Origin of the sequence: Streptomyces sp. NPDC020742, assembly GCF_040641675.1 — a bacterium.
Classification (GTDB): Bacteria; Actinomycetota; Actinomycetes; order Streptomycetales; family Streptomycetaceae; genus Streptomyces.
This window is the reverse complement of record NZ_JBFAEA010000026.1, coordinates 1-57671: the sequence shown is the minus strand read 5'-3', so window position 1 is coordinate 57671 and position 57671 is coordinate 1. Positions and strand designations below refer to the sequence as shown.

At 73.3% G+C, this 57671-nt stretch carries 39 protein-coding genes and 1 riboswitch (1 of these 40 running past the window's edge); of the genes, 13 read left to right on the top strand and 26 right to left on the bottom strand.

Features of this window, described 5'->3' with window-relative positions:
- The 3 genes from AB0G84_RS30435 to AB0G84_RS30425 all read left to right on the top strand — a co-directional run.
- Positions 1-121, top strand: the end of a protein-coding gene (locus AB0G84_RS30435; RefSeq protein WP_361327837.1) for a PspC domain-containing protein. The gene continues 1178 nt to the left of window position 1, outside the view; 121 of the gene's 1299 nt are visible here — the last part of the coding sequence; its start codon lies beyond the left edge, outside the window; the stop codon is at positions 119-121.
- A 95-nt stretch (positions 122-216) separates the two neighbouring features.
- Positions 217-927, top strand: coding sequence for a response regulator transcription factor (locus AB0G84_RS30430; protein WP_361327835.1), 711 nt, complete (start codon positions 217-219; stop codon positions 925-927).
- A gap of 237 nt (positions 928-1164) precedes the next feature.
- Entirely contained in the window at positions 1165-2289 is a 1125-nt protein-coding gene (locus AB0G84_RS30425; protein WP_361327832.1) for an alpha/beta hydrolase-fold protein, read from the top strand.
- Positions 2290-2407: 118 nt separating this feature from the next.
- On the opposite strand, the gene AB0G84_RS30420 is transcribed toward AB0G84_RS30425, so the two are convergent.
- Positions 2408-3559: a C40 family peptidase gene (locus tag AB0G84_RS30420; protein ID WP_361327829.1), complete on the bottom strand. Its 1152-nt coding sequence runs from the start codon at positions 3557-3559 to the stop codon at positions 2408-2410.
- A gap of 326 nt (positions 3560-3885) precedes the next feature.
- Between AB0G84_RS30420 and AB0G84_RS30415 the strand changes: the two genes are divergently transcribed.
- Positions 3886-4239, top strand: a complete 354-nt coding sequence (locus tag AB0G84_RS30415; RefSeq protein WP_361327826.1) for a hypothetical protein — start codon at positions 3886-3888, stop codon at positions 4237-4239.
- 155 nt (positions 4240-4394) lie between these two features.
- On the opposite strand, the gene AB0G84_RS30410 is transcribed toward AB0G84_RS30415, so the two are convergent.
- Positions 4395-5540: an NlpC/P60 family protein gene (locus tag AB0G84_RS30410; protein WP_361327823.1), complete on the bottom strand. Its 1146-nt coding sequence runs from the start codon at positions 5538-5540 to the stop codon at positions 4395-4397.
- Between the two features lie 6 nt (positions 5541-5546).
- Positions 5547-5728: riboswitch (cyclic di-AMP (ydaO/yuaA leader) on the bottom strand.
- A gap of 331 nt (positions 5729-6059) precedes the next feature.
- Between AB0G84_RS30410 and pcrA the strand changes: the two genes are divergently transcribed.
- Entirely contained in the window at positions 6060-8567 is a 2508-nt protein-coding gene (pcrA, locus tag AB0G84_RS30405) for a DNA helicase PcrA (RefSeq protein WP_361327820.1), read from the top strand.
- An 87-nt stretch (positions 8568-8654) separates the two neighbouring features.
- On the opposite strand, the gene AB0G84_RS30400 is transcribed toward pcrA, so the two are convergent.
- Positions 8655-10475: a peptidoglycan DD-metalloendopeptidase family protein gene (locus AB0G84_RS30400; RefSeq protein ID WP_361327818.1), complete on the bottom strand. Its 1821-nt coding sequence runs from the start codon at positions 10473-10475 to the stop codon at positions 8655-8657.
- Positions 10476-10666: 191 nt separating this feature from the next.
- On the bottom strand, positions 10667-11611 hold the full coding sequence (locus AB0G84_RS30395; RefSeq protein WP_361327815.1) for an alpha/beta fold hydrolase: 945 nt from the start codon (positions 11609-11611) through the stop codon (positions 10667-10669).
- Positions 11612-11986: 375 nt separating this feature from the next.
- On the opposite strand from AB0G84_RS30395, the gene AB0G84_RS30390 reads away from it, so the two are divergent.
- Positions 11987-12445: a cobalamin B12-binding domain-containing protein gene (locus AB0G84_RS30390; protein WP_361327812.1), complete on the top strand. Its 459-nt coding sequence runs from the start codon at positions 11987-11989 to the stop codon at positions 12443-12445.
- Between the two features lie 63 nt (positions 12446-12508).
- On the opposite strand, the gene AB0G84_RS30385 is transcribed toward AB0G84_RS30390, so the two are convergent.
- Positions 12509-14182, bottom strand: a complete 1674-nt coding sequence (locus tag AB0G84_RS30385; RefSeq protein ID WP_361327809.1) for a DUF5691 domain-containing protein — start codon at positions 14180-14182, stop codon at positions 12509-12511.
- 87 nt (positions 14183-14269) lie between these two features.
- A complete protein-coding gene (locus AB0G84_RS30380; protein ID WP_361327806.1) occupies positions 14270-15649 on the bottom strand; it encodes an SWIM zinc finger family protein in 1380 nt (459 codons plus the stop codon).
- A 167-nt stretch (positions 15650-15816) separates the two neighbouring features.
- On the opposite strand from AB0G84_RS30380, the gene AB0G84_RS30375 reads away from it, so the two are divergent.
- From AB0G84_RS30375 to AB0G84_RS30355, 5 genes are all read left to right on the top strand, one after another.
- The gene (locus tag AB0G84_RS30375; protein ID WP_361327803.1) at positions 15817-17055 is read left to right on the top strand and encodes an AAA family ATPase; all 1239 of its coding nucleotides are present in this window, start codon (positions 15817-15819) and stop codon (positions 17053-17055) included.
- A complete protein-coding gene (locus AB0G84_RS30370) occupies positions 17052-19943 on the top strand; it encodes a DUF5682 family protein (RefSeq protein ID WP_361327800.1) in 2892 nt (963 codons plus the stop codon). Before AB0G84_RS30375 ends, AB0G84_RS30370 begins: the two co-directional genes overlap by 4 nt.
- A 101-nt stretch (positions 19944-20044) precedes the next feature.
- The gene (locus AB0G84_RS30365) at positions 20045-21178 is read left to right on the top strand and encodes a VWA domain-containing protein (protein WP_361327922.1); all 1134 of its coding nucleotides are present in this window, start codon (positions 20045-20047) and stop codon (positions 21176-21178) included.
- 134 nt (positions 21179-21312) lie between these two features.
- Positions 21313-22194: a hypothetical protein gene (locus tag AB0G84_RS30360; protein ID WP_361327797.1), complete on the top strand. Its 882-nt coding sequence runs from the start codon at positions 21313-21315 to the stop codon at positions 22192-22194.
- A gap of 93 nt (positions 22195-22287) precedes the next feature.
- The gene (locus AB0G84_RS30355) at positions 22288-23784 is read left to right on the top strand and encodes a hypothetical protein (RefSeq protein ID WP_361327794.1); all 1497 of its coding nucleotides are present in this window, start codon (positions 22288-22290) and stop codon (positions 23782-23784) included.
- Positions 23785-23904: 120 nt separating this feature from the next.
- On the opposite strand, the gene AB0G84_RS30350 is transcribed toward AB0G84_RS30355, so the two are convergent.
- From AB0G84_RS30350 to AB0G84_RS30255, 20 genes are all read right to left on the bottom strand, one after another.
- Complete coding sequence (locus AB0G84_RS30350) at positions 23905-25014, bottom strand: peptidoglycan-binding protein (protein ID WP_361327791.1); 1110 nt, start codon at positions 25012-25014, stop codon at positions 23905-23907.
- On the bottom strand, positions 25014-26672 hold the full coding sequence (locus AB0G84_RS30345) for a DUF6519 domain-containing protein (protein WP_361327788.1): 1659 nt from the start codon (positions 26670-26672) through the stop codon (positions 25014-25016). The genes AB0G84_RS30350 and AB0G84_RS30345 overlap by 1 nt, the downstream gene beginning before the upstream one ends.
- A 112-nt stretch (positions 26673-26784) precedes the next feature.
- Positions 26785-28968: a hypothetical protein gene (locus tag AB0G84_RS30340; RefSeq protein WP_361327785.1), complete on the bottom strand. Its 2184-nt coding sequence runs from the start codon at positions 28966-28968 to the stop codon at positions 26785-26787.
- A complete protein-coding gene (locus AB0G84_RS30335; RefSeq protein ID WP_361327782.1) occupies positions 28965-32789 on the bottom strand; it encodes a putative baseplate assembly protein in 3825 nt (1274 codons plus the stop codon). The genes AB0G84_RS30340 and AB0G84_RS30335 overlap by 4 nt, the downstream gene beginning before the upstream one ends.
- Entirely contained in the window at positions 32786-36004 is a 3219-nt protein-coding gene (locus AB0G84_RS30330; RefSeq protein WP_361327779.1) for a putative baseplate assembly protein, read from the bottom strand. Before AB0G84_RS30330 ends, AB0G84_RS30335 begins: the two co-directional genes overlap by 4 nt.
- Positions 36001-36387 carry a GPW/gp25 family protein gene (locus tag AB0G84_RS30325; RefSeq protein ID WP_361327776.1) on the bottom strand — a complete coding sequence of 129 codons (387 nt, stop codon included), beginning with the start codon at positions 36385-36387 and terminating at the stop codon, positions 36001-36003. Before AB0G84_RS30325 ends, AB0G84_RS30330 begins: the two co-directional genes overlap by 4 nt.
- Positions 36384-36635: a hypothetical protein gene (locus tag AB0G84_RS30320; RefSeq protein WP_361327773.1), complete on the bottom strand. Its 252-nt coding sequence runs from the start codon at positions 36633-36635 to the stop codon at positions 36384-36386. Before AB0G84_RS30320 ends, AB0G84_RS30325 begins: the two co-directional genes overlap by 4 nt.
- A 139-nt stretch (positions 36636-36774) precedes the next feature.
- On the bottom strand, positions 36775-37299 hold the full coding sequence (locus tag AB0G84_RS30315; protein WP_361327770.1) for a phage baseplate assembly protein V: 525 nt from the start codon (positions 37297-37299) through the stop codon (positions 36775-36777).
- Between the two features lie 72 nt (positions 37300-37371).
- On the bottom strand, positions 37372-38514 hold the full coding sequence (locus AB0G84_RS30310; RefSeq protein ID WP_361327767.1) for a hypothetical protein: 1143 nt from the start codon (positions 38512-38514) through the stop codon (positions 37372-37374).
- Entirely contained in the window at positions 38507-38932 is a 426-nt protein-coding gene (locus tag AB0G84_RS30305; RefSeq protein ID WP_361327919.1) for a hypothetical protein, read from the bottom strand. The genes AB0G84_RS30310 and AB0G84_RS30305 overlap by 8 nt, the downstream gene beginning before the upstream one ends.
- Positions 38929-39600 (bottom strand): hypothetical protein, encoded by a 672-nt coding sequence (locus AB0G84_RS30300; RefSeq protein ID WP_361327764.1) that lies wholly within the window; start codon positions 39598-39600, stop codon positions 38929-38931. The genes AB0G84_RS30305 and AB0G84_RS30300 overlap by 4 nt, the downstream gene beginning before the upstream one ends.
- Before the next feature lie 50 nt (positions 39601-39650).
- Positions 39651-40232: a HEAT repeat domain-containing protein gene (locus AB0G84_RS30295; protein WP_361327761.1), complete on the bottom strand. Its 582-nt coding sequence runs from the start codon at positions 40230-40232 to the stop codon at positions 39651-39653.
- Between the two features lie 55 nt (positions 40233-40287).
- A complete protein-coding gene (locus tag AB0G84_RS30290) occupies positions 40288-47118 on the bottom strand; it encodes a DUF4157 domain-containing protein (RefSeq protein ID WP_361327758.1) in 6831 nt (2276 codons plus the stop codon).
- Positions 47115-47459, bottom strand: coding sequence for a hypothetical protein (locus AB0G84_RS30285; protein ID WP_361327755.1), 345 nt, complete (start codon positions 47457-47459; stop codon positions 47115-47117). The genes AB0G84_RS30290 and AB0G84_RS30285 overlap by 4 nt, the downstream gene beginning before the upstream one ends.
- The gene (locus AB0G84_RS30280; protein ID WP_361327752.1) at positions 47450-49624 is read right to left on the bottom strand and encodes an ATP-binding protein; all 2175 of its coding nucleotides are present in this window, start codon (positions 49622-49624) and stop codon (positions 47450-47452) included. Before AB0G84_RS30280 ends, AB0G84_RS30285 begins: the two co-directional genes overlap by 10 nt.
- Before the next feature lie 34 nt (positions 49625-49658).
- Positions 49659-50678, bottom strand: coding sequence for a DUF4255 domain-containing protein (locus AB0G84_RS30275; RefSeq protein ID WP_361327749.1), 1020 nt, complete (start codon positions 50676-50678; stop codon positions 49659-49661).
- Between the two features lie 99 nt (positions 50679-50777).
- Complete coding sequence (locus AB0G84_RS30270) at positions 50778-51554, bottom strand: hypothetical protein (protein WP_361327746.1); 777 nt, start codon at positions 51552-51554, stop codon at positions 50778-50780.
- Positions 51547-52302, bottom strand: coding sequence for a hypothetical protein (locus AB0G84_RS30265; RefSeq protein WP_361327743.1), 756 nt, complete (start codon positions 52300-52302; stop codon positions 51547-51549). Before AB0G84_RS30265 ends, AB0G84_RS30270 begins: the two co-directional genes overlap by 8 nt.
- A 68-nt stretch (positions 52303-52370) precedes the next feature.
- Positions 52371-52895, bottom strand: coding sequence for a phage tail protein (locus AB0G84_RS30260; protein ID WP_361327740.1), 525 nt, complete (start codon positions 52893-52895; stop codon positions 52371-52373).
- Between the two features lie 58 nt (positions 52896-52953).
- Complete coding sequence (locus tag AB0G84_RS30255) at positions 52954-54801, bottom strand: phage tail sheath C-terminal domain-containing protein (protein WP_361327737.1); 1848 nt, start codon at positions 54799-54801, stop codon at positions 52954-52956.
- 735 nt (positions 54802-55536) lie between these two features.
- On the opposite strand from AB0G84_RS30255, the gene sucC reads away from it, so the two are divergent.
- Together sucC and sucD are read left to right on the top strand one after the other, a co-directional pair.
- On the top strand, positions 55537-56712 hold the full coding sequence (gene sucC, locus AB0G84_RS30250) for an ADP-forming succinate--CoA ligase subunit beta (protein ID WP_361327734.1): 1176 nt from the start codon (positions 55537-55539) through the stop codon (positions 56710-56712).
- A gap of 20 nt (positions 56713-56732) precedes the next feature.
- Positions 56733-57620 (top strand): succinate--CoA ligase subunit alpha, encoded by an 888-nt coding sequence (gene sucD, locus AB0G84_RS30245; RefSeq protein ID WP_361327731.1) that lies wholly within the window; start codon positions 56733-56735, stop codon positions 57618-57620.
- Positions 57621-57671: the final 51 nt, after the last annotated feature.

The following is a 57671-nucleotide window of genomic DNA, read 5'->3' as shown; positions in this document are numbered from 1 at the left end:
ACGGGAGTCCATCATCGGCCGGATGGAGCGCAACGGCGGCACGGCCCGGCTGCGTTCCGCCCCCGACGGCGGCACGGTCGTCGAGCTGGAGATGGAGCGCGCGGCGGAGCCCGCCGAATGACGGAGTACGAGGGCGGGCCGGCCGCTCCCGGCGGGGCACCACCGGCCGGGACAGGCGATGATGGCGGGGCAGACACCGAAGGGCGGGCGGAAGACATGAGCAGCGAGGGCGCACAGGGCGGGACCGGCGGCGGGGCCGAAGGGGGGCGGACCGTACGGGTCGTGCTGGTCGACGACCACCGGATGTTCCGCACCGGCGTGCAGGCCGAGATCGGGGAGACCGGCCGCACCGGCGTCGAGGTGGTCGGCGAGGCTGCCGACGTCGACCAGGCGGTCACGGTCATCACCGCCACCCGCCCCGAGGTCGTCCTCCTGGACGTCCACCTCCCCGGGGGCGGCGGCGTCGAGGTGCTGCGCCGCTGTGCCGCACTGTCGGCCGACACCGAGCGACCGGTCCGCTTCCTGGCGCTGTCGGTGTCCGACGCGGCCGAGGACGTCATCGGCGTCATCCGCGGCGGTGCCCGTGGCTATGTCACCAAGACGATCACGGGCACGGACCTGGTCGACGCGGTCTTCCGGGTCGCCGACGGCGATGCGGTCTTCTCCCCGCGGCTGGCCGGCTTCGTCCTGGACGCCTTCGCCTCGACCGACGCCCCGCCGGTCGACGAGGACCTGGACCGCCTCACCCAGCGTGAGCGCGAGGTCCTGCGGCTGATCGCCCGCGGCTACGCGTACAAGGAGATCGCCAAGCAGCTGTTCATCTCGGTGAAGACGGTCGAGTCCCATGTCTCGGCGGTGCTGCGCAAGCTCCAGCTGTCCAACCGCCACGAGCTGACCCGCTGGGCGGCCGCCCGGCGCCTGATCTGACGGCCTGACCTGCCCGTCCGTGCGGGCCCCGCAGGTCAGGGCCGGCACGGGACGGCCCCGCGGGGCCCGCGCGGCGGAACGGGCGGAGCCGGGGAGGGCGGCGTAAAGAAGGACCAAAGACGGGCAACCAGGACCCCGCGGATCGCCATCTAAGGGCGCGGAGAGGCTCACTGCCGGAGGCGGGGCCCGAACCATCCCCACGTCCTTCGCGTAGTTGTCCTGGAATCGAGATCCCCGATGAGCCTGACGGGCACGCCCTTCTTCCTCACGTCGATCGCGCTGCTGGTCGTTGCCCTGGTGCTGCCGCTCGCCCTGTGGGGCCGGATAGCCGGGCCGCCCCTGGTGCGTGGCCTGGCCCGGCTGCTGATGCTGCTGTTCGCCCAGGTCACGGCCATCACCGTGGTCTTCGTCCTGGTCAACAACGCCAACAACCTCTACGACACCTGGGGTGACCTGCTGGGCACCGGCAGCCATGTCGCGGCGGCCAAGGACCTCGGCCCCGACGGCCTGGGCGGCCAGCAGATCAAGAACGAGCCCAAGCGGCTGCAGCAGTTCCGCCCGGCGGACGACCCGCGGATGGGCCCCGGCGTCCAAATGACCAACCTCCAGGGCCGGATCTCCGGAGTGATGGGCGAGGTCTATGTGTGGCTGCCGCCGCAGTACCACCAGCCCGCCTACCGCAACAAGACGTTCCCGGTGGTCGAGCTGCTGCCCGGCTACCCCGGCTCGTCGAAGGCGTGGTTCGGGTCGCTGCACGTGGGCGAGCAGCTCCGGCCGCTGATGGAGAGCGGCCAGGTCAAGCCGTTCATCCTGGTGGCACCCCGTACCGACCTGCTGACCGGTGCCGACACCGGCTGCGTCAACATCCCCGGCAAGGTCAACGCCGACAGCTGGCTGACCGTCGATGTGCGGAAGATGGTCCTGGACAACTTCCGGGCCGGCGACCGGCCCGACTCCTGGGCGCTGGCCGGCTATTCGGCCGGTGCGCACTGCGCCAGCAAGCTGGCCCTGGCCCACCCGGACCGCTTCCGCGCCGCGGTCGCCATGTCCGGCTACAACGACCCCGCCCTGGAGCACGACTCGCTCGCCGGCAAGGACCCCCGGCTGCGCCTGTCGTCCAACCCGCTGCACATCCTGAAGTCCGCCAACGCCGCCGGGAAGCCGCCCCGTACGGCGCTGTACGTCACGGGCGCCGCCGGCGACGGCTACCAAGCGGGCCTGGGGCTGCGGCAGTTCGCCCAGCGGCCGACGACGGTCACCGTGCAGCTGATCCCGTCCGACGCGGGCGGCCACACCACGGCGGTGTGGCGCCAGCAGGTGCCGGAGGTCTTCCGCTGGCTGAGCCGGCAGCTGCACGGGTAGCCGGCCTGGGGCCCGGTGCCGGCCGGGCCCTGTGCCGGCCGGGCTTCATGCCGCCCGGGCCCTGTGCCGGCCGCCGGGCCCTGTGCCGGCCGCCGGGCCCTACGCCGGCCGGGTGGCCCTATGCCGGCCGGGTGGCCCCCGCGAACGGCATCTGGTCGATCGGCGCGATCCGGACCGGTGCGCCGGGGTGCGGGGCGTGGATCATCTTGCCGTCCCCGATGTAGAGGCCGACATGGCTGATCCCGGAGTAGAAGAACACCAGGTCACCGGGGGCGAGTTGGGACCGGTCGATGCGCGGGCCGGCGTTGATCTGGGTGTAGGTGGTGCGGGGCAGCGCAACGCCGCCGGACTTCCACGCCGCCTGGGTCAGCCCCGAGCAGTCGTACGCGGAGGGGCCGGTCGCGCCCCAGACGTAGGGCTTGCCGAGGGCCGCGTAGGCGAACGACACCGCGCGTGCGGCACGGGAGTCGGGGGCCCGCTCCGCTGCCCGGGACCGGTCGGCGGCGGCCGCGGCGCCGGTGGGGACACCGCCCGACAGGCCGTCGTCGCCCCCGGTCCCCCGGGCTGCCGGGCCGGTGCCGGACCGCTCCCGGGGGGTGCCAGGACCCGCCATCCGCTGCCGCTGCTCCGCGGTCAGCCGGCTCAGCAGCGCCTCCGCGGCGTCCAGTTTGCGGACGACGGTGACCCGGTGCCGCTTGAGCGCGACCTCCTGGGACGCCAGCCGCTCGGCGGCGTCCTGGGCGCGGTCCCGCACCTGCCGTACGCTGCCGAGCCGGCGGGCGTAGCCGGCCACCGCGGTGGCCTGGTGGCTGCCCGTACGCTCCAGGACCGCGGCGCCGTCCAGATAGCGCTGGGGGTCCGCGGAGAGCAGCAGTCGCACGGTCGGGTCCACGCCCCCCGAGCGGTACTGGGAGGCGGCCACGGTGCCCAGCCGGCCGCGGGCGGCGTTCAGCGTGCCGGTCCGCCGGGCGGCCTCGTCCTGCAGTCTGCTCAGCTCCTCGCGTGCGGTGTCGGCCGCTTCCCTGGCGCCGTTGTACTTCTGCGTGGCCACCTCTGCCTCCTGGTACAGCGACTCGACTCGGTCCTTGACCTGGCCGGGGGTGGGGGGCTCCGCCGCCTGGCCGGTGCCCTCCAGGGCGGTGGCGGTGGCGGCACCCGCGAGGGCGAGGGTGGCGGCCGTACGGGCGGTGCGCGCGCTGCGCGAGCCACCGGTGAGCGAGGCGAGCACATGCCGCCTGGGCTTGCGGTGCGAGGCCACGGTGGCCGTCACTTCCTTCCCTTCGGGCCGTGGGTCCGGCGGCGGTCCGCTACGGGGGAGAGCGGGCCACCGCCGGACCTCCCGGCGGGGCGGCCGACAGGACACCGGTGCGGAGTCCGGCGATGGCGGGGAGTCGGCCGCCTGGAGGAGGACGCTAGACCGGGGCGTCACGGAAATGAGCCTGCTTGCCCGGCATTGATCGTTTTCGGTCGTGGCCGGTGCGCGGGTGACCGAGGCGTCGCCGACTGTGCGCCGGGGCCGGTCTGCCGTGACCGAAGTGCGGATTGCCTGCGCCCTGCCCGAAGGGGCGTGCTATGCGGCGGCTACGATCCCGCACTATGGACGTAGTAATCAATATCTTCGTCGCGCTGCACATCATCGGCATCGCCTCGCTGCTGGGCGGCTTCCTGACCCAGATGAAGGCGATGAGCGCGGGCACCGCCCGCTTCGTGCCGGCCATGCTGCACGGCGCGCTGACGATGCTGGTCACCGGCATCGTGCTGGTCGGCCTCAACCAGGCCCAGGATCACCCCCTCAACAACGTCAAGATCGCCATCAAGATGGCGGTCCTGGTAGTGATCCTGGCGCTGGTCTACGTCAAGCGGGACGAGGAGAGCGTGCCCAAGCCGCTGTTCGGCGCGGTCGGCGGGCTCACCATCGCCAACATCTTCATCGCGGTGCTCTGGACCTGAGCCCCGCGCCGCGGCCGGCCGGTGCCCTCACCGGCGGGCGGCACCCGCACAGCACACCGCGCGGTCCTCGCGCTCCGATTCACGGAGGCGGGGGCCGCGCGGTGGCGTGTGGGGGGTGGCCGTGGGGGGTGGCCTCAAGGGGGGGCGGACCGGGCTCAGCCCAGGCGGACGCTCCCGTAGATCGGCATGTAGTAGATCGACTCCTCGCGGACGTCGGCGCCCGGGTGCGGGGCGTGGATCATCTTGCCGCCGCCTATGTACATGCCGACATGGCTGATGTCGTCGAAGAAGAACACCAGGTCACCGGGCTGGAGATCCTTGGTCGCCACCCGCTGGCCGACCTTGACCTGGTCCCAGGTGGTGCGCGGCAGGTCGACCCCGGCCGCCTTCCACGCCGCCTGGGTCAGCCCCGAGCAGTCGTAGGAGCTGGGGCCCGTCGCGCCCCAGACGTACGGCTTGCCGATCTGGGCGCGGGCGAACGCCAGGGCCTTCTCGGCCTTGGTGGACTGCGTGCCCCCGGTGGAGCCTCCGGTGCTGCCACCACCGGTCTGCCCGCCGGAGGTGCCGCCGTCCTGCTGCCGCTGGCGCTCGCGCTCCTGCTGTCTGCGCGCCTCCTCCTCGGCCTTGCGCTTGGCCGCCGCCTCCTTCTGCCGCTCCAGCTCCGCCAGCCGCGCCTTCTCCTGGGCGGTCAGCCGCGACAGCAACTGCCGGGCCTCGGCCAGCTTCTGCTGGACGGACTGCTTGGAGGCCTTCAGGGAGTCCTGTGACTGCTGGAGCTGCTCCAGGCTCTGGGACGCCTCGGCGCGTTGGTGCGCCGCCGCTGTCGCCTGCTTCTGGTAGGCGGCGACGGCCTGCTGCTGCCGGCTGGTCAGCCGGTCCATGAGGTGGTTGCGGTCGACGAACTGCTGCGGGTCCTTGGCGAGCATCAGCTGCGCCGTCGGGTTCATCCCGCCGGTGCGGTACTGCGCCGAGGCGAACGTGCCCAGCTCGCGCCGGGACTCGTTCATCTGCTGCGCCCGCTTGGCGGCCGCGTCGAGCAGACCGTTGACGGTGGCGCGCTGGTGATCGGCGCGCTCCTTGGCGGCGTTGTACTTCTGGGTGGAGACCTCGGCCTGCCGGTAGAGGTCGTCGACCTTCTGCTTGACCTCTTCGATCGTGGGTTTGGGCGCGCGGGGGGCGGCGTCGGCGGACTGCGAGAGCAGGGTGACCGAGGCCAGCGCGGCGCTGGTGAGCCCGGCGGCGGTGCGCCGGCCTCCGGGCGAGTGGAGAACGCTGGTGCGCGGCTTGCGATGGGACGCCAAGGCCGCAACTCCTTCCGTGGACCGCCTACCGGGTTAGCTGTCGGGTTCGGGCGGTGTGCTGACGGAAGGCGTGCCCTACGGTCCTGCGTTCGTCGAGGACGGGCGCAGGACCGATTCACCCCGGTGGTGCTGGGTGGGTCCCCGGCTCCGGGTGCCTGGCGGCAGTCCGGACTCGGCGAGGCGGCCCGTGCGGAAGCTGTCGACCGCGGGGAGGCGGGCTGCCTGAGCGAGGACGTTAGCCAACTCGTGTGGCTCCTGTGAAGGCTGATGTTCGATATGCCCGAAACCTTTTCGTGACCTGACCGCGATCAGGTGGTTGCCGCGGCAGATGCCGGATTCGTCACCGCAGGGCCCGCCGCCAGCTCGCCGCCCGACGCCGCGCACGCCGGTCCCGACCGCCGGGGTGAGCCGCGGGGTGGGCCGCTGACCTGCCCCGGTCCCGGACGCCGCCCCGCAGGGCGGGGACAATCGCCCACTGGCCGGCACGCTGTCGGTGCCGCGGCCTAGACTCGGTGGGCGATGAGCAGCCTCTTTGACGACAGCTTCCTGGCGGACCTCGCCCACACCGGCGAGGAGCCCCCGCCGCCTCCCGAGGACGGGCACGAGCCGGCACCGGAGGAGATCCCCGACGACCTCTTCGGCGGGAGGTTCGACGCGCCCGCGCCCGGGTCCCCCCGCGCGAGCGGAGCCGAGAGCGGGGGAGGGTACTACCGCGACGGCGCCGCCCGCCCGGTCGTCGACGCCGCGGCGCTGCTGGAGGGGCTCAACGACCAGCAGAAGGCGGCTGTGGTGCACACCGGCGGCCCGCTGCTGATCGTCGCCGGCGCCGGCTCCGGCAAGACCCGGGTGCTCACCCACCGCATCGCCCACCTGCTCGCCGAGCGCCACGTCCACCCCGGCCAGATCCTCGCGATCACCTTCACCAACAAGGCCGCCGGTGAGATGAAGGAGCGCGTGGAGCAGTTGGTCGGCCCGCGGGCCAACGCCATGTGGGTCTCCACCTTCCACAGCGCCTGCGTACGGATCCTGCGCCGCGAGTCCAAGAAGCTCGGCTTCACCTCCTCCTTCTCGATCTACGACGCGGCCGACTCCAAGCGCCTGATGGCCCTGGTCTGCCGCGACCTCGACCTGGACCCCAAGCGCTTCCCGCCCAAGTCCTTCAGCGCGAAGATCTCCAACCTCAAGAACGAGCTCATCGACGAGGAGACCTTCGCCGGGACGGCTGCCGATGGTTTTGAGAAGACGCTGGCCGAGGCGTATGCGATGTACCAGGCGCGGCTGCGCGAGGCCAACGCCCTGGACTTCGACGACATCATCATGACGACGGTCAACCTGCTCCAGGCCTTCCCGGACGTCGCCGAGCACTACCGCCGCCGCTTCCGGCACGTCCTCGTCGACGAGTACCAGGACACCAACCACGCCCAGTACACCCTCGTCCGCGAGCTGGTGGGCCCGGCCGAGACCGCCGCCGAGCTCTGTGTCGTCGGTGACGCCGACCAGTCGATCTACGCCTTCCGCGGCGCCACGATCCGCAACATCCTCCAGTTCGAGGAGGACTACCCGGACGCGACCACGATCCTGCTGGAGCAGAACTACCGCTCCAGCCAGACGATCCTGTCCGCCGCCAACGCGGTCATCGAGCGCAACGAGAACCGCCGCCCCAAGAACCTCTGGACGGATGCCGGGGCCGGCCCCCGGATCACCGGCTATGTCGCCGACACCGAGCACGACGAGGCGCAGTTTGTCGCCGACGAGATCGACCGGCTGACCGACGCCGGCGACGCCAAGGCCGGCGACGTCGCCGTCTTCTACCGCACCAACGCCCAGTCCCGGGTCTTCGAAGAGATCTTCATCCGGGTCGGGCTGCCCTACAAGGTCGTCGGCGGGGTGCGCTTCTACGAGCGCAAGGAGGTCCGCGACGTCCTGGCCTACCTCCGGGTGCTGGCCAACCCCGAGGACAGCGTCCCGCTGCGCCGCATCCTCAACGTCCCCAAGCGCGGCATCGGCGACCGCGCCGAGGCGATGATCGACGCCCTGTCGGCGCGCGAGAAGATCACCTTCCCGCAGGCGCTGCGCCGGGTCGACGAGGCGTACGGCATGGCCGCCCGCTCCGCCAACGCCGTCAAGCGCTTCAACGTCCTGATGGAGGAGCTGCGGACGATCGTCGAGTCCGGCGCCGGGCCCGCCACCGTCCTGGAGGCCGTCCTGGAGCGCACCGGCTACCTCGCCGAGCTCCAGGCCTCCACCGACCCGCAGGACGAGACCCGGATCGAGAACCTCCGGGAACTCGCCGCCGTGGCCCTGGAGTTCGAGCAGGACCGTGGTGTGGAGCCCGGGGCAGCAGGGGCCGCCGCCCCAGGCGGCACGCTCTCCGACTTCCTGGAGCAGGTCGCGCTGGTCGCCGACTCCGACCAGATCCCGGACGAGGACGAGGACGGCAGCGGCGTGATCACGCTGATGACGCTGCACACCGCCAAGGGCCTGGAGTTCCCGGTGGTCTTCCTCACCGGCATGGAGGACGGCGTCTTCCCGCACATGCGGGCCCTGGGCCAGACCAAGGAGCTGGAGGAGGAGCGCCGGCTGGCCTACGTCGGCATCACCCGTGCCCGCGAGCGGCTCTACGTCACCCGCTCGACGATGCGCAGCGCCTGGGGACAGCCCTCGTACAACCCGCCCTCCCGGTTCCTGGAGGAGATCCCGGACGACCATGTGGAGTGGCGGCGCACCGGACCCGCGACGCCCTCCGCCTCGATGGGCTCGCTCTCCTCGCGCGGGGGCGGTGGCGGCTTCGGCGCCGCGCTGTCCTCGGGCCGCACCAAGGGCGCCGGCGGCTTCGCCACCCGGCGCACCCAGGACCGTCAGGTGGTGTCGCTGGCCGTCGGCGACCGCGTCACCCACGACAGCTTCGGGCTGGGCACGGTCGTCGGGGTCAAGGGCAGCGGCGACAACGCCGAGGCGACCATCGACTTCGGCGGGGAGAAGCCCAAGCGGCTGCTGCTGCGCTACGCACCGGTGGAGAAGCTCTGACGACGGGGCGGTAGCCGGCCGTACGGGGGCCCGCGGCCCGTGGGCCCCGAGCGGGCCCCGGGCGCGGGAACGTCGTCGCGGCGGTGGTCAGTTCGGGTTGAGCCCGTGGCTGCGCAGCCACGGGAGCGGGTCGACCGCGGCGCCGCCGCCGGGCCGCACCTCGAAGTGCAGATGCGGTCCGGTGGAGTTGCCGGAGTTGCCGGAGTAGGCGATCTGGTCACCGGCCTTGACCGAGCCGGAACGGATCTTGGTGCTGCTCAGGTGGCAGTACCAGGTCTCGGTGCCGTCCGGCGCCGTCACGATCGCCATGTTCCCGTAGGCGGAGTTCCACTGGGTGCGCACCGTGCCGTCGGTGGCGGCCCGCACCGGGGTGCCGTAGCTGACCGGGAAGTCGATGCCGGTGTGCACGGACATCCAGTTCACGCCCGCCTGGCCGAAGAGCGCGCTCAGCCCGTGCTGGGTCACCGGGAGCACGAACTTGGGGCGCATGGCCTCCTTGCGGGCGGCCTCCTCCGCCTTGCGCTTGCGCTCCAGCGCCTGGCGTTCCTTGAGGTCGATCCGCTCCTGGGTACGGCTGGCGCGGTCGCGGAAGTCGTCGGCGCTGGCGCTGAGCGAGGCGAGCTGGGTGTCGAGCTTCCGGTTGGCGGTGGCGGGCTTGACGCCCGAGGTGTCCGCCGCGGCCTGGGTGGTGGTGTCGTCCTTCTCGTCCCCGCCGAAGTTGGCGACGGACGCGGCGGCCACCCCGCAGACGCCCAGGGCGGCGACCGAGGGCACGGCCACGGTCAGCAGCGCCGACCGTTTCGCCGGGCGCCGCCGGCCCCGGCCGCGGACTGCCTTGCCGGGCGCCGGTCCGGCGACCCGCCGGCCGGTCGGGGCGGCGGGGGTGATCGGCATGGCCTGGGTCATGGCGTCCGCCACGGCGGCGGCGTCCGACCCGGCGAACCGGTCGGACTCCGTGCCGGCGGCCTCTCCTGGACCGTCGGTGTCACCGGGGGCGCCGTCGTCGTGCAGGGCACCGGCCTCCCACGACGTGCTGTCCCAGACGACGGTGTCGGTCGGCGGGGGACCTGCCTGCGCCGGGATCCCGGCGATCAGGCCCTGGTCCGACGTCGACCAGATCGCCGTGGCCTCGTGGTCCGCGGTCTCCTGGGCGGTGGACCCGAAGTCCGCGTGCTCCTCGACTGCGGTGGCCTGCCGGCCGATGGTCTCGAAGCCGCCGACCATCGTGTGGGCCTCGTGGATGTTGTGGGTCCCCGCCGTGTCGTAGGCACCCACCGTCCCGTACGCACCGGTGGTCTCGAAGGCCCCGGTGTCATAGCCGCCGGCGGGGTGGCTGCCGGTGTCCCACACGCCGTGCCCGTAGGAGGTGCCGGCGTAGCCGGCGGGATCCTGCGCGGCGGGGTCGTAGGCGGTGTGCGCGTACGGGTCGTAGGCCGTGGCGCCGGTGTCGTAACTGCCGGTGCCCCACTGCGTCGAGGCGTAGGTGCCGGTGTCGTACCCGCCGGCGCCGTAGCCGTCACCGGCCGCCGTGGGGTAGCTCCCGGTGTCATAGGCGTCGGCGCCGTAGTTGCCCGTCCCGTAGGACAGGGCGTCGTAGGTGCCGGTGTCGTAGGCGCCGGTGTCGTAGGTCCCGGAGTCGGGGGCTGCGCCGTACGGTCCGCCGGTGTAACCGCCGTCCTGGTAGCCGGCGGTGTCGTAACCGCCGGTGTCATAGGCGCCGTTGTCATAGCCGCCGGTCCCGTAGGCGCCGGAGAGCGAGCCGAAGAGCGGGTCGCCGTCGCCGTACTCGGCGCCGTGCGCGGGGGAGTACTGCTGCCCGTAGGAGTCGTAAGCGGGATAGTGCGCATACGAGGCGTCGGAAGCGGAATCGGTCGGAAGGGGGCCTTCCGATGGGTGACGGTCGTTCACCAACTTCTCTTTCGCCTCGGCAGCAGGAGAATTAGCGGCGACTGTACCCGGCGGTACGCGATGGCGACAATCTTCACCGGGTTTTGGGCTCGGCAAGACCGGGCATTTGGCCGCCTTTCGGCAGAGCCCATGCGAGTTCTTGGCGCCCCGTTCGACGCATGTTCGACCGCATGTCACGCTGCGTGGCGAGGTCACGCCACCGAAGCGGCACTCGTCGCACCCTGTTCCCTCGCCGGCTCCGGTGCGGCGAGCGCTTCCCGTATTCCGGCCGCGACCGTCCCGTTGATCGGTAGCGCGAGGTGTCCGACGCCGGCGACATGCACGTTGTGAGCGAGCAAATCTGGGTGATCGATTCTGGCCGTTGTGGCTGGAATCATCACCTGGTCCTCCTCGCTCCAGAAAGCGACACATTGTGTCCGGCAATTCGGTGCCGGAAGCGACAACTCTGCTATCACTTCGGAATCCGGGCGCATCTGGCGGACGAGCGGGTGCGCCGACATCAGCGGCGCGATCCGGGTGCCCGAGTGCGGGGTGCCCAGCGTGACGAGGGTGCGGACGCGGCTCTCGCCGCCGAGGCGCTGGACGTAGTAGCGCGCGATCAGCCCGCCGAGGCTGTGGCCCACCACGTCCACCCGGCGGTGTCCGGTCCGGGCACACACCTCTTCCACGTGGCGGCCGAGGAGTTCGGCGGCCTTGCGGAGATCGCAGGTCAACGGGGAGTAGTTGAGCGCCTCGACATGGCGCCAGCCGTGCCGGAGGAGCGAGCGGCGCAGCAGTACGAACACCGAGCGGTTGTCGATGAAGCCGTGCAGCAGGAGGACGGGCGGGTGGGCCCGGCCCTCGGTCGGCAGCAGCAGTGGAGGCGGACCGTCCGTGTCAGGGTGTCCGGCCGCCGTGGCGGGGCGCCCGTGCGCGGAGCCCCCCGGGGGCGGTGGCGCGGGCCGCGGCAGGGGGCGCTCCTGGGAGATGCCGGTCGGGTAGAGCAGCAGATGGCCGGCGAGCACCGCCAGCTCCATGACCGTGCTGCGCAGCAGGGGGGAAGGGGCCCGGCCGGGGAGCAGCCGTGTGCACCGGAGCGGTCCGGCGAGGAGCCGCGCGAGGAGAAGGGGTGCGGAGAGAAAGGGCAGGGCCTGCATGGCCGACCTCCCGAACGGCATGCGGGAAGCGGCGGTGCCCCCGTGTGCCCTCGTGGGAAGCCCTGTGCAGCGAGGGTGGCATGCGGCGTCCCCACCCTGATCCGCGCCCCACGGCGCGGTGGCCCGGCTGCGGCCCCCCGGGCGCCCCGGTCCGCATACGGCCGGCCACCCGTCCCTTGGCGGCGCCGTACCCGGAACGCGACGCGCAGCGAACGTGTCCCAGGTGTGATTTCCCCCTCGCCGGATGTCACGAAACGACGGGGTACGGGATGCTGGAGATAACGTTCGTTCACGCTCGTGGCCGCCGGATCGCGGCCGCGCGATCGATTGTCGGCTCGGCGGCACCACCGTGCCGTGCATGGCTTGGAGGCAGTGATGAGTGTGGCTCGGCACGACGGGGCGCAAGCGGAAAGCCAGGGCACGGCGGGTCGGTCGGGTCCGATCCGCGTGGTGGTGGCCAAGCCGGGCCTGGACGGGCACGACCGGGGCGCCAAGGTCATCGCCCGGGCGCTGCGTGACGCCGGTATGGAGGTCATCTACACCGGGCTGCACCAGACCCCCGAGCAGATCGTGGACACCGCGATCCAGGAGGACGCCGACGCCATCGGGCTGTCCATCCTCTCCGGCGCCCACAACACCCTCTTCGCGAAGGTCATCGCCCTGCTGGAGGAGCGCGACGCGGCCGACATCAAGGTCTTCGGCGGCGGGATCATCCCCGAGGAGGACATCCCGCCGCTGAAGGCCCAGGGCGTGGCGGAGATCTTCACCCCGGGGGCGACCACCGCCTCGATCGTGGAGTGGGTGCACGCCCATGTGCGCCCGCTAGCGGTCTGAGACACCGGGCGGCGGCCGCCCGCGGCGGTGCGGCCGGGCGGCGGACGGTCGGGCGCGCGGCGGTCACCGCTCGCCCCCGTCGCCGGTGTCCGCAAGCGGCGGCGCCAGCTCGGCACGCATGGTGGCGCGCAGCCGCAGCGTGCCGACCAGCCGCTGGAACGCCTCGGACCAGTAGCCGCCGGAGCCCGGCGAGGCGCCCTCCGGCTCGTCCGTGGCCGCCGTGAGCAGGTCCAGCCGGTCCGCCTCCGCCGGGTCCAGACAGCGCTCGGCCAGGCCCATCACCCCGCTGAAGCTCCATGGGTAGCTGCCCGCGTCCCGCGCAATGTCCAGGGCGTCGACCACGGCCCGGCCCAGCGGCTCGGCCCAGGGGACCGCGCACACGCCCAGCATCCGGAAGGCGTCCGACAGGCCGTGCGCGGCGATGAACTGCGCCACCCACCCGGCGCGTTCGTCCTCCGGCAGCACGGTCAGCAGCTTGGTCAGGTCCCGTGCCGAGCCGGCCGGGGCGACCTCGCCGGACTGCGCCGGCGCGCCCGGCGCACCCAGCAGCGCCCGCGCCCAGTCGGTGTTCCGCTGGCGCACGGCGGCCCGGCACCAGGCGTCGTGCAGCTCGGTGCGCCAGTCATCGGCCACCGGGAGCGCCACGATCGCCTCCGGGGCGCGGCCCCCGAGTCGTTCGCACCAGCCGTCCAGGGGTGCCGCCTCCACCAACTGCCCCAGCCACCAGGAGCGTTCGCCCCGCCCGGACGGCGGTGTGGGTACCACGCCGTCCCGCTGCATCCCCGCATCGCACTCGTGCGGCGCCTCGACGACGAGCACCGCCGGGTCGGCCGAGCGGTCCAGGCTGAGGTGGGCGTGCGCCCGCTGCGCCATCCTCGCCGCGAGGGCGGAGCCGGGCAGCGCGGAGAGCAGCTCGGCGGCGGTGGCACGGACATTGCGGCTGCGGTCGGACAACGCCCGCTCCAAGAACGGCTCGTCGGATGCCGAGAGGCCCTCCCGCAGCGAGTCGAGGAACAGCAGCCGGTCCTCGGCCCGCTCCGTCGGCCAGGTCGTCCCCAGCAGCTCCAGCCCCTCCAGCGGATCCCGGCGGCGCAGCGTCGTCAGCAGCGCGACCCGCTCCGCGAACAGGCCTTCCTCCCACAGCCGCCGCACGGCCTCGGCGTCGCCGCCCCCGGGGAGGTCCGCCGGGCCGCCGGTCCCCCGGAGCGCGAACTTCCAGGTGGCGTTGAGCCGCGCCAGCCACAGTGCCCGCGGCCCCGCCAGGGAGAGCGCGGCCGGCCGTAGGTCCGTACGCGCCCGGGCGGCGTCCAGGAGCGCCGGCAGTAGCGCCTCCGGGGCGCGGTAGCCGTGGGCGTCCGCGGCCGCCAGCCACTGGGGCAGCAGTTCGGTGAGGTCCGGGGCCGTGCCGCGGCGGCTGCCGCCCCCGCTGCCGCCGCGGTCGGCGAGCAGCAGCGACAGCCGGCGGCGGGCGGCGGGCGGCAGTGCGGGCCGGGGGTCGGCCGGGGCCGGTGCGGGCCGCTCACCGGCCGGCGCCGGCCGCAGCGCGGCGCGCTGCCGGACGGCGCTCACCGCCGCCGCGTCCAGCAGGGCGGCCGCGGCGCTCTGCCCCGGGCGCACCGCCACCGGCGGCATCCGGCGTTCGGTCCCCAGCAGCGCCGCGCTCACCAGGTCGGGCCAGGGCGCGGGCGCGGTGGCGGTTTGGCGGGCGGCGGTGTCAGGGCTGGTGGTGGTCGTCATGCCCTACCTCCAGGCATCGGTGAGGGACGCGGTGCGTCGGGTGGACGGTGGTCGTAAGGGGGCGGTCGGCGCCGCCGGGCGGGCGGTTCACAGGGCCACCGGTGCCGGGTCCCAGACGGTCAGCGGCAGGAAGCCGCGGTGACCGCATTCGCCGAAGACCGTGACCGGCGCCCCGCCCGATATCGCCACCAGCTGCCACAGGCCGCTGCGGCCCAGGCAGCGTGGGTCCAGCGGGAGCGCCGACTCGCCGTCGGCGTCGGCGAGTTGCCACCCCTCGCCGTCCCTGCCCGGGACGGGGATGACCTCGGCGAGCACCACCGGCCAGGACTCCAGCCACGGGTCGTCGCGCAGCGCAGCGCCGTACGCGGCCAGCGCGGCGTCGATGCCGCAGCCCGGCGGCACCCGCCCCGGGGCCGGCGGGGCGTGCCGCTCGCCGAGGGCGGCGCGCAGCGGGCGGGCGCCCGGGTAGTACGCCAGGTCCGCGTCGACCACCAGGCCGGGCGGCAGGGCTCCCTCCAGCGGGCGGTTGCCGCCGCCGAAGGAGAGGTGCAGCGCCATCCGCCCGGTGCGCTCACCCCGCAGGTGGACCTTGCGGGTGACCAGAGTGCCGTCGTCGCTGTCCTGCCGGGAGAGCACCAGCCAGCGGTCCCGTACCGGCGCAGCCTCGGGCCCGGACAGCAGCTCCGCCGCCTCCGTGGTCAGCCCGACCCGTGCGCGGACCGTCGCCGCCAGCGGGCCGGGCAGCCGCTCGATGCCGAGGAAGCCCTGGTCGAGGAGGTGCAGCAGCGCGCACTCCGCCAGCAGGCGGGACGGCCAGTCCGGGCCGGAGTCCACCACCGTCCCCAACTCCCGTACCCGCGAGGCGAGTCCGGGCGCCTGGGCGTCAACCATCCGCGCCGCCGTCGCCTCCCAGGAGCCTGCCCCGGCTCCGTGCGGATCTGCGGCGGCACCCCGGGTGCGCCCGGCCGAGGCCAGACCGGACTGCAGCAGGTCCTCCAGCCGCTGCTCCAGCTCGCCGGCGCCCGCCCCGATCCGCTGCATCCGGCGTTCCGCGCGCCGCCGGGCCGCCTCCGGGTCGGCGGGTGGACGTCCGGCGGCACCGGTGCGGGCCGGGCGCCGGGCGCGCTCCCGGCGGCCGGCCAGCCACTCGTCCGCCCACTGCGCCGGCTCCCCGGCGGTCACCGCCCCCTCCTCGCCCGCCCAGAGCAGCAGCAGCCCCAGGGCGTGCTTGCACGGGAACTTGAAACTCGGGCAACTGCACGTGAAGCCGGGACCGTTGAGGTCTATCACCGTCCGGTACGGCTTCTTGCCGCTGCCCTTGCACAGCCCCCACACCGCGTCCCCGGACGTGCCCGTCTCCGACCACGGACCGGGCCCCGCGAGCTTGCCGCCCGCCTTGCGTGATGCCTCGTCAGGTGCCAGTGCGAGCACCTGATCCGTCGTCCAGCGTTCCCCCTGCGGATTCATGTCATCGACGCTACGGCGGGCCACTGACAATCGCCCTCGACCGCGATGTCACCGCAGGTCGGAGGGGGTTTTCGGGGCGTTGTCAGTGGTCTGGTGCAGGCTGGTTCACGCAGGCGGCCGGCGGGCATTTCGCGGTCCGGCCGCAGTCCTTGCGACGAGGGGGAGCCATGTCCGGGAAGACCGTTCCGACGACGGACGACACGATCACGAACGACCGCGCGGCGGCGGCCGGGAACGACGCCACAGCAGCGGCCGCGCACGCCCGCACCGCGGTAGCCGGGAACGACCGCACGGCGGCGGTCGGAGCGGCGTCGGAGGCCGCCGACGGTCAGGCGCTGCGCCCACACGCCGAGGACAGTTACGCCGCGGAGCTGGCGGCCCTCGCCGCGGCCGACGACCGGCCCCGGCCGGAACGCTGGCGGCTCTCGCCGTGGGCGGTCGCCACCTACCTGCTGGGCGGCACCCTCGCCGACGGCACGGTCATCACACCCAAGTACGTCGGCCCGCGCCGGATCGTCGAGGTCGCGGTGACGACCCTGGCGACGGACCGGGCGCTGCTGCTGCTCGGTGTGCCCGGCACCGCCAAGACCTGGGTCTCCGAGCACCTGGCGGCGGCGGTCAGCGGCGATTCCACCCTCCTGGTGCAGGGCACCGCCGGCACCCCCGAGGAGGCGATCCGCTACGGCTGGAACTACGCCCAGTTGCTCGCCCACGGCCCCAGCCGGGAGGCGCTGGTACCCAGCCCGGTGATGCGCGCGATGGCTCAGGGCATGACCGCCCGGGTCGAGGAGCTGACCCGGATCCCCGCCGATGTGCAGGACACCCTGATCACGGTCCTGTCGGAGAAGACCCTGCCCATCCCCGAGCTGGGGCAGGAGGTGCAGGCCGTCCGCGGCTTCAACCTGATCGCCACGGCCAACGACCGCGACCGCGGGGTCAACGAGCTCTCCAGCGCGCTCCGCCGCCGCTTCAACACCGTGGTGCTGCCGCTGCCCGCGACCCCGGACGACGAGGTCGCCATCGTCTCGCGCCGGGTCGGGGAGATCGGGCGCTCGCTGGACCTGCCCGCCGCACCGGAGGGCCTGGACGAGATCCGCCGGGTCGTCACGGTCTTCCGCGAACTGCGCGACGGGGTCACCGCCGACGGTCGGACCAAGCTCAAGTCGCCGTCCGGCACGCTCTCGACGGCCGAGGCCATCTCGGTGGTGACCAACGGCCTGGCGCTGGCCACCCACTTCGGGGACGGTGTGCTGCGCTCCGGCGATGTGGCCGCGGGCATCCTGGGCGCGGTGGTCCGCGACCCGGCCGCCGACCGGGTCGTATGGCAGGAGTACCTCGAAACCGTGGTGCGCGAGCGCGACGGTTGGAAGGACTTCTACCGCGCCTGCCGCGAGGTGAGCGCATGAGCGCGCGGACGGACGACGGCGGGCCGGTGCTGCTCGGGGTGCGGCACCACGGCCCCGGCTCGGCGCGCGCGGTGCGCGCCGCCCTGGACCGGTGCGCACCCGCCGCGGTCCTGATCGAGGGGCCGCCGGAAGCGGACGCCCTGGTACCGCTGGCCGCGCAGGAGGGCATGCGGCCGCCGGTCGCGCTGCTCGCCCATGTCCAGGACGACCCCGGCCGGGCGGCGTTCTGGCCGCTGGCCGGGTTCTCCCCGGAGTGGGTGGCGATGCGCTGGGCGCTGGAGCGCGGTGTCCCGGTCCGCTTCATCGACCTGCCCGCCGCGCACACCCTGGCGATGCCGGACGAGGGACCGGACGACGCAGCGGAACACGGCGACGCGGGCGAGGACCGCGTGCACGGCCGGGAGGGCGAAGACGGCGGGGAAGGCGCACACGGCGGGGAAGGCGCACACGGCCGGGAGGGCGAGAAGGAACTGGACGGCCGGGGTGGGAGGAACGGCCCGGAAGGTGAGCACGTCCAGGGCGGGCCGAGAGGCAGGGACGGGCAGCAAGGCCGGTACGGCGAGGACGGCTCGCCGGGCGGGGCCGTGCCGGGCGGGACCACGGCGGGCGGCCAGGACGCCGACGCCGGCCAGGACGCCGACGCCGGACGGAACGCCGACGCCGGAGGGAACGCCGACGCCGGAGGGAACGCCGACGCCGGGCGGTACGCCGGTGCGGACCAGGTGCGGATCGATCCCCTCCGGGTGCTGGCCGAGGCCGCCGGCCACGACGACCCCGAGCGCTGGTGGGAGGACGTGGTCGAGCACCGCACGGCGTCCGGGCCGGCGGCGGACCCGCTCGCGCCGTTCGCCGCGCTCGCCGAGGCCATGGCGGAGCTGCGCACCGCGTACGGCGAGGGCGGACACGCCCGCGATGTGGTGCGCGAGGCCCATATGCGGCTCCGACTGCGGGCGGCGCGCAAGGAGTTCGGAGACCGCATCGCCGTGGTGTGCGGGGCCTGGCACGTCCCGGCGCTGGCCCGGCGCACGACCCTGACCGCCGACCGCCGGCTGCTCAAGGGCCTGCCGAAGGCGAAGGTCGCGGTGGCCTGGGTGCCCTGGACGCACCGGCGGCTCGCCCGCCGCAGCGGCTACGGCGCCGGCATCGCGTCACCGGGCTGGTACGACCACCTGTTCAGCGCCGTCGACCGCCCCGTCGAGCGCTGGCTGACCAAGGTCGCCGGGCTGCTGAGGGAGGAGCACTACGCGGTCTCCTCGGCGCACGTCATCGAGGCGGTGCGGCTCGCCGAGGGACTCGCCGCGGTCCGTGGTCGCCCGCTGCCCGGCCTGACCGAACTGGACGACGCGGTCCGGGCGGTGCTGGGCGAAGGCTCCGACGCACCGTCCGCGCTGATCCACGACCGGCTGGTGGTCGGCGAGGTGCTGGGCGAGGTTCCCGAGGACGCTCCGGCGGTGCCGTTGGCGCGGGACCTCGCCCGCAGCCAGCGGACCCTGCGGCTCAAACCGGAGGCGGGCGAACGGCAATGGGAGCTGGATCTGCGCAAGGAGACCGACGCCGAGCGCAGCCGGTTGCTGCACCGCCTGCGGCTGCTCGGCGTCGACTGGGGCAGGCCGGCCGCCTCCCGCGGCAGCACGGGCACGTTCCGGGAGACCTGGTGGCTGTGCTGGGAGCCGGAGCTGCCGGTGCGGGTCGCGGAGGCCGGTGTCTGGGGCACGACGGTGCTCTCGGCGGCCACCGCCAAGGCTGCCGCCGAGGCGTCCGGGGCGGCCACCCTCGCCGAGGTGACCGCGCTCGCCGAGCACTGCCTGCTCGCCGGACTCCCCGACGCCCTCCCGGTGGTGATGCGCGCCCTGTCGGACCGTGCGGCGCTCGACGCGGACGTCGGCCACCTTGCCCAGGCGCTGCCGGCGCTCGTCCGGTCGGTGCGCTACGGCGATGTGCGCGGCACCGACGCCGGGACGCTGCGCGAGGTGGCGACGGGTCTGGCCGAGCGGGTCTTCGTGGGGCTGCCGCCGGCCTGCCGGGGGCTGGACGCGGACGGCGCTGCCGAGATGCGCGGCCATCTCGACGCCACCCACCAGGCCGTGGCACTGCTGGACCGGCCGGAGGCCGCACCCGCCGGCCCTGTCGCACCGGCGGGTCCTGCCGCACCGGCCGCACCAGTCGCACCGGCCGACCCGCCGGTTCCCCGGCCGACGGCCCCGGACCGGTCCGGGCCGGCGGGCCTGCGCACCCGGTGGACCGCGGTGCTGCACACCCTCGCCGACCGGGACGCCGTACCGGGCCTGATCCGCGGCCGGGCGGCCCGGCTCCTGCTGGACGACGGCCGGTTGGGCGACGACGGAGCCGCACGGCTGATGGGCCTGGCGCTCTCGCCGGGTGCCGAGCCCACCGACGCCGCCGGCTGGATCGAGGGCTTCGTGGGGGGCGGCGACGGCGGCATGCTGCTGGTCCACGACGAGCGGCTGCTGGCGCTGCTCGACGGCTGGTTGGCCGGGGTCCCCGAGGCCGCGTTCACCGACGTCCTGCCGCTGCTGCGCCGGACCTTCGGGGAGTACGCCGCCGGAGTGCGGCGCACGCTCGGTGAACTGCTCCGCCGTGGCCCGGGAACCACGGTCGGGAGCCCCGGCGGTGACGCCACCGCCGACGCGGTCGTGGGCTTCGGCCCCGGCCTGGACCGCGACCGGGCCGCCGCCGTACTTCCCACCCTGCGCCTGCTGCTGGGGATGGGACAGCACGGCTTCGACGACGAGCGGCCGGACGACCGGCCGGACGACCGGACGGAAGCACGGACGGGAGCACGGACGCAAGCACGGACGCAAGCACGGACGGGAGCGCGGACGGGCACCGCCCGGTCCGCCGACGATCTGATGGGGGTGGCACGGTGAGCGGTACGACACCGGTCCGGGAGACCGATGCCGGTAGTGCGACGGGGGCCGGGGCCGACGCCGGGGCCGACGCCGGAGCCGAGCGGCTCCGCCGCTGGCGCCTGGTGCTCGGCGGGGACGGCGCCGACGGCACGGGGTACGAACTGCGGGGGCGCGACGCCGCGATGGACGGTGCGCTGGCCTCGCTCTACGGGCGGGAGCCGGGCGCCGGCGACCGGTCCGCGGACGGCGGCCGGCGCTCGGGGGGCCTGGGCGCCTCCGCGCCCGGCGTCGCGCGCTGGCTCGGCGACATCCGGACGTACTTCCCGTCCTCGGTGGTGCAGGTGATGCAGCGGGACGCCATCGACCGGCTGGGGCTGTCCGCACTGCTGCTGGAGCCGGAGATGCTGGAGGCGGTCGAGGCGGACGTGCACCTAGTGGGCACCCTGCTCTCACTGAACAAGGTCATGCCGGAGACGACCCGGGAGACCGCACGGGCCGTTGTCCGCAAGGTCGTCGAGCAGTTGGAGAAGAAGCTCGCCACCCGCACCCGCGCCACCCTCGGCGGCGCCCTGGACCGCTCCGCGCGGATCAGCCGGCCGCGGCACCGCGACATCGACTGGGACCGCACGATCCGGGCGAACCTCAAGAACTACCTCCCCGAGTACCGCACGGTCGTCCCCGAGCGGCTGATCGGCCACGGCCGGGCGGCCCGGTCGGTGACGAAGGACGTGGTGCTCTGCATCGACCAGTCGGGCTCGATGGCCGCCTCGGTCGTCTACGCCTCGGTGTTCGGGGCGGTGCTGGCGTCGCTGCGGGCTCTCAACACCCGACTCGTGGTCTTCGACACCGCGGTGGTCGACCTGACGGACCAACTGGAGGACCCGGTCGACGTCCTGTTCGGCACCCAGCTCGGCGGGGGCACGGACATCAACCGCGCGCTGGCGTACTGCCAGTCCCGCATCACCCGCCCCACCGAGACCATCGTGGTCCTCATCAGCGACCTCTACGAGGGCGGCATCCGGGACGGGATGCTGAAGCGGGTCGCCGCGATGCAGGCGTCCGGAGTGCAGTTCGTGACCCTGCTCGCGCTCTCCGACGAGGGGGCACCGGCCTACGACCGGGAGCACGCAGCGGCGCTCGCGGCCCTGGGCGCACCGGCGTTCGCCTGCACACCGGACCTGTTCCCCGACGTGATGGCGGCCGCGGTGGAGAAACGTCCGCTGCCCATACCGGACATGGCGGAGCAACGGTGACCGAAGCCCCGGGGGGACTTGCGTGGCACCAGGCTCCTCGTGCAAGGATCAGGGCATCGCTCGATCGCCCGCGACGCGCGTGACACCGAGGCCGTGTGCCCGTGTGTCCCCGTCCGTATGGGAAGGTCCCCTCCTTGTCCGCTGTGCTCGCCCTGCCTGCCGCCGTGCGCATTCCGCGCACGGTGGCCGCACGGCGCGCGCTGCTGGCCGGGCTCTTCCTGGTGGGCTTCGTCGCCCTCGGCTTCGCCTTCGGTCCCGGCGCCCATGCCGCGGACCGTACGGGCTCGCAGGCCCTGACCGGGGCAACGTCCCCGGCCGCGGCCTCGTCCGAGGCATCCCTCCCGGACCGGGCCGCCACCCGGGACGGGGCCACCGACGGCGCGGACCGGCTCGCCGGCTCCCGCACCACGCTGGTGCAGAAGGGCAAGGCGGCCCGGGCGGAACTCACCGAGGGCGCGCAGACCGCCACCGGCGGGCTCGCCGACACCGTGCGGCCCGCCGCCGAGCGGACCGCGCCGGTCACCGGCCGGCTCACCGACCCGGTGAACCGCGTCGTGCGGGAGATCGGGGACACGGCCGGTGCCGCGCTGCCCGGTCAACTCCCCTCCGGTACCCACGCCAAGCGTCCCGGTGACGGTGCCGCGCACCCGCACGGCCGTACGCCGGGCGACGCTCGGCAGGCCGGTCCGCGGGCCGGCACGGCGGACGACGCCGTCACCGCGCACCCCGCGCACTGCACCGCCGGTCCGCAGCACCCGGCCGCCGGGTCCGCCCGGACGGTCGTGAACGCGCAGCGGGACCCGGGCCACCAGGGCCTTCCGGGGCAGCTTCCGCAGGGCCCCGTGGCGCCCGCCCCGCACACCGCCGGTGACGGCCACGGTCCCCGAGGCGGGGACCAGCACGCCGCCGCTCCGGTGGACTCTCCGCGCTTCCGGCTGCTGCCCGGTGGCGTCCGCACGGCCGAGGGCGCTCCGACGCGCCGGCGTGCCGAAGAAATCCTCGAATTCCCGGGCTAGGGCAGACCGCTCCGCGTCTGTAACTGGACCTGCCGCGCGGGGGCGGGACAGGTCTGCCCTTAAACCCTCCTGAATTCGAAGGACTTCATCGCCATGCGCTCCACCATTCGTCGTTCCATCGTCGTTGCCGCTGCCGCCACCGGTCTGTGGGCCCTGGGATCCGCCGCCGCCAACGCCGCCGAGCTGCCCGTCTCCTCGGACCTGCCCAGCACCGGTGCGGTCACCGGCGCCACCAAGCAGCTGCCCGCCGGTGAGGTCACCGGCACCGCCACCAAGGCTGTCGGCACGGTCACCGGCACCGCCAAGAAGACGGTCGGCGACGTGGCCGGCAAGGCGACCGGCGCGCTCGGCGGCGGGGTGTCGACCCAGGACCTGCCCACCGGCAAGCTGCCGCAGCTCGGTGACGTCACCGGTGCCGTGGACGGCGCCAAGAAGCTGCTCGGCGGCGGTCTGCCGAAGACCGGTGACCTGCCGCAGGCCGGTGACCTGAAGAAGGCCAAGGACGTCAAGAAGGCCGCCTCGTCGGTGAAGAAGGCCGCCAAGGCCGCCAAGGCCGCCAAGCTCGGCAAGCTCGGCCACCTCACCGACGGCACGGTCCCCGCCGTCCCGTCGCTGCCCGCCACCCCGGGCGTGCCGTCCGCCGACCTGCCCAAGCTGCCCAAGGCCCCGGCGCTGCCCAAGGCGCCCGGTTCCGCCGACAACCTGCTGGCCGGTCTCGCCGGTGCCGGCGTCCGTCCCGAGCAGCTGACGAAGCAGGCCCAGGCCGCGCTCGCCACCGGCCGCCCGGTCGTCGACAAGGCCGCCGCCGACGTGCTGCCGCCGGTCGCCCAGCGCGTGGTCGTCAAGGTCGTGCCGGTCGCCCAGGGCGCGGTCGGCGGTGCCGGCCAGCTCGCCGGTGACGCGGCCGGCCAGGCGGCGCCGTACGTGACCGTCGTCGGCGGCCAGGCGCAGCTGTTCGTGCAGGGCGCCGCCGGTGACGCGGTGCCGTTCGCGCAGGGCACCGCCACCGACGCGGTCGCCTTCGCCCAGGGCAAGGCCACCGACGCGGTGCCGTTCGCGCAGGGCAAGGCCGGTGACGCCGCGGCGTTCGCCCAGGGTGCGGTCGCCGACACCACCCCGTTCGCCCAGGGCCTGGCCGCCGTCGTGGTGACCGACGGCAAGGGCATCGCCACCGGCGCCGTCGCGGGTGTGCAGGGCCTGACCCCGGTGAAGTCCCTCCCGGCGACCCCGGCCGTGCCCGCGGTGCCGTCGCTGCCCGCCACCCCGGCCGTGCCGTCCGTGCCGGCCGTGCCCGCCGTTCCGGGTCACCTGACCGACGCCGTGGCCGTGCCGTCCGTGCCGTCCGTGCCCGCCGTGCCGGCCGTGCCCGCCGTTCCGGGTCACCTGACCGACGCCGTCGCCGTGCCGTCCGTGCCGTCCGTGCCCGCCGTGCCCGCCGTGCCCGCCGTTCCCGGTCACCTGACCGACGCCGTCGCCGTCCCGGCCGTCCCGGCCGACCTGGCGAAGCTCACCAACGCCGCCAACATCCCGGCGCTGCCGGTCCTGCCGGCCGTTCCCGCCCAGCCGACCCTCCCGGTCCAGGGCATCTGAGGCTCTCGGGTCGACTCCTAGGAGTTCGGCCGCGGCGGCGGCCGAACACCGAACACCCGAGTACAGCCGGGCGGACCTCTGTGGGGGAGGGCCGCCCGGCCTCGGTGTTTTTCGGCCCGGTCAGCCGGGCGGGACGGGCACCCGCAGCCGCTCCCAACTGACCGGCCCCGGCACCCCGTCGGCGTCCTTGCCGCGGAAGCCCAGTCGGCGCTGCCAGGCCGCGTACGACGTGCGGTGCGCCTCGGTCCACTCCGGGCCGGGGGTCCCCTCGTAATGGCCGCAGTCCTCGGCCACCAGCCGCTCGCCCATCGCCGCGATCACCGGGCTCGGCGCCCCGGGCCGGAAGGCGTCCCGGCCGGGGAACGGCTCGTACGGCGGATGGTCCGGCCGGGGCGGCACCGCCAGGCCCGTACCGTCACCGGGTCCGCCCCTACCGTCACCGGGACCGCCCGTACGCTCCCCGGGTCCGCCCGTACCGTCACCGGAAGCGTCTGACCCCGGCCCGTCACCGGAAGCGTCCGGCCCCGCGCCGTCACCGGATCCGCCCGGTTCCGCGCTGTCCCCGGATCCGCCCCCGTCCCGGTCCGCGCCGTCTTTGCCCCGGTCGACGCCGGCCCCGCCCGGCCCCTCCGCCGGTTTGGCCAGCCGCTTCCCGATCCGCTCCCGCAGGTCCTTCATCACGATGCCGCGCGGATCGACCTTGCCCGGCTGCCACTCCTTGTGGCCGATCACCGAGCGCTCGCTCCAGCCGTGCGCCCGGCAGATCGCCGCCGACACCTTCTCGATCGCCGCCAACTGCTCCGCCGGCCAGGGGTCCTTGCCGTCGCCGAGGTTGATGCACTCGAAGCCGTAGAAGGCGCAGTTGCCGTCGGTGTCCGCCGCGTCGTCCGGCGGCAGCTCCGCATCCTCGCGGATCACCGCCTCCAGGACGTCGTGGTCGCCGAGACCGGCGTGGTTGGCGCGGCCGTTGCCCACCAGGTGGACCTCGCCCGCCTTGTCGATCACGCCGTGGCACAGCGGCCCCGGCAGGTCGGACCGCCCGTCGTAACACAGGTCCACCGAGGCGTCGGTGCCCTCGGTGGCGGTGTGGTGGATCACCACACCGTGCACCGGCCCCCAGGGGCCCTTCGCATTGCGGTTGTGCTGGCGCCAGTCGCGGACCTCGTGCACGACCAGGCCCTCGTCGTGCAGGGCCGCCAGCAGCCGGGTCGCGGTCAGTGGAGTGGCCATCAGTCGGTGCTCCCCTCGTCGGCCGCGGCCTCGGCCGCGGCGGTGGTCTGCGACCTGCTCGGCGCCGGTCCCGCCGGCGCGTATCCGGAGCCCGGCGGGCCGTACGCCCCGCCCCCCGACTCCTCCTCGGCGCGGGCCTCCTCCTCGGCGGCCTTCGCCACGTCGTCCGCCGCCGGGATCCCCGCCGCCAGCGGCCGGAACGCCAGCCGCAGGTCGGGTTCGGTCCCTTCGCCCGCGATCCACGCCAGCGGCGCGTGGTGCACCGCGATGCCGGCGGGGGGCTCCAGCAGCGGGCGGCGCGCCGGGTCCATCGGCCACTCCACACCGCCGGTGGCCGTACGGGCCGGGACCAGCCAGAAGTCGCCGGTGCGGTAGTGGCCGCCGGGGGCGAAGTACACCTCCACACCGTCCTCCAGCGGCAGCCACGCCCCCTCCTCGACCGGCAGTGCACCGTGCCGCAGCCGCCCGGGCGCGGCGCCGTGCCGGACCGTGCGCCGGCTGCCCTCCTGGTGGTCCCAGCGGCGCAGGAACGGGTGGAGTTCGGGCCGCCGCCCGACGCCCGGCGGCGGCTCGTCGGACAGCCGCACCCGGCGGCCCGGCAGGTCCACCTCCTCCACCCGCAGCAGCGGCGCCGCCTCGCCCCGGCTCGCGTAGGCGGTGTCCACGCACTCGACCCGGTCGCCGACGTTCAGATCCAGCTTGTCGTCGGCACCCAGGGACGCCAACTCCACCCAAGTGCCGTCGAGTTCGTCGACGGGGAAGGTCACCGAGCCGTTCTCCCTGGACCACTTGAAGGTGGCGTCCCCGGCGCTGCCCGCATCGTGCACCTCGACCCGGTACAGCTGGTTCTCCGGGCCCCGGTAGCGGGCGTCGGGCGCGACCAGGCAGGGCTCGTCATCGGCGTGGTCCGGGCGCTCGCTGCGCGCCGCGAGCCGGGAACCGGGCGCCGCCGCCCTCGCCGCCCACGCGTCGAAGGCCTTGCGGATCTCGTCCACCGACGGGGCGTGGTTCTCCAGTCCCAGCTCGGCCGCGGGCAGCGGCAGCACCTGCCACACCACCTTGGCGCGGGCCGCGGTGTCCGGCAGCGCCGGGCCCAGCGCCACCTCGCGCAGCGCCGGGTCCTCGGCGGCGGTGACCACCCGCTCCCACACCTTCAGGTAGACCAGGTACGGGAAGGCGCTGGGCAGCCGGTCGGCGGGCCGCTCCGGGTCCCGGAACCCGTCGGGCTGGTCCCAGTACGTCCAGGTGGCGGGCGCCGCATCCGGCCCGCCGGCCCCGTGACCGGCCGGCGCGGCACCGTCCGTGCCGCCCGCCTCCGCGGGGCTGTCCGTGCCTGCCGTGCCGGCGGACGGCACCGGCACCCCGGGCTGCGGGCGGGTGGCGTCGCACAGGATGCCGTCGACGTAGTACCGGCCGCCGCCGATGACCAGGTCGTCCAGCTCATGGCTGCCGCCCCGCAGGGAGATCTTGAAGCCGGTGGCGCCGCTGGGCCCGCCGTGCCGGCCGATCAGGTCGGCGGCGAGCGTACGGGCCTGGAACAGCTGGATCGCGGTCTGCTCGTTGGTGTCCGCGTCCAGTTGGACGCGGCCCTGCTGGGCGACGACCGCGGAGTAGTGGCGCTCCGGCCGGTGGGTTAGGCGCGAGAGATCAGCGTGCATGGGGGTCCCCCTCGTACGGGAAGGTCACAGGGCTCGGCGGGTCGGCGGGCCGGCGGGTCGGGCGGGCCGGTGTACGGCGGCCCGCCCGGGCGGCGCGCGGCACGCGGGCGGTTCACGTCACGAACACCACCCCGGTATCGGTCCCCGCCGGTGTGTACTCCGCCAGCCGGGCCCGCAGGCCGTCCTCGCGCTGCGGCTGGTACAGGTCGTGGTACGCGCCCATCTCGGCACCGTCCTCCGCGCCGCGCCGGATCTCCTGCGCGCAGCCCGCCGCCAACTGCGCGTACCACGGCGTGCCGTAGCGCTCGGCGCGCAGCAGCGGCCGCACCCGCGCGGCGTCCGCCGGGCCGGCGAGGTCCGGCTGGCAGCGGTAGCGGCGCGGGGTGCGCGAACCCGGTGGGACGTAACTGAACCGCAGGCAGCCCACACCGCGCCGGGCGATCTGCATCCGGCCGGTGAACAGGGAGTTCTCGGCGAGTTCCACGGCATGGGTGTGCACCTCGCCGAGGACCGTCGTCCGGTGGGCGTACAGCACCGCGTGCGCCAGCCGGCAGTCCGGCGCCGACAGCGCCGCACGGTCCGCGCCGGTGGCGTCCAGGACCGAGTCGCGCAGGTGGATCGGCAGCGGGTCGGTGCCCACCTCGTCGCCGATCACCTCGATCGTGCCCAGGACGGTCCGGTCGACCTCCACACACGCCGTGGTCCGGTCCAGGACCAGGCTCGGTTCCTCGGGGGAGCGCGGAGCGCACTCCGGCTCCAGGGACCAGCCGGGCACCAGCGTGCAGTGCCGCAGCACCAGCGCGCCCATCGGCCCGGAGACGTGCAGCCCCCGGCCGGTGACCAGCAGTCCGTCCAGCACCACTCGCGGCCGCTCGCCCGGCGGGCAATCTGCCTCCTGCGCACGGATGTTGAGCGCGTCGGGCCGGTTGCTGTACCAGTCGAGCAGCCGGATGACCGGCCGGGTGCCCTCGGCCGCCCGCAGCTCCAGCCGGTCGCCCGGCTCCAGTTCGAAGTCCAGCTGCTCCTGGTAGGCGCCGCTGTGGGTGATCTCGATGATGCCCTCGGGCGCGCACCGTCCGGCCCGGCGGTCGTGCTGCCAGGCCCCGTACGCGTCCATGATCCGCTGGAAGGGCTGGCCCGGCCCGACCCGGTAGACGGCGGCGTCCGGGGCGGTGACCCGTTCCCGTGCGTACTCGCCGCCGCCCAGCTCGTCCCCGAACCCGTAGTGGTAGTCCACCCAGACGCCCTGCCGGGGCGCCGACCGGGCACCGAACGCGATCCGGCCCAGCTCCGGGTCGACGGCGACCTGCCCGCGCTTCGGCCGGTAGCGCCACCCGCTCAGGTCCGCGACGACGATGTCGGCGAGCGGGACGGGCGCGTCCTCGCCGTCCCGCCGGACGGTGAAGCTCTTGCCCGGCCCGTAATGGTCCGCGAGCCGGTCGTGCAGCTGCCGACGGCCGATCAGGGCCGGCACGTTGTCGAGGGTGGCGAGATGCGTCGCGGACGGCTCCGGCTCCGGGCGGGTCACCAGCGGTGTGTCCTGGCCCAGGATCGAGAAGGTGTAGAGGTGACGGGCTCGGTCGATGCAGTACGCGGGCGCCCGGGTCACCGCGTACGGCCGCAGCCGCCACACGAACAGCCCGACCCCCGCCGGTGCGTAACCGCCCTGCGTACGGCGGGAGTCGGCCCGGCGGACGTCCACCGAGCGGGCCACCGTACCGAACGGCCCGCCGGCCAGGTCCAGCGCCGCCCCGTCCCGGACGTCCACCAGCCGTCCGCGCCCCCGCCGCCGCTCGTTGGTGGCCTCGGTGCCCGACCCGTACAGCTTCACCGGCTGCTGGTGCGCGACCAGCCGGGAGAGCTCCACCGCCCGCGCCGGCCAGCCCGCCACCGACGCCGACAGCTCCTCCAGCAGCGCCAGGGTGCCCTTGCGCCGCCGGTGGCCGACCGTCGCCGCCACTTCGCGGCGCGGCGCCAACGCCTGGGCCAGCCGTCGCCGCGAGGAGTCCGGCAGCCCGCCGTCCCGCAGCCCGGTCGCCAGCACCCGCTCGTATCCGGGCAGCGGGCGGTAGCCCACCAGGTCCCCGAGGTAGGGCAGCACCCACTCCGCGGCGGTCTCCACGAACCAGTCGTCGTACTGCTGGGCGACGCCGTCCCGGACCCGGTCCAGCTGCTCGGCGATCACCGCCAGCAGCGCCCGCAGCGGCTCCCCGGCCGCGGGATCGGCGGAGTCCCGCAGCCGGTGCCACTGCGGAAGCAGCTCCGCGAGCCCGTCCGGCTCCCTGGTCGAGGTCATCGGGTCACCTCCGTGAGGATCAGGGTGTCCGCCACCCGCGGCGAGAACAGCGCCAGTTGGGCCGGGCGGACACCGCGGAAGACACAGACCGCGCGGCCCTTCGGCAGTGGCCGGGTGTCGGTGAGGTCGGGGTTGAGGCGCAGCAGTTCGGCCAGCGGGAGGCCGTAGCGGGCGGCGACGGCGCTCAGCGTCTCGCCGTCGTCCGCGGCCACCTCGTGGATCCGCTCGTCGTAGCGGGCCGCGCGGGCCGGCACCGACGGATCCGGCGGTCCGGCGAACCGCCCGGCCGACGCGGCGAGTTCCTCGGCGGTGACGGAGGCCGGGACGCCGGTGAAGGCGTCCACGTCGACGTGGTCGACGCCCGGTACGGACTGGGCCGCGGCGAGCACCTCCGACAGGTGCGCCGGCTGCCCCAGCTCCCGGCCGTCGAAGCCCAGCCGGGCCAGCAGCGCCTGCCGCACCCGCGGTTCGACCAGCGCCCAGGAGTGGTCCGGCGCCACCTTCACCCGTGCCGTGCACAGCAGCAGCACCGGCTCGCGCACCTCCACCCGCACCGGCAGCCCGGCATCGCCGTACGTCGCCAGCGAGGACCGCAGCGCCCGCAGCACCTCCGAGTCCGGCGCCAGCGGGATGTCGTCGACCCCCGCCACCGTCAGGTGCAGCACCCTGCGCCGCCCGTCGAAGAGTTCCCGCGCCGAGGCTCGTCCGATGCCGGCCCGGGAGCGCGCGAAGTCCTCGTGGTCGGCGAGCGAGACCAGCCGGTCCAGCGCGGAGACGGCCAGCGGGACGGTGCGCCGGGTCAGCGCCGGCCCGTCGGCGTCCGCGCCGCCGGCGGCGGGCTGCGGATTGGTCACGCCGGTGACGCCGAGCGGCCGGGTCACCGCCTGGGTGATGCGGTCGGCGGCGACGTTCGCCGCCCGTCCGGTGCCGAAGCGGTAGCGGGCCCGTACGTTGTCGTGGCCGGACGGCAGCCGGGCGCCGTGCACCCCGTCGCCGAAGGTCACCGTCGTACGGCCGCCCCCACCCTCGGCGCCGCTCGACCGGGAGGTACCCCCACCGGTCGTCCCGGTCACGTACACCCGCTCGGTGGGACCCCGCCCGGCCAGGCTGTCCACCGCGTGCCAGCGCAGCCCGTCGACGCGGATCTCCAGTTCGGGGGTGGCTCCCAGAGGGTTGTCCGCCGGCAGCCAGGTCAGCGGCGACTGCCACAGCGCGAACGTCTGGTGGGCGCGCGCCGCATCACCGCTGCCGATCGGCTCGTCCCGGCTCTCCCCGTGCGTGGCCGGTACGACGTTGCCCTGGACGCGCACGGTGTCCCGGCGGTAGCGGTGGACCAGGTCGGCGGTGAGGGTGAGCACCGTGTGGACGTGGTCGCCCGGCAGCTCCGGGTCCAGCCGCTGGTCCACCGACGCGATCACGGCCGGCTCGGTGGCCCGTAGTCCCACCGGCCCGGGGACGTCGGTGCGTTCGCCGGAGACGATCAGCCGCCGCCCCGGTGTCAGCCCGTCGTAGAGCTCGGCGAGTTCCAGCTCGTTGCCGTGCACGTCCTCGTCCAGCGGCTCGTCCGCCCTCCGCAGCGGCTCGCCGGCGGCGTACACCGTGGTGTCCCGGATCGCCGAGAGCACCACGTCGTGGTCGTCCAACCAGGGGTCGGCCAGGGTGAGTTCGGTGCCGCGGCCGGTGATCCCGAAGTCGGTGTAGGCGGCGGTGCGGACCGCGGTCACCCGGGTCGTCACCGACGCCAGCTTCCGGTCGCCGGGGATGCCGTCGGCACCGCCCGCGCCCTTGCGGGGGCGCTGCACCACCACCCAGCTGCCGACCGTGATGGCGTCCTGCACGGTGTCCAGCCGCAGCACCGAGCGGTTGGCGGGGGCCGGGACGGTCGCGATGCCGATCTCCACGGCGGGCGGTTCGCTGCCGGGCGTGCGGCGCACGGTCACCTCGTACTCCCCGTGCCGGACCTGGTCCTGCTCGCCGGGTCCCAGGTGCCAGACCCGGGTGTCGCCGTTGTGCACCGCGACCTCGACCCGGCCCGCGTCGTCGGGGCGGCCCACGAACAGCGTCCGCTCGGGCAGTCCGGACAGCAGCCGAGCGGTGATCCCGGACTCCTGCGAGTCGGTGGGGCGGCGGCCCAGCCAGCTCAGGTCGTGGTCCTGGCCGGTGCGGGTGGACAGCTCGATCCGGCCCGGACCGAAATCGAAGGCGGTGTCGGCCGGGAGGTTCTCGGTGCGCTGCACCGAACTGCCCGTCTCGAGGTGCTGGAACTCCGCCTTCACCGGCACCTTGCCGGCCGTGTCGAAGACGATCCGGACGCTGGTCAGCACGCCCCCGGTCAGCGGCCAGTCGGCCTGCCGGATCACCCGGCCCTTGTCGTCCTGCACGGGCTTTTGCGGCGCGGTCGCCCCGAAGGGCGCCGCGGTCACCCGCATCGCCAGCAGCTCCCGCAGCGCGGTGGGCACCACCGGGGCGGCCCGCCGCCACGCCGCGTACATCCCCTCCGCGAGGCGCGGGTCCAGCGCGGACAGCAGCCGGGCGGTCAGGTCCGAGCCGGGGGAGGAGGGTCCGGCCCCGGCGCCCGAGGGCGGGCGGACGACGCTGGTGCGCAGGGCCGGCAGGACGGCGGACAGCGCCCGCAGCGCGGCGGCCGCCGGGTCGGCGGGACCCGCTGTCCGTCGCGGCTCCGGCCCGGGCGGCACGGTACGGGCCGGCGCCAACTCCTCGGCCCGCTGCCGCAGTTCGCCGACCACCGCGGCCAGCCGCGCGAACCAGGCCGCGACCTCCTCGTACGGCGCGGCCAGCGCCTCCGCCTCGATCAGCCGCTGGTGCGGCCCGGCCAGCCGCGCGGCGAACGCCTCCGGCGACCTCCCGGCCTCGCCGTCCAGGTCCTTGCGCAACGGCGCCAGCACCTGGACGTCGAAGGTGTCGATCAGCTTGCTGACGGGCCGCGGGTCGGGCGTCTCGGGGGTGGCGGGCCCCGGCTCCTGCGGATCGTCCGGGTCCCCGCCGTCCGCCGGCACGGTGATCCACTGCCGCACCTCGTCCACCAGCTCCTTGAGCGTGGGCGGCGCGGACTGCGGCAGACCGAGCGCGGTGAGGTGCTCGTCCTGATCGGTCCGCACCCGCGCCACCGGCAGCAACAGCTGCTGCGTACCGCCGAAGTCGAACAGCAGCCGGTCCCCGGTCCGCAGGGCGGTGGAGGTGCCCACGACGAACAGCTCCGACCGCTTCGCCAGGTCCGCGGGGACCAGCAGCGCCGGCCGCCGCCTGCGCACCGCGAGGTCGTTCCACGCCCAGCGCGCGGTGAGGTCCTCGTCCGTCTCGAAGGTCTGCGCCTCCTCGCCGGTCGCGGCCGGGACGCTGTGGCTGCGCGCCCCGCGCGGGATCACCACCGGCAGGTCCTCGGCGCGCGGGTCCTTGTCGACGGTGTACGCCAGGAGGGTGTCGGCCGCGACACCGGGCCGCGGCCGGTGTCCGACCAGCCGCCCCAGCAGGGCCAGCGACCGGTGCTCGTTCGCCGTCCGCAGGTACCCCTCGTCCGCGATCCGTTCGCTGTGGAAGGTCAGCACGTCACCGAGCACCGCCGCGGCGTCCAGCAGCCCGATCGCCGGGTCGTCCGGGGTGCGGACGGTCAGCCGGCGCAGCGCCGGGTAGGCGGGCGAGGCCAGCCGGTCCAGCATCCCGGCCAGGAAGGCGCCGTGGTCGCCGACGCGGTAGTCCAGGGCCGTCCGGCCCGGCGGGTTGTACAGGGCGTCGGGGGCGCGGCGTTCGTCACTGCCGCCGCCCCGGCCGCCGCACCCGCAGTCGCAGCCGGTCGTGTTCATCGCACACCCCCAGGCTCTCCGGCGTCCCCTACGGGTCCGATGTCGATGACCAGCCGCCCGTTCTCCGGCCGTTCCGGGTCGTTGTCGCACACGGCGATCTCCAGTGGGCCGAGCCGCAGCACACCGTCCTCCCGTTCTCCCTCGTCCTGATGGAACAGCCGTTGCAGCCGGGTCACCTGCACGCTCCGCACCCCCGGGACGGCCGCGGCGAGCGCCACCAGGCGGCTTTGCCGGACCGGTTCGCCGAACGTCAGCGCGTCCGGGTGGAAGAAGCCGAGCCGGCCGCCGGGCAGCCGGCGGTTGCCCAGCACCCGGTACAACTCGGCCAGGATCTGCCCGTGTTGGTGCCCGGGCGCCGCGCAGACCTCCAGCGCCAGGTCCACCGGCACCGTCCTGGCCGGCGCCACGACCAGGTCGTGCCCGATCCGCCGGTAGCCCTCCAGCGCGTCCGCGACCGACGCCAGCAGCCGGGGGTCCGGCTCGCCGGTCCCCGCCGCGTCGACGGCCACATGTGCCTCCCGGACGCTGCCGGTCCAGCGGAGCTCGGCCGCCGCCCGCTGCACACCGGGCAGCGCCGACGCCAGCTCCGCGTAGTCCGCCGCGGTGACCGCCCGCCGCCGGGTGCGCCGGAGGTCGAGCGGCGCGAGCTGCCGCACCTGCTCGATCGGCTCCGGCTCCGTGCCGCCGGTCGCCGGCAGCGGGTTGCGCACCCCGGCGACCGGCAGCGCAACGGCCGCGTCGGTCTCCTCGGCGGGCCGGCGCAGGACCAGGTGGTTGATGGCCTCCGCCCCGACGTTGCCGGCCCGGCCGCCGCCGAGGCGGTAGTGCAGCTCCAGCCGGCTGCCCGGCTCGGGCCGGGCACCGTGGTACCCGTCCCCGAAGCGCAGCGCGAACCGCCCGTCGTCCTCCAGCTCACCGACGAAGTGCCGGTCGCGGGGCCCGCTGTCGAGGAGGTCGCGGCACGGCGTCCAGACCCGTGCGCCACCGTCCTGCACGATCCGTACGGCGGGCAGCGCGGCCCGCGGATCGGGCCGCAGACCGGCCGCCGGCCCGTGCAGCACCGGCTCGTCCGGGTGCAGCCCCACCGCGTACGCCGGCCCCCACGTCTGCGCGATCTCCCAGGCGATCCGCCCGTCCAGCACGGTGCCCGCCCGGGCCCGCGCGGTCAGCACCGCCAGCCGCCGGAGCGTGGCGTCCAGCAGCCGGTCGGCGCGGTGCAGCAGCTCGCGCAGCGCCCGTACGGGATGCCGGCGCAGCTGAAGCCGTTCCAGGACCTCCAGCCCGAAGAGCACGGTCAGTTCGGCGATCTCGTCGTCCGTCAGCCCGTCGTGGTCGCGGGCGCCGCGCCACAGCTCCGTCAGCCGGGCCCGCATCCGCTCGGGCAGGTCCGCCAGCCGGTCGGCCTGTGCCGCGGCCACCTGCGCGGGCTGCGGGAAGGGCACGGTCCGGGCGACGGGGGAGCGGTGCAGCACCGGCCGGAAGCGCGGCGCGATGCCCGGGTAGACGGACTGCGCGAGCAGGGTGCGCAGCGCCGCGGCCTGCTCGTGCGCGGTGCCCGGCACCACGCGCTCGGTCCGCTGCCCCGCCCGCTCCAGACCGAGCCCCGCCCGTACGGTCGCCTCCTCCCCGACGACCCGGAACAGCTCCCGGACGTCGTCCGGCACCAGTGACCGATGACAACTCGTCTGTTCCACGAGGTGGTTGATGGTCCGCGCGGTGGCGTTCCCACCGCCCGCGCGGTCACCGCAGCCGAACGCCGGTGGCTCGCAGGAGTCGAGGACGGCCGGCACGGGCGGCACGGTGACCGTCTCGGGCACGCCGTCGGGGGCGGCCCCGAAGACCAGCGACCGCCCGTGATCCACCAGGACGACATTGCCGCGCGCCACGCTCACGTCCGCCACCGGCGCGCAGTCGGTGCCGCCCAGGGTGGCCAGTCGCAGCGGGAAGGTCAGCGCGTCCTGTGGCGCCCAGGCCACCTCCAGCACCGGCTGGTCGTCGAGCCGGTCCACGGCCGGGGTGACCGAGGTGAGGCGGACGACCTGCCGGTGCGCCGGGTCCTGGTCGCCCGGCGTCCCCGTACGGGGCCCCTTGACCTCCTCGAAGAGCAGCAGGTCACCGGGGGACAGGCGCAGCGCCCGGGCCTCGCAGCCGTCGTCCGCCCATGCGTCCCGCAGCGTCGCGCCCGTCGCCCCCGTCGGCAGCGAACACACCTCCCCGCCCCAGGTCCACAGCCGGATGGCGTTGTGCGCGGGCCGAGCGGTCAGCGGCGCCGGTGCGACCGGCTCGAAGACCTCCACCGCCCCCCGCTCGTCCAGCACGGCCAGCTCCCGGTCGTCGATCACCGTCCCGATCTCCGGCCGGTCGCGCGGCGCGTACGTCCGGACGTCGACCGCGGCGAACCGGAACGCGCCCGGCAACAGCGTCAGTTCCGCCCCGACCGTCAGGGACACGAACGCCCGCGCACTGCACCCGTCGTGCATCGGATAGTCGATCAGCCGCACATGCCGCCGCACCGACACCCGCCGCCGCGCCGTGTCGAGATACGCCTCGGTCGCCACCGCGTCCTGCTGATAGCTGATCCGGTCCGCGGTGTGGGCGAGCAGCTCGACCAACGTCATCCCCAGGTCCGCCGGGCTGCGCTCCACCCAGTCGGGGCTGGTCAGCCGCAGCCGGTCGAGGACGAGCTGCCGCAGGGCGTCGTAGTCCCGGGCGGTGTAGTCGATGACCGGCGCTGGCCGGAAGGTGTCCGGGCAGGCGTCGCCCCCGCCCTCGTCGGCCACGCAGTCGAAGGGGCTGGGACAGTCGGGCCGGAAGGAGAACTCCGCGCCGGCGTACCGCTGGTCGAACCCCTCGTACGGCTCCGTCCCCGGCCGCCCGTACGGATCGGCCGCCACGAGGGAGAGCCGGTAGCGCGAGGTGTCCCCGGTCCGGTCCAGCGTCACCAGCAGCCGGTCGTCGAGCTCGGGGTCCTCCTCCCGCTCGACGGAGACCTCCACGGCCGCCAGCCCGGTGATCCGCCGCCCGCCGTCGATGCGCACGTTCTCCGGGCCCAGGCCGTGCGGCGCCTTCCCCAGAAAGGTGACCGTCAACGTCACCCCGTCGTCCGCGGCCTCCACCGCGTCGATCCCGTTGAGCCGCGCCGCCCTGATCCGGCTCCGGCGGCTCGCCCCGGCGCCGGCCGTCCCGCCCGCGGTGCCGTTGTGCTGCTGGCTCATCCCTCGCCCCGCCCCTCGAAGACCTCGTCCCGCCGGCTCGCGGTGGAGCGCACCACATAGCGCAGGTGGACCCGTACGACGTTCTCCTCGCTCACCACGTCCAGCGCCTCGACCTCGATCAGGTCCCCCAGCCACCGCTGCAACGAGGCCTGGACGGACAGCTCCACGGCCGACGCCAGCTCCGGACTGTTCGGGGTGAAGACCAGATCCAGCAGCCCGCACCCGAACTCCGGCCGCATCACCCGTTCGCCCGGGCTGGTGAACAGCAACTGCTCGATCAGGTCCCGTACATGGTCGTCGTGGTCCGCATGCGCCGTCCGCCCCCGCCGGTCGATCCGGAACGGGAACGCGATCTCGGTACGGACCTGCCGCCTGGCCCTCATCGACTGAAAACCCCCTGATGGCCCTGTCGGCCCTGTTGGACGGACGCCACGACCGGCGGACCCTGCGGCACCGGCCCGGCGCTGAAGCACATCGCCGCGGTGGTGTCCAGCAGCACCGGCACCCCGTCGACCCGTACGGCGTCGCCGTCCGCGGCCGGCGTCCATCGCAGGTCGCTGCACGGCCGTGGCCGGCCGCCGACCGTGTGCGGGCACCCGCTGATCGTGAAGACGTCCCCGGCGGACACCACCGGCGCACCGTCGATCCGTACGGTGCCGCCGGATCCCGCTGCCGAGGCCGGTAACGCGCGCCCACCGTGCGGACATGCGATCGCAGTCCCGCCGTGGACGAGATTTCCGCTCGCCATCTGTGCTCTGCCCCCGTTCCGTTCAGCGCTTCCTGGGCACGGTCAGCCGGCCCTCATTGATGTCGACCTGATCCCCGGCCAGCGAAATCGAGGCGCCGTGGCCGTTGTTGATGTGCACGCCGGTGGCATCGATCCGCACGTACGCCCCGCCCGGTGCCTCCAGCAGAATTCCGTTGCTGGGCACGTCCGACAGCACGATCTTGTGCTTCCCGGGCGTCTGGATCACGACCGGATGTGCCGTGGCGGGCCCGGTCTGCGCGTCCTCCGGCAATTCGTCCCGCCGCCCGTACCAGCACCCGGTCCACACCGGGAAACTCGGATCGCCCTGCTCGAACTCCACCCACACCCCGGCCCCGACCGACGGCACCACCACCTGCCCGGCCCGCTCCCCGGTGAACGGAAAGCACGGCAGCGCCCAGGTGGAGGTCTCGTCCCCCAGCACGTCCGGGACCTGCACCCGGAGCCGCCCGATCCCCATCGGGTCGTCGTTCGCCGCCACCCGCCCCCGGAACTTCCCCAGAAAGCGGTTATCGGGTCCACCAGCCATACCTGTCTCTCCTGGTTGTCGTGAGGTGGCGCTAAGGGCCGTCGTCGTGCCCCCGCCAGCGGGACGGGGCCCTCAGGGACGTACGGTCCCGCTCCGCGCGATCAGTCCCTCCCGCGACAGGGTGAAGTTCTGCTGGTAGGAGCCCGGCCGCAGATTCGTCGTCACGCTCTTCACGTAGTAATCGCCGTCATAGGTCACTCCCGCGCCCCGCACCCCCACCAACTCCCGGGCCCGCAGCACATATCCGTGCCGGTTGACGTCCAGCTGCCCCGACCCCGAAACGGCATCGGCCGAGGTCGCCGCCCTGGCCAGCGCCTCCGCTCTGGCCAGCGCCTCGTCCTTCTTGGCGGTACCGGTCAGGGTCCTCCGCTTGAGGGCCGGCGAGGCCCGCAGCCCCAACGGCGGCCGGAGCGGGCTGATGTCCGGCGGTGCCAGCAGCGGCGCCCGCCGCGTCACCGGATCCTGCACCCGGGCCTGCGGCTCCTCCCGCGCCGTCCCGTCGTACGCGAACGTCAACTGGTCCACGGTCGAGTGCACATCCATGTTCACGTTCAGTGCGTGCTGCCGCTGCCCCAGCCGCTGCTCCGGCCCCCAGAAGGCGGTGGACCGCCCCGGCACCGGCCCCGGATCGAGGTAGAAGGTGTAACCGTTCGCCCTGGCCAGCTCGTTCACATACTGCAGATCCGTGCCCACCTGGTAGTCCACCCGGGCCTGCTCCCGCGGCGGCTGCGGAATCTGCTCCCGGATGATCCGGGCGTCGATCCCGTAATCCGCGTACCCGCCGAGAATCCGCTCCACCCGCTGCGAGGGCGCGAGATTGGGATACCGGTCGGTCCGCTCCTCCAGGTCCATGAGCAGGGTGAGGTCCTCCCCCGTCACGGTCAGCGTGGTCTGCCCCGGCTGGTTGCTCGCCCCCACCTCCTGCCGCACGATCAGCCCGTCCAGCAGCACGAACGGCGTCCCCTTGACCGACACCGCGACGATCACCCGGGTCCGGGGATCGAAGAACCCCTCGGGCAACAACCGCTGAACGATCGCCCCCTTCTTCGTCAGATCGAACGCGATCTGGAACCCCGACCGCTCACCCGCCGTGCTGGTCACCTGCGCCGACAACAGCGCCTCGGTCACCTCCGGCGGCACCGGCCGGGCCAGCTTCGGCCCCATGTACAGCGACACATGAACGGGCCCCCGCCCGACGGGCTGGTCCTCACCCATGCCCTACCCCCGGGCCGCCCAGGACGCCGCCCACGCCACCGCCCGTTGCGCCGCCGGTCGCGCCGCCCGGGAAGCCCCCCGCCAGCGGAACGGCAATCTCTTCCCCCGGCTCATCCGTCAACTCCCGGGGATCGAGCACCGGATTGGCATCGGCGATCCGCCACCACTGCCCCGGATCCCCGAAGTACCGCTGCCCGAGCTGGTCCGCCCGCTCACCGCTGCGGACGACGTGCGGCACGACCTCCTCCGCGGCCTCGGCCAGCGGCGGGAGCAACCGCCTCTTGGCGTACCTCACCTCGCTCCCGTCCTCGGCCCGGTACACCCCGATCTCGACCCCGTGGTACCGGCTGCTCCGGGGATACGGATGCGCCCCGGGAACGTCGTCCAACGCCCGCTCATACGGCTCGATCACCCTCAGATCCCCCTCCCGCCCAGCCCCAGCTGCGCAAAGGTCCCACTCCGCGCCGCCCGCGCCAGCTGCTCCTTCTGCGCCAGATGCGCGAGGTACAGCTCGGCCCCCCGATGCCCGGCCGGCAGATCGCTCACGGTCAGCACCTTCATCCCGATGCTGAGCGACGCCCGAATCGGATTGAGGTTCACATCGAAGGCCGACTCATTGACCGACAGCTCCGTCAGCCGCACCGGCATGACCCGCTTGCTCCCCCAGGTGAACAGCGTCAACGGCGTCTCGATCGGACTGATCTCGATGGTCCCCTTCTTGCTCAGGTGCGAGGCCGCCCGCAGCTGCGCCGTGGTGGGCTGCACCAACATCTCCAGCACGGCGAGTTGGGGATGGATCCCGTCCGGCGCCGCCACGTCCAGCTGATCGGTCGCGTCAATCTCGGCGGTGAACTTCCAGCTCTCCTGGGCGGGCCCCTTCAGCCGCAACGCCTCGTTCCGGTCCCCACCTCCACTGCCGCCCCCGCCGCTGTCCCCTTCTCCACCGGCTGATTGGGGCTGAACCGACCGTTCCAGGGTGTCCGGATTGAACTGGAGGACAATGATGCGCTGCGGGGTGCCGCGCTCGGGGTCAACGACGACTAATCCGGAGCGGATGGGCTTGGGGATGTCGGCGTAGGTGGTCATCGATTTCCTCTTCCTCGGAGCGTTTTCATCGAGTAGGGAATCGTTTGTGTTTAAGTGGTGGGCGAGTTGGTGATTCTGTCGCGGAAGATCTTCAACGATTCGCGCGCTTCCGCACGGACAACCTCATCCGTTTCGTGTTGACTGAGATACTCCAACAGCGGATCGAGCTGCTTCCACGACATGATGGACGATGCTAGTAGGGCGACGCGCCGCACCACTGGTTCCGGGTCGTTCAGCGCCCATCGAATGACGGCGAAAAGGGCCGGGTTGAACTCTTCTGAGCTTTGAATCGCCAGCATTCGCAGCGAGTCCATGACGTCGCTCGTCTCTCGCTGGCTGATGGCGAGATCAGTGAGGGAGGAAGGGGTGTGTACCTCTACGTTGTCGCGAATTTCTGCGGTTACCTGCGAGGCGGATTCGCCTTCGATGGCAATGTAGTGAACTCGGAAAACGTCGTCCTCGATCCAGTGCACTGCGGTGCCATAATCACCAAGTGCCCAAACTTCCTCAAAGATCTGATCGTCGTCGGAGGGATCCAGGGCTACTGGAATCCAGTTCAGCTGCTCGGCCAGGCGGTGCATCCGTCCCCGGTCGAACGGCTTCTTTGGGATGAGTTTCGTGAGTTCCGTCAACGCGCTTCCTTAGCTGTGGTGCATTCGCGATGTGGGTGTGTGTCGTCAAGAGGCTTCAAGAGTGGGCCCCTGGCTCGTTTGGCATTATTATCCGTCCGCCTGGCGCCAAGTAACGTGCGGTGTCCCTCATGAGCCATTTCTCGAACTCCCCGATGAGTTGCTCATCGCTGAGGTAGTAATTGTCGGCCTTGAGTTGAGCGAAGGCTCTGATGAGAAGGTTCGCCTCCCTTTCTCTCATTAGGTCAGTGGCGGTGCTGATTTCCTCCCCGCGTTTTGTTAGTCCTGTTCCGTCCTTCCTCCTGAAGGTAGCTTGGAGTCCTTCCGGATCATGCATGAAAGGTGCCGCTGGCACGGCGTTAACCGGGGACATGTAGTTCGTGTTGACCACGACATCCCGTAATGTCCCTCCCGGGAAGGTGGCTAGGCGCCAGGCCAATAGGTTGGCTACCGATGCAGGGTGGTGCCTTCCGCCTTCGACTTCGCCCATGAGTCGTGCGATGGCGGCCATGCTGGCAAGCGCTTTCGGGTCTCTGTGGAAGAACTCGTCGGTAGGCATCCTGCGGCGTAGGAGCTGGAGGTAGGCCTGTTGCATTCGACTTCGAGTAATCCGGGAAGTGTCCGCGGTGCTGAGGGTTGTTTCTCCCATGCTGAGTGCCATGCGGCCTTGCAGCGCTTCCAGAGTCTCTGCTGCTGCGGGCTTCGGATCCGATCCCGGTTTTCCTGGCTTGGCGGTGTAGTGGCCGGTGCCCAATCCGCTCCTCACGACGATGTTGCCGGGGTTAGGTCGTCCTCGTTCGGCCACGACCGCTGAATCGCCGGAGAGGGAAGCCATGTCGATGTTCTCTTCACCCGATGGCCGTCCGGTCCGCATCGCCGCGGACTCGACAATGGGTGCGGCGGCTGGGCGTACCACTTCTTTGGCAGCTTTGTCCTGGGCGGTCTTGGACTCGCCTTGCTCCTGGGCCCGCTGCCTCGCTTGATCCCGCAAGTCCTGGTGTTCGTCCTGAGCTGCGTTGACTCGCTCGGCCAGTGGGCGCACGCGCGGATCCTGATGAGCTCTACCGGCTACCCTCCGGAAGATTCCAGACAGTCTGGGCTGATTCTCCTCAACTATCCTGCGCCCGTCCTCCATCCCTCTCAAGGGGTCCTTTTCAGGGTTCAGGACTGCGGTGATCTTGTCTCGCGCACCTTCAGGTAGCTTGCTGAGAGACGTAAGGCGATACCAAGCCTTCAGTCCTCCGAGGAGGGCGCGGAGCGGGGAGCCTGCGATGCCTCGCCGAACCACTTTCTCAAGTAGTGGGTGAAGTTTGGTGACGATCTTATCGAGTCGACTCTGCTTGGAGTCCTTCGAGTTCTCCTTCTTCTTCCTGTCTTCCTTCGTCTGCTTTTTGTGTTCCTGCTTGTGTTTCCTGTGGCCCCGCAGCTGATCGCGCTTTTTCTTGAAGAAGTCCCGGGTCTTCTTCGCCGCGTTCTTCAGCGCCTTGCCGACCTTGGACTTGCGGAGTTTCTTGCCCAGCGCCTTGCCGGCGTTGCGGACCTTCTTGAGGGCGGACTTGACCTTGCCCTTGATCTTCTTGAGGGCGCGGCCCAGCGGGGACTTGGGCTTGCTGGGCTTGGTGCGCTTGGGGGCCTCGGTCTCCTTCTTCTTGGACGGCTTGTCGGGCTTCTTGTCCTTCTTGGCGTCCGGGCCGTCCTTCTCCGGGGTCCGCTCCTTGGGCTTGTCCGGGGCGTCCCTGTCCGGCCGCTTGTTGGGGGAACTCGCCTCGTCCCTGGTCTTCTTGGCGTCCGCTTCGTCCTCGTGGCGTTTCTTTGCCGGGTCCGGGGTCTTGCTCGTAGGGCGGCCCGTCGGGTGGGTGTCCGGCTGGTGCTTCGGGCGGGTGGCGCCGGGGGTGCGGTCCGTTGAGGCGCCGGGGCGGGAGGGGACGCGGGGGCCCTTGGGCTTGGTGGGGCCGGCTGGTTTGCGGAGGGACTGGGCGGCCTTGCGGGTGGCGGCGCGGGCGGAGTTGACGGCCTTGCCGGCCGCCTTGCGGGCGCCCTTGCCGGCCTTCTTCAGGCCGGCGGCGATCTTCTGGGCCATGGCCTTGAGGCGGTTGCCGACACCCTTGGCGGCGCGGCCGAGGCGGGCCAGCAGGAGGTTGGTGATCAGTTCCAGGAGGGCGACCACGCCGGCGGCCACGGCCTCGGCGAAGAGGCAGGCGGCGGGGCCGGCCTTAACGGCCTTGAGGAAGGCGAAGAACTTACCGAAGGCGGCGAGGATCGCGCTGACCGACTGCCAGGCGGCCATCAGGCCCTGGATGATCGTGAGGATCGCGCCGGCCGCCGGGATGATCATCGAGACGACCTTCTCGATGACCAGGGCGGCGATCATCATGGGCAGCGAGGCGATGATCGCGTCCCAGGCCATCTTGCCGATCTGCTTCAGGGACATACAGCCCTTGATCAAGACGTTGATGACCGTCTTGCCGAGGCCGAGGATGCCTTCGACCTTGGTGTCGAACCACTGCTTCACCGCGGTCTTGATGGCGCCCCAGAGGTGTTCCTGGATGCCTGTTTTCGCGGCGCTACCGGCCTTCTTCAACCAGCCGCCCGGGTCCGGGGCGATGTCGGCGACCAGGGCGGCGAATTTGCCCAGCGCTTCGATGGCGGCCTCGGCGAATTTCAGGGCGCCGATGATGGCGTCGCGGAAGATCTTGATGGCGGCCTTCAGGCCCGCTTCGAGGACGTCGAGCAGGGCGTTGAGGCCGGCGGCGAGGGCGTCGAGGAGCGTGTTGACGGCCTTTTTCAGGCCGTCGGCGAGCTTGTTGACGGTGGCGATGGCCGCGTCGCGCAGGCCCTCGATGGTTTTGCGGAACTTGTCGCGGAGGGTCGGGAAGGCGGCGAGGAGGACGTCGCCGATGGCGATCAGGGCGTCGGCGACGACATTGATGGCCTTGATGGCGAAGTCGCGGACCGCGTCGATCGCCTTGTTGGCGAAGTCCTTGAAGGCGTCGATGACGCCGTTGATGGCCTTACGGGCCTCGTCGAAGACCTTGGTGACGGCGTCCAGCAGGTCCTTGAAGAAGTCCCCGATGGCGTCGATGAGTTTGCCGAAGAGGGAGTCGGAGTCCTTCTTCTTCTCCTCCTTCTTCTGTTTGGCGTCCTTCTCTGCCTGGTCGGCCTTGCCGTCGATGTCCTTGTTATCGGTGTTCTTGCGGTCCTCGACCTTCTTGTCCCGGTCGTCGCGCTCCTTGGTTATCTTGTCGTTGCCGTCCTTGTGCTCCTTCTCGGTGTCCTTGTCGGCCTTCTCGATCTTCTGGTCCTGCTCGTCGCGCCAGCTCTGACGCTCCGAGTGGACCTGTTCGGCGGCCCGGCCGCGCTCCGCCGTCTGCTGCTCGGCGTTGCGGGAGACCTCGTCGTCGATCTCCTGCTGCTTCTGCTGCTTGGCCTTCTGCTCGCCCTGCTGTTGCTCCTTCTCCTTGGCGGCCATCTCGTTCTGGGACTGGGCTGTCGCGCCCTTGATCTCGCCACCGCGCTCCTGTTTGGCGACGGTGCCGACACCGGGCTTGGGAGTGCCGCCGGGCGCCTTGCCCGCACCGGCCCCACCCCCGCCACCGCCCGCGCGTCCGCTCGGCGCCTTGCCCCGCAGCTCCTCCTTGGGCGCATTGGGGAAGATCTTGTCCTCGCCCATGGGCTTGGAGGCGTCCGTCCGGCCCGTGTCCTGGATCTTGCCCTGCTTCTCCTTGAGCTTCTCCGCCTGCTTGTCCGTACGCTGCGGGTCGCTCTCGCCCTCCAGCTTGATCTTGGGGGCCGGGCCGACCGTCTTGTTGCGGAGCTCGGGGTCGGTGGTCGGAACCTGGTCGGCCGCGGCCTCGACGCTCTTGGCGTCGCCGGCCGTCAGCTTGCCGTCCTTGCTCGGTGGCACCTGCGGCGTCGGGATGTTGTCGGTGGGCTTGGCGCCCTGCGCCTTGTCGCTGCCCTTGGCCCGCTGCTTCTCGCCCTGGTCCTCGGGGCCGACCTTCTCCAGGCTGCCGCTGACCGCGGTCTCCGGCGCCTCCGACTGCGGGGGCGCCGCCTGGGTCTGTGGCGCGCCCGAAGGGCGTTCCCGCTTCGGCGGGTTGGCGGCCAGCCGCTGCTGCTCCTGGCCGACCTTCTTGTCCGCCGCGCTGTCCACGCCCGGTAGTACGGCCTGCGCCTGGTCGGGAGCGAGCGAACCGGCCGTACGCAGTGCCGACTTGGGGTCCTGCCCCGAGACGTCCGGCGGCTCTTCCTTCTTCTCCTTGGTGTCCTGCGCACCGCCGCCCCCGCCGCACGACCCGCCGCCCTCGTCCTTCTCGGCGGACGGCGCCGGGGGCGCACAGCCGCCACCGTCCTTCTCCAGTGAGGCATCGGGCTGCGCCTTGGCGCCCTCGGGAGCGGGCGCGCCCATCTTGCCGGGGTTCTCGGCCTGTTCGGCCGCCGGGCTGACCGCGGCCCGGGCGACGGACGGCGCACCACCGGGCCCGGCGGCGGCAGCGGGCGCCGCGGCCGGCTCGGTCGCGCCGACCGCCCCGCTGGGTGCCGCCCCCGGGCCACCCTCCTTCGGCACCGCGCTCTTGGGCGCCGCCGCCTCCCGCTCACCTCGTACCGGCTCCGCGCCACGCCGTGCGGCGGGTGACGGGTGACGGTCCTGGACCGGCGTCTTCTCGGTGTGCGCACCCGCGGGCGGGGCCAGGGACGAGGCCGCGGGTCCGGCCCCGGCACCGGCCGGGGCGGCGGAGGCGGCGCCCGTGGGCTTGTCGGCGGCCGCGCCCTGCGGATGCCCCTTGGCCTCCCGCTGCTCCTCGTGCGCGTCCTGGTCCTTCTTCTCCTGCTGTGCTTCCTGGGCCTGTTGGGCGTCCGGCGCCTCATCGCCGTCGCCCGCCCGCTCGTCCCGCTCCGCGTCCCGGTCCGCCGCGTCCTGCTTGGCGGCCCTGGCCCCGTCCTCGTCCTGGTCCTGCTGCTGTTCGGGGTCCTTCTTCTCCTCGGCCTCCTGCTCCGGATCCTGCCTGTCCCCGGCCTCCGGATCGGGACCGACCTCCTGCTCGACCGGCTTCTCCGGCTGGAGGTCCTGCTCGCTGCGGTCGGGGGCCTCGGACGCCGGGCCGTGCTCGGGCTGCGGCGCCTCGCCCTCGACGGGGCCGCGCTCCTCACCGGGCGCCTTGGCCTCGGCCTCCGGGGCCTCCTCGTCCTCCTCCTCGTCGGCGTCGTTCTCCCGCTCCTTCTGGATCCGCTCGGCCCTGGTCGGCGGGGGAGCGGGGAAGGACGGCATGCTCGCCGTGGGGCGCTCCGCCGTCGGCACGGAGGACAGGTCGGGGTCGGCGTCCGGGACGAAGTCCTCGGGCTTCAGCGCCACCTCGCCCGCGCCAGAACCCCCGCCCCGCGGCTCCTCCTGCCCGCCGTCGACCTCCCGGTCGGCCCCCGCCTCCAGCCCGATCGGCTGTTCCTCCTCGCGGGGCTCGCCCTCGTCCTCGTCCTGCTCGTTCAGCCCGTGCTCGGACAGCGGGCTGTCGCGCTGCTCGGCCCGTTCGTCCACCTTCTCGGGGCGTACCGCCCCCGGCTGCTCCCGCTTCTTCTTCTCAAGCTCTTCCTGCTTCGACCCGTCCGCGGGCTTCTTCGCACCGTCCTTGCGCTGGCGCTTGTCCGCGCCCGGGCGGTTGGCCTGCTCCGGGTCCTGCTCCTCGCGCTCCCGCTGCTCCTTGCGCTCCTCCTTGGTGCGCTCGGCGCCGTCCTGGCCCTGCTCGGCCTTCTCCGCGTCCTGCTGGTCGGCCTGCTCGCGCTCCTGGGACTGCTTCTCCTCGTCCTGCTGCTGTTCCTTCTCGGAGTCCGCGAGCTCCTCGGCCCGTTCGTCCTCCTTGGTCTTGCGCTCGCCGGCTTCCTTCTGCTCCGCCGACGCGTCCCGCTGCGCCCGGGACTGCTCCTGCTCGCGCTTGCCGTCCCGGCTCTTGACGTCCCTCTTCTCCTCGGCGGCATCCTCGTCCCGGGCCTGTTCGGACTCCTTCTCGCCCGTAGTACGGCCGGCCTGCACCGCCCGCTCGTCCAGCAGGAGAGTGAGCGCGTCCGGGACCGGCTCGGGCACGTTCAGCGGTTGCAGCCCGAGCGGCGCGACCTCCGCCTCGGCGGTCAGGTCCAGCAGCCGGTCGTACTCCGGCGACAGCAGCCGCACTGCCAGCCGGTCCAGCACCGACTCCTGCAACTCCGGTCCCATACGGGCGAGTTGTCCGCGAACACGTCCCGACAGGTCCTCCGGATCACCCCGCAGTGACCGCAGCACCCCGTTCGCCAGCCGGTCCACCAGCGTCGCCGGGTCCACCAGCTCCAGCCGTCGGCGGTCGGCGTCGACCGTGGCGTACCTCAGCCAGCCAGGGGTGGCCTGACCCTCCTCGATCTCCGCGGCCGCATCGTCCTCCCGCGCCGACTGCCGTAACGCGCCCAGCACCGACGCCTGCGCCGCCGACTCCGCCTCCCGCTCCACCGCCTCCTGCGGCAGGCTCACCGACCCCAGGTCGCGGCCGGCCCGCAACGCGCCCAGGCCGTGCGGATTCTGGACGGTGTGCAGCAGCTCGTGCGCGAGCAGCCGTTGGCCGTCGGCCGTGCCGGGGCGGTACGCACCCTCGCGGAAGAAGAGGTCCTGGCCGACCGCGAAGGCGTCCGCGCCCATCATCTCGGCCAGGTGCCCCGAGTCCCGGTCGGTGTGCAGGCGGACCCGGCTGAAGTCATGGCCGAGCTGTTCCTCCAGCTCACGGCGGACGCTCAGGTCGAGGGGCTGGCCGGCGCCGCTGACGATGTCCTTGGGCTCGGGCGTACGGGCCTTGGCCGCCCGCTCCTTGCGCTGGCGCCGCTTCGCCTCCGCGGCCCGGCGCTCCTGCGCGGACGACGGTGCGGTACTCATGATGCGTCCCCCCGTCCCGCCAGCCCCGCGTGCACCGCGCGGGCCAGCGCCTCGCCCAGGCGCCCGGGGGAGGTGGTGGCCGGCAGCGGTGGGAGGCCGGTGAGCGCGTCGAGGGTGACGCCCGGACCGTCCGCGACCAGGGGGACGCCCCGCTCGTGGACGAGCCGGGCCAGTTCGGCTTCGAAGGCGGCGGTGAGCCGGGTCGGGTCGATACGGCGGTCGAAGCCGTCCAGGACCAGTTCGCCGATGTCGATGCGGAAGGAGCGCGGGGCGGCGTCCCGCTGCGGTGTGGTGGCCGCGGGCTCCCGGGCGCTGCTGCTGCGGATCTCGCTCAGACCCATCCGTGGACCTCCGACGGCGTCAAGGAGCGTTCCAGCTTCAGGTATTCGGTACGGGCCGCCGCCAGCATGTGGCGCATCTGGAGGCGGTCACCCTCCTCGGCGGCCAGGAAGGCGCCGGAGAGCGCGATGTTGCGGATCGAGCCGCCGGCGACGGTGAGCCGGGCCAGCAGCGCCGGGTCGATGCCCTTGACCGGGGCCCGGGCGGGCAGCACCCGGCGCCAGATCTCCGCGCGCTCCTTCTCCCCGGGGAAGGGGAAGTCGACGACGAAGCGGATCCGGCGCAGGAAGGCGGAGTCCAGCGCCTTCTTCATGTTGGTGGTGAGGACGGCCAGGCCGCGGTAGGCCTCCATCCGCATCAGTAGGTAGCTGACCTCCAGGTTGGCGTAGCGGTCGTGGCTGTCCTTGACCTCGCTGCGCTTGCCGAACAGCGCGTCCGCCTCGTCGAAGAGCAGCAGCGCCCCGCCGCGCTCGGCCGCGTCGAAGACCCGGCTGAGGTTCTTCTCGGTCTCGCCGATGTACTTGCTGACGACCTGGGAGAGGTCGATAACGAAGAGGTCCAGGCCCAGCTCCTTGGCCATGACCTCGGCGGCCAGCGTCTTGCCGGTGCCGGAGCCGCCCGCGAAGAGCGCGGTGACGCCCAGGCCGCTGCGGAGCGAGGCCGCAAAGCCCCAGTCCTGGTAGACGGTGGCGCGCTGCCGCACGTGCGCCACGATCTCCTGGAGGATGCGCAGCTGGCGGTCGGCGAGGACCAGGTCGTCCCAGCCGGCGCGGGGCTCGATCCGGCGGCCCAACTCGTCCAGGCCCATCCGGGCCTCGGTGAGGCCGGCCTGCCAGGCCAGCTCGACGGCGGCGTCCGACGCGCCCGCACCCGCACTCGGGCCCGCACCCGCACTCGGGCCCGCACCCGCACTCGGGCCCGCACCCGTGCCCGGCCCCGGCCCCGGTCCCGCGCCCGGGAGGTCGCGACGGACGGCCGCGGCAGCCGCCCGGACGACATGCGGCGGGAGCTGGAACTGGGCCACCAGGGATTGGATATGACGTGCTGTCATTTCTGGCACATCGCGGAACGCGGCGGTCCACAGGCCCAGCTGCTCCTCGTCGGAGAGCTTCGGTACGGTCACCCGCTCGCCGCGGGGGTGCTCGGTCCGGCGCGGTTCCGGGCTCGAAACCACCAGTGGGACCGCCGCGCCCGCGATGAAGGCGTCCGTCGCGGCGTGCTGGTCCCGGTCCAGCTCGCCGACCTCGACCAACAGCGCGGCGGGCAGCAGGATCGCCTCGCGCTGCCAGAGCCGGGCCAGCCGGTCGCGTTCGGCGGGGTCGGTGGGGATGTCGTCGGCGGGCATGGCGTACAGCCCGAGTCCCGCCCGGCGGGCGGCCGTTGCGGCGATGTCGGCGCGGGTGCGCAGGTCCGCGCCGACCAGTTCGACGCGGAGCGGGGAGTCCGGGCCGCCGCCCGCCCAGCCCGCCGCGACCCGGTCGGCGGCCGCGGCGTACGAGGGCGGCAGCGACGCGGGTGCGGTCGTACGGCGCAGCAGCCCGTGCAGCCTGGCGTCCAGGTACGGCGCGCCGACCAGGAAGTGCAGGATGCGCTCGTCCAGGCGGAGCCGGGTGGTGGTCAGGCGGGTCTCGTCGTCCAGCTCGACCAGCCGCCAGCGGCGCAACGGGGCGACGGGGGTGAGGGCGCTCCAGTGCGGGTCCGCCAGCGCGGCCAGGGCCAGCGCGAACGTGGGGTGGGTGTGGCCGGGGTCGGCGCTCGCGGCGGCGCAGCGGGCACCGGTCGTCGGGTCCAGCTCGGCCGCCGCGGCCAGCAGGACGATCTCCCGCTCGAAGGGGCTGAGGCCGAAGCAGTCGGTCAGCGCGTCGAGGGCGGGGAGCGGGGGAGGCGGGGCGGTGGCGGAGGCGGAGGGGGCCGCGGTGGCGCCGGCCGGCGTGTGGCCGTCGGACGGCTCCCGGGGCGGCCCGCCGTCGCCCCTGCTCCCGTCGCCCTGCCCGCCGCCGGTCTGGCTCCCGTCGTCCGTGCCGCCGGCGCGGGCGGCGTGCCGGTCCAGGCGGGTCAGTACGGACCGCACGGCTGCGGCCAGCGCGGCACCGTCCCCGTCCCCGTCCGGGGATGCGGGCCGGGCGCGGGACGCCGTACGCGCCCCCTCGGCACCGCTGTTGGCCATGTCGTCGGCTCCCCCCGCTGCGCGCACCGTGGCCTCAGCTCCCCTTGCCGTCGTCGCCGCTGCCCGGGCCGTCCTGCGCCGCGGAGCCGGCCGCCCCGGGGGCCCGGTCGCCGTCGCGGGGGGCGGCCCGGCCGGTGGTCTTCCTGCTGCGACCGGCCCCTGAACGCGCCCTGGTGGCGGCCGACTTGGTGCCACCCGCCGCCTTCTTCGCGGCGGCCTTCGGGCCACCCCGGGCCCCGGCCTTCGCCCCCGCCTCCGGCGCCGCCTGCGGGTCCTGCCCCTCCGGGGGCCGGGCCTCCGCCCCCCGCGCCCCTGCCTCCCCCGCCTCCGCAGCCTCTACCTTCGGCGCCTTCGCCCCTGCCTCCTCCGGCTCCGCCTCCGCCGCATCGCGTTCCGGTGCCGCCTCCGGAGGGCGGGTGGTCGTCGGCGGCCGTGGCGCCCCCGGCGCCCCGAACGGCACCGCCGTCACCTCCGGCCGCCGCACCGGCTTCGCCGGCCTCGGCTCCTCATGGCCGTCCAGCAGCACCAGCGAGGCCTGGTACACGACCGACAGCGCGTACGGGGTGTTGTTGAACATGCCCCAGAGCTTGGAGGTCTCGTCGACGTCCATCTGGGTCGGTGTGAACCGGACCCGCTGCAACGCCTCGGCGAGATCGCTGCCCGCCAGGTACGGGCGCTGCACCGCCTCCTCGATCAACTCCTGGGGCAGCACCGGGATTTCGTGCAGGGTGCGCACCACGCTGCCGATCAGCCGCTGGCCGACCAGCTCGGTCTCCTCGCCGTACGCGCTGATCAGGAAGTGCAGGTCGATCGCGGCGGCGGGCCGCTTCAGCAGCGTGCCGTCGGAGGCGCGGGTGACCAGGTCGTTGTTGCGCATCGACGGGTTGTGGGTGACCTGGTAGAGGAAGACGGTGATCGTCGGGTCGGGCGGCGGATCGGCCGGTGGTTTACGGGTCTCCACCGAGACGGCCAGGTCGATCTCGGGGTGCAGATTGTGCTCGATCAGCAGCGCGAGAGCCTGGGTGACCGTTGCGACGGCAAGTGCGTTGCTCATGAAGTCCCTCCCCGTGCAGTCGTCGTCGAACTCCCCGCCGCGGCCGGCACCGTCGCCCCCGGACGCCCCACCAGCAGATCCCCCGCCCCCCGATACACGTCAGTTCGCCCTCTCCCCGCGCGCCAGATAGTCCGTCAGGCTCAGCGACGGCGCCCGCCGCCCGGTGCCCGCCGGCCGCCCGCCCGCAGCGGGCCGCTCCGTACCGGCCGCGCTGACCTCCAGGCGGCCGATCTGGACGTGCACCACCCGCTCGGCGGGCCGCTGCCCGCGTCGCCCGGCCGCCGCGGCGCGCGCCTCGGGCCGGGCCGTGGGCACCGCGTCCGTACGGGGCCGCAGCGCCGGAGCGGCGGCCGGGGCAGCGGGCTCTGGGTGTCCGGCGACGGGCGCGGACGCCGGCGTCCGCGCCGGTCCGTCCTCGCCGCCGGCCCGGCCCCCCGACCGCCGGTGCGGGCGGACCGCATCGGGTACGGCGGTGCGCGGCCCGGCAACCGGCGGGGCGGCCGGCCGCCCCGGTGGAGCCGCGGGCCGTGGAGCGCCCCGGCCCCGGTCCGGGGTGTCCTGGTGCGGGGCCTCGGCCCGGACGACCGTCTCCCGGTCGGTGGTCCTCAACTCCCGCTCGTGGTGCACCGGTTCCCCCGGAAGCGCCGCGGGCAGCGGCGCCCGCGGGTACAGCGGCGCCGGCGCCTCCGGCCCGGCCGGCGCGCCGCCCAGTGCCTCGATGCGCTCGAACGGGCCGGGCAGCCGCGGCCGGACCAGGGTGCGCCGGGAGGCGCCCGCACGGCCGGCCGGGCCACCGTCCGGCGGCCCCGCGAAGGGGTCCGCGGGCGCCGGCGGGGCGTACCGCGCCAGCAGCCGGCCGAAATAGTCGTCAGGCATCGGCGCACAGCTCCAGGTAGTAGCGGCGGCGCAGCGGGCTCAGCGCCAGGATCTGGGGCTCGCTCCAGCCGTAGGCGGAGGCGAGCAGATGGACGTCCAGAAGCACATCGCGGGCCCAGGCGTCGAGTTCGGTCCACAGGTACGCGGCGATGTCCAACTCGGCGGGGGTGGCCGCGCCGCACTCCGGGCAGGCGATGTTCAGCGTCACCTCGGCGGCCGGGTCGGCCTCCTCGGCTGCCTCGGCGAACCGCTTCAGTACCGCCCCGGGCAGCCGGGACAGCTCCTCGCCGGAGGCCGCACGTCCGCCCCGTACGGCCGAGAGCGCGCAGCGGGCGCCCAGTAGCTGCCGGCCGTGCTCCGCATCGCGCGCGGCGGACGACACCGCGGCCAGGTCGGCCGGGCCCGGCAGCCGGAAGTGCACCACCCAGTCGCCCTCCGCTACCCGCAGGCCGTCCTCGGGCGCCCCCGGGCGGGCGGCGCCCAGCGCGGTGGCGTCCAGCTCGAACTCCATCGCCGCGCCGCAGTCGGCGTCCGCGCAGTCGAGCACGACCTGCATCCGGTCGCCGAACAGCGCCCGCCGCAGCGCGAACAGGTCGGCCGTCCGCTCCCCGAGGGGCACCGACGACAGCGCGTCGGTGCCGGCCCCGGGGCGCGCGGCGCGGTGCAGCAACAGGGCCCGGTCACTGGCCGGCTGGGCCAGCCCGGCCTCCCAGGTGGCCAGCAGTTCCGCGGGCCCGGTGACCGCCATTCCTCACCTCGTCCGGTGCCGGTGCACCTCGGCGGAGGTGCAGTGGTGCGGGTGCCTTTCGGGCCGGTTCACGCCGGATGCGTGAACGACGGCTCCTCCGGCTCCGGGACCTCGTAGTCGCGCTCCCAGCCCTCGCACTCCAGCTTCAGGCTCTGGATGGCGACGGCATTGGCGTTGGCGTCCATCTCGCCCAGGACTTGGTACTCGCTCGGCCAGGAGCGGTAGATCTTGTGCGAGACGGCGACCTGCCCGGCCTCGTTGAGGACCTGGATGACGAGGTCCTTGCGGAAGTCGGCCAGCGAGACCTCGGCGCCGAGACCGGCGCCGACCTGCCAGACCTTGTTGGCCCAGCGGTCGAACTCCGGGTCGTGGGTGACCCCGCGCTCCAGGGTGATGCCCTCGAACTCCGAGCGCCCCGGCGACTTGCGCGGGGAGCTGGGGTCGCCGCCGTTGCGGTGCTTGACGACCTCGGTGGTGCGCTTGAGCGGGCTGATCTTGCTGACTCCGGCGACCGTACGACCGTCCCACAGGACCAGGAACTTGAAGTTCTTGTACGGGTCGAAGCGATGGGCGTTGATCTGGAACTCAGCCATCGGATTCCTTCACGTCTGTTGTCCCGTTGGTGTTCCGTTCCCTGTTTCCCGTGCGGTCTCAGCCGTCGGTCTGCCCCGCCAGCTGCTGGATCTTGACGATCACGAACTCGGCGGGCCGGACGGGCGCGATGCCGACCACGACGTTGACGATCCCGTTCTCGATGTCCTGGGCGGTGGTGGTGTCCCGGTCGCACTTGACGAAGTACGCCTGGCGCGGGGTGCTCCCCTTGAACGCGCCCTTCTCGAAGAGGGAGTGCAGGTAGGCCGAGGCGCTCAGCCGGATCTGCTGCCAGAGCTGCTCGTCGTTGGGCTCGAAGACGACCCACTGCAGGCCCCGCAGCAGGGACTCCTCGATGTGCAGGGCCAGCCGTCGCACCGGTACGTAGGTCCACTCGCTGTCGCGGGCGTCGGTGCCCTCCAGCGTGCGGGCGCCCCACACCAGCGGGCCGACCACGGGGAAGGTGCGCAGGCAGTTGATGCCCAGCGGGTTGAGCAGCCCGTTCTCCCGCTCGGTCAGCCGCACGCTCAGCGCGTGCACGCCCGCCAGTCGGGCCTCGGTCCCGGCCGGTGCCTTCCACACGCCGCGCTCGCCGTCGGTGCGGGCGATCACGCCGGCGACCGCGCCGGACGGCGGGAAGGAGCGCAGCCGCCCGGAGAGCGGATCGGTGAGCTCCAGGTGCGGGAAGTAGAGGGCGGAGTGGTTGCCGCGGACCGGGTCGAAGGCGGCGATGCCGGCCCGGGCGGCGTCCACGCTGCCCCAGGCGGAGGGCGCGTCGACGAGCAGGAAGATCCGGCGCTCCCGGCACAGCCGCTCGGCCGCCGAGATCACCGTGATCATGTCCTCGGTGTGCTCGTACGAGGCGAGCTCGGGCAGCGCGAGGAGGTTGACGTCATGGACGTCGCGCAGGGCCTGTAGGCCGCTCTTGCGGGCCTCGCTGCCGATGAGGTCGCGCGGGCCGGGCGGGTCGCCGTCCTCGCCGCCGCACAGCGGGAAGACCGGCGGATTGACGGAGGCCTCCAGCCCGAGGTCGTTGGCGCACTCGCCCAGGAAGCGGACCACGTCGTGCGGGTCGGTGGAGCCAGCCACGACCTGGATGCGGCGGCCGAACGGGGTGACCTCGGCGCCGGCGAAGGCGTGCTTGCCCGGTGCGTCGGGCAGGGCGCGCAGCTTGTGCTCCAGCAGGAGGGCGAGCTCGGTGACGGTGCAGGGCGCCTCGCCGTCGCAGTCCGGGTCGTAGAGGGTGAACTCGCGCTCGACGTCGCCGATCTTGACCGTGAGGTCGACGTTCAGGTCGGGGAGCTCGTGATGGAAGGCCTTGGAGACGGTGCCGGAGGGGTCCGGGCGGCCCTCACCGACGACCGAGACGCGGATCAGGGTGGAGCCGGCGTTGATCACCGTTTCGGCGTAGCGGCCGTGACCGGGATCCATCGACAGCCCGGAGTAGCTCTCCCGGCCGGCGCCGTGGGCGTCGAGGACGTGGAGGTTGAAGGTCTCGTCCGAGGAGGGGCCGTCATAGTCGACGGCCACCCGCAGGCCGGAGCCCCACACCCCCGGTTCCCTGGCGTGCACCTCCAGCACCGGGCACTGGCTGTGGCCCTCGGTGGACTCCAGGGTGACGTGCGCTTCCTTGCCGCTGCCGGCTTTGGTGACCCGTACGACGACGGCGACCGTGCCGCCGTTGGCGAAGAACTGGTGGACGGCGTAGGCGAGGGGACTGTGCGAGGTCAGACCGCCGAAGCGGCGCTCGAAGTCGGCGAAGCTGGTGATCCGCACCGGCTGGTTGAGCGGGCCGCGCCGGGTGTGACCGACGAATGCGGTGACGGACGTGGTGACGGTGGTGATGCTGCGGACGCTGCTGGGAAGCTCTTCGACATAAACGCCGGGATAGGTCGTATGTGTCGGCATTCCCCCTCCAATCCCTTCAGGCACCGAGTGTGACGACACCAAGAAATCGAGAAGGGGGGAGGAGCAGCGGTGTGGAAGAGCCCGTGGCCGCCCCCCGGCCGTGGTGGGGCATGCTCCCCGCTACCCATCAAGTTCCCCCGTCTGCACCCGGTGCGGGGTGGTCCGTCGACCGGCCCGCACGGGACCAAGCCCGAAGCTTGTGACTCCTGATGCGTAAGTATCCGTAAGTGCTCAACTCAGTTTCTTCGTACGGGAGTTGGCGGGTCAAGAGGCCCTTTCCGGACACCGCCTGCGGAGGTCCTGTGACGGCTCCGCGCACTCCCTTCGCAAACGGATGCCCCGGCTGGCGGAAGTGGAATCGCTCGACAGGGGGCGCATCGGGGCGTACCGGGAGGAGTCTCCGGGTGGCGTGCGGGGCGGGGGTGCGCGGGGCGCGGCCCCGCCCCGCCGGCCGCCGGCGCGGTCCCGAAAAGCCCCGGACGACATGCGGAAATCCCGAGGAGGCGTAACTTGGCCAAAAGATCTGTGACCGTAATCACCGCCGGAGTGTGATCTGCGATTTAGGGGCGCACGTCCCGCGGCGATAACCTGCGAGACGGACATGCCGCGTATTCGGTCACCGTGTACGCCTCCCTCAGTGACAGCGCCGTCACGTTGCCCTTCGCGGCACGCCCATCGCAGACGAACGAACCGCGATCACTACGGCGATTCTGAGAAGACAAGGGACGGACGCGCGTGGACCTGTTCGAGTACCAGGCGAGGGACCTCTTCGCCAAGCACGGTGTACCGGTGCTGGCCGGTGAAGTCATCGACACGCCTGAGGCAGCCCGCGAGGCGACCGAGCGGCTGGGCGGCAAGTCCGTCGTCAAGGCGCAGGTGAAGGTCGGCGGCCGTGGCAAGGCCGGCGGCGTCAAGCTGGCCGGCACCCCCGATGAGGCCGTCGCCCGCGCGACGGACATCCTCGGCATGGACATCAAGGGCCACACGGTCCACAAGGTGATGATCGCCGAGACCGCTCCGGAGATCGTCGAGGAGTACTACGTCTCGTACCTCCTCGACCGCACCAACCGCACCTTCCTGGCCATGGCCTCCGTCGCCGGCGGCATGGACATCGAAGAGGTCGCGGAGAAGACCCCCGAGAAGCTCGCCAAGATCCCGGTCGACGCCAACGAGGGCGTCAGCAAGGAGAAGGCGCAGGAGATCGTCGCCGCGGCGAAGTTCCCCGCCGAGGTCGCCGACCAGGTCGCCGACGTCCTGGTCACCCTGTGGGAGACCTTCATCGCCGAGGACGCGCTCCTCGTCGAGGTCAACCCGCTCGCGAAGGTCGCCGGCGGTGACGTCATCGCCCTGGACGGCAAGGTGTCGCTGGACGCCAACGCCGAGTTCCGCCAGCCCGAGCACGAGGCGCTGGAGGACAAGGACGCGGCCAACCCGCTCGAGGCCGCGGCCAAGGCCAAGGGCCTGAACTACGTCAAGCTCGACGGCCAGGTCGGCATCATCGGCAACGGCGCGGGTCTCGTCATGAGCACCCTGGACGTCGTCGCGTACGCCGGTGAGAACCACAACAACGTCAAGCCCGCCAACTTCCTCGACATCGGTGGCGGCGCCTCCGCCGAGGTCATGGCGAACGGCCTGGAGATCATCCTCGGCGACCCGGACGTGAAGTCCGTGTTCGTCAACGTCTTCGGTGGCATCACCGCCTGTGACGAGGTCGCCAAGGGCATCGTGCAGGCGCTGGAGCTGCTCAAGTCCAAGGGCGAGGACGTCAGCAAGCCCCTGGTCGTGCGCCTCGACGGCAACAACGCGGAGCTGGGTCGCCAGATCCTGTCGGACGCCAACCACCCGCTGGTCCAGCGCGTGGACACCATGGACGGCGCGGCCGACAAGGCCGCCGAGCTGGCTGCGAAGTAAGGGACGAGGACACTTAAACCATGGCTATCTTCCTGACCAAGGAAAGCAAGGTCATCGTCCAGGGCATGACCGGTGCCACGGGCATGAAGCACACCAAGCTGATGCTCGGTGACGGCACCAACATCGTCGGTGGTGTCAACCCGCGCAAGGCCGGCACCAGCGTCGACTTCGACGGCACCGACGTGCCCGTCTTCGGCTCGGTCGCCGAGGCGATGGAGAAGACCGGCGCCGATGTGTCCGTCCTCTTCGTGCCGCCGGCCTTCGCCAAGGCCGCCGTCGTCGAGGCGATCGACGCGGAGATCCCGCTGGCCGTCGTGATCACCGAGGGCATCGCGGTGCACGACTCCGCCGCCTTCTGGGCGTACGCGAAGTCCAAGGGCAACAAGACCCGCATCATCGGCCCGAACTGCCCCGGCCTGATCACCCCCGGCCAGTCCAACGCCGGCATCATCCCGGGCGACATCACCAAGCCCGGCCGCATCGGTCTGGTGTCGAAGTCCGGCACGCTGACCTACCAGATGATGTACGAGCTGCGTGACATCGGCTTCTCGTCCGCCGTCGGCATCGGTGGCGACCCGGTCATCGGCACCACCCACATCGACGCGCTCGCCGCGTTCGAGGCCGACCCCGACACCGACCTGATCGTGATGATCGGCGAGATCGGCGGCGACGCCGAGGAGCGTGCGGCCGACTTCATCAAGGCCAACGTCACCAAGCCGGTCGTCGGCTACGTCGCGGGCTTCACCGCGCCCGAGGGCAAGACCATGGGCCACGCCGGCGCCATCGTCTCCGGCTCCTCCGGCACCGCCCAGGCGAAGAAGGAGGCCCTTGAGGCCGCCGGCGTCAAGGTCGGCAAGACCCCGTCGGGCAGCTGCGTGATCTGGCGGAGGCCGCGACCGATGCGCTGACCGTCGACGACGGCCTGGACACCGTCAAGAAGCTCTACGACCTGGGCGGTG

Excerpts from the sequence above, each read along its gene's own strand:
- AB0G84_RS30430 (WP_361327835.1), top strand. The coding sequence starts at position 217 with ATGAGCAGCGAGGGCGCACAGGGCGGGACCGGCGGCGGGGCCGAAGGG.
- AB0G84_RS30425 (WP_361327832.1), top strand. The coding sequence starts at position 1,165 with ATGAGCCTGACGGGCACGCCCTTCTTCCTCACGTCGATCGCGCTGCTG.
- AB0G84_RS30415 (WP_361327826.1), top strand. The coding sequence starts at position 3,886 with ATGGACGTAGTAATCAATATCTTCGTCGCGCTGCACATCATCGGCATC.
- pcrA (WP_361327820.1), top strand. The coding sequence starts at position 6,060 with ATGAGCAGCCTCTTTGACGACAGCTTCCTGGCGGACCTCGCCCACACC.
- AB0G84_RS30395 (WP_361327815.1), bottom strand. The coding sequence starts at position 11,611 with ATGCAGGCCCTGCCCTTTCTCTCCGCACCCCTTCTCCTCGCGCGGCTC.
- AB0G84_RS30390 (WP_361327812.1), top strand. The coding sequence starts at position 11,987 with ATGAGTGTGGCTCGGCACGACGGGGCGCAAGCGGAAAGCCAGGGCACG.
- AB0G84_RS30385 (WP_361327809.1), bottom strand. The coding sequence starts at position 14,182 with ATGACGACCACCACCAGCCCTGACACCGCCGCCCGCCAAACCGCCACC.
- AB0G84_RS30380 (WP_361327806.1), bottom strand. The coding sequence starts at position 15,649 with ATGAATCCGCAGGGGGAACGCTGGACGACGGATCAGGTGCTCGCACTG.
- AB0G84_RS30375 (WP_361327803.1), top strand. The coding sequence starts at position 15,817 with ATGTCCGGGAAGACCGTTCCGACGACGGACGACACGATCACGAACGAC.
- AB0G84_RS30370 (WP_361327800.1), top strand. The coding sequence starts at position 17,052 with ATGAGCGCGCGGACGGACGACGGCGGGCCGGTGCTGCTCGGGGTGCGG.
- AB0G84_RS30355 (WP_361327794.1), top strand. The coding sequence starts at position 22,288 with ATGCGCTCCACCATTCGTCGTTCCATCGTCGTTGCCGCTGCCGCCACC.
- AB0G84_RS30350 (WP_361327791.1), bottom strand. The coding sequence starts at position 25,014 with ATGGCCACTCCACTGACCGCGACCCGGCTGCTGGCGGCCCTGCACGAC.
- AB0G84_RS30345 (WP_361327788.1), bottom strand. The coding sequence starts at position 26,672 with ATGCACGCTGATCTCTCGCGCCTAACCCACCGGCCGGAGCGCCACTAC.
- AB0G84_RS30340 (WP_361327785.1), bottom strand. The coding sequence starts at position 28,968 with ATGACCTCGACCAGGGAGCCGGACGGGCTCGCGGAGCTGCTTCCGCAG.
- AB0G84_RS30335 (WP_361327782.1), bottom strand. The coding sequence starts at position 32,789 with ATGAACACGACCGGCTGCGACTGCGGGTGCGGCGGCCGGGGCGGCGGC.
- AB0G84_RS30330 (WP_361327779.1), bottom strand. The coding sequence starts at position 36,004 with ATGAGCCAGCAGCACAACGGCACCGCGGGCGGGACGGCCGGCGCCGGG.
- AB0G84_RS30325 (WP_361327776.1), bottom strand. The coding sequence starts at position 36,387 with ATGAGGGCCAGGCGGCAGGTCCGTACCGAGATCGCGTTCCCGTTCCGG.
- AB0G84_RS30315 (WP_361327770.1), bottom strand. The coding sequence starts at position 37,299 with ATGGCTGGTGGACCCGATAACCGCTTTCTGGGGAAGTTCCGGGGGCGG.
- AB0G84_RS30310 (WP_361327767.1), bottom strand. The coding sequence starts at position 38,514 with ATGGGTGAGGACCAGCCCGTCGGGCGGGGGCCCGTTCATGTGTCGCTG.
- AB0G84_RS30300 (WP_361327764.1), bottom strand. The coding sequence starts at position 39,600 with ATGACCACCTACGCCGACATCCCCAAGCCCATCCGCTCCGGATTAGTC.
- AB0G84_RS30290 (WP_361327758.1), bottom strand. The coding sequence starts at position 47,118 with ATGAGTACCGCACCGTCGTCCGCGCAGGAGCGCCGGGCCGCGGAGGCG.
- AB0G84_RS30285 (WP_361327755.1), bottom strand. The coding sequence starts at position 47,459 with ATGGGTCTGAGCGAGATCCGCAGCAGCAGCGCCCGGGAGCCCGCGGCC.
- AB0G84_RS30280 (WP_361327752.1), bottom strand. The coding sequence starts at position 49,624 with ATGGCCAACAGCGGTGCCGAGGGGGCGCGTACGGCGTCCCGCGCCCGG.
- AB0G84_RS30275 (WP_361327749.1), bottom strand. The coding sequence starts at position 50,678 with ATGAGCAACGCACTTGCCGTCGCAACGGTCACCCAGGCTCTCGCGCTG.
- AB0G84_RS30270 (WP_361327746.1), bottom strand. The coding sequence starts at position 51,554 with ATGCCTGACGACTATTTCGGCCGGCTGCTGGCGCGGTACGCCCCGCCG.
- AB0G84_RS30265 (WP_361327743.1), bottom strand. The coding sequence starts at position 52,302 with ATGGCGGTCACCGGGCCCGCGGAACTGCTGGCCACCTGGGAGGCCGGG.
- AB0G84_RS30260 (WP_361327740.1), bottom strand. The coding sequence starts at position 52,895 with ATGGCTGAGTTCCAGATCAACGCCCATCGCTTCGACCCGTACAAGAAC.
- AB0G84_RS30255 (WP_361327737.1), bottom strand. The coding sequence starts at position 54,801 with ATGCCGACACATACGACCTATCCCGGCGTTTATGTCGAAGAGCTTCCC.
- sucD (WP_361327731.1), top strand. The coding sequence starts at position 56,733 with ATGGCTATCTTCCTGACCAAGGAAAGCAAGGTCATCGTCCAGGGCATG.